At 69.3% G+C, this 42,250-nt stretch carries 38 protein-coding genes and 2 pseudogenes; 26 read left to right on the top strand and 14 right to left on the bottom strand.

The genetic code is table 11. The annotated features are described in order from the left end of the window. The 6 genes and pseudogenes from BIV57_RS02265 to BIV57_RS02240 form a co-directional block, all read left to right on the top strand. Window positions 1-1,100, top strand: a pseudogene (locus BIV57_RS02265) (hypothetical protein); the annotation flags it as partial. A gap of 341 nt (window positions 1,101-1,441) precedes the next feature. After that, entirely contained in the window at window positions 1,442-1,966 is a 525-nt protein-coding gene (locus tag BIV57_RS02260; RefSeq protein WP_071654893.1) for a hypothetical protein, read from the top strand. 166 nt (window positions 1,967-2,132) lie between these two features. After that, window positions 2,133-4,751, top strand: a complete 2,619-nt coding sequence (locus tag BIV57_RS02255) for an FtsK/SpoIIIE domain-containing protein (RefSeq protein WP_071654892.1) — start codon at window positions 2,133-2,135, stop codon at window positions 4,749-4,751. A gap of 121 nt (window positions 4,752-4,872) precedes the next feature. Next, window positions 4,873-5,619: a metal-dependent hydrolase gene (locus BIV57_RS02250; RefSeq protein WP_071654891.1), complete on the top strand. Its 747-nt coding sequence runs from the start codon at window positions 4,873-4,875 to the stop codon at window positions 5,617-5,619. Window positions 5,620-5,850: 231 nt separating this feature from the next. Continuing rightward, window positions 5,851-6,276, top strand: a complete 426-nt coding sequence (locus BIV57_RS02245) for a hypothetical protein (protein ID WP_071654890.1) — start codon at window positions 5,851-5,853, stop codon at window positions 6,274-6,276. Window positions 6,277-6,323: 47 nt separating this feature from the next. Beyond that, window positions 6,324-6,578 (top strand): hypothetical protein, encoded by a 255-nt coding sequence (locus BIV57_RS02240; protein ID WP_071654889.1) that lies wholly within the window; start codon window positions 6,324-6,326, stop codon window positions 6,576-6,578. A gap of 18 nt (window positions 6,579-6,596) precedes the next feature. Here BIV57_RS02240 and BIV57_RS02235 read toward each other — a convergent pair whose 3' ends face one another. Both BIV57_RS02235 and BIV57_RS02230 read right to left on the bottom strand, forming a co-directional pair. Next, entirely contained in the window at window positions 6,597-7,166 is a 570-nt protein-coding gene (locus BIV57_RS02235; protein ID WP_139275400.1) for a hypothetical protein, read from the bottom strand. Further along, window positions 7,166-8,446, bottom strand: coding sequence for a C40 family peptidase (locus BIV57_RS02230; RefSeq protein WP_139275398.1), 1,281 nt, complete (start codon window positions 8,444-8,446; stop codon window positions 7,166-7,168). Before BIV57_RS02230 ends, BIV57_RS02235 begins: the two co-directional genes overlap by 1 nt. Before the next feature lie 339 nt (window positions 8,447-8,785). On the opposite strand from BIV57_RS02230, the gene BIV57_RS02225 reads away from it, so the two are divergent. The 4 genes from BIV57_RS02225 to BIV57_RS02210 all read left to right on the top strand — a co-directional run bounded on the left by BIV57_RS02225 (window position 8,786) and on the right by BIV57_RS02210 (window position 12,853). Continuing rightward, window positions 8,786-9,478, top strand: a complete 693-nt coding sequence (locus tag BIV57_RS02225; RefSeq protein WP_071654886.1) for a hypothetical protein — start codon at window positions 8,786-8,788, stop codon at window positions 9,476-9,478. Between the two features lie 95 nt (window positions 9,479-9,573). Further along, window positions 9,574-10,893, top strand: a complete 1,320-nt coding sequence (locus BIV57_RS02220) for a ParB/RepB/Spo0J family partition protein (protein ID WP_071654885.1) — start codon at window positions 9,574-9,576, stop codon at window positions 10,891-10,893. A gap of 37 nt (window positions 10,894-10,930) precedes the next feature. Continuing rightward, window positions 10,931-11,833, top strand: coding sequence for a ParA family protein (locus BIV57_RS02215; RefSeq protein ID WP_175548633.1), 903 nt, complete (start codon window positions 10,931-10,933; stop codon window positions 11,831-11,833). Between the two features lie 351 nt (window positions 11,834-12,184). Then, window positions 12,185-12,853, top strand: coding sequence for a lambda-exonuclease family protein (locus BIV57_RS02210; RefSeq protein ID WP_071654883.1), 669 nt, complete (start codon window positions 12,185-12,187; stop codon window positions 12,851-12,853). A 69-nt stretch (window positions 12,854-12,922) separates the two neighbouring features. On the opposite strand, the gene BIV57_RS02205 is transcribed toward BIV57_RS02210, so the two are convergent. Further along, a complete protein-coding gene (locus BIV57_RS02205) occupies window positions 12,923-15,490 on the bottom strand; it encodes a MinD/ParA family ATP-binding protein (protein ID WP_071654882.1) in 2,568 nt (855 codons plus the stop codon). Between the two features lie 180 nt (window positions 15,491-15,670). Between BIV57_RS02205 and BIV57_RS23820 the strand changes: the two genes are divergently transcribed. The 5 genes from BIV57_RS23820 (at window position 15,671) to BIV57_RS02180 (ending at window position 19,492) form a co-directional block, all read left to right on the top strand. Then, on the top strand, window positions 15,671-16,354 hold the full coding sequence (locus tag BIV57_RS23820; protein WP_107409409.1) for a hypothetical protein: 684 nt from the start codon (window positions 15,671-15,673) through the stop codon (window positions 16,352-16,354). Next, a complete protein-coding gene (locus BIV57_RS02195; RefSeq protein WP_071654881.1) occupies window positions 16,344-16,823 on the top strand; it encodes a hypothetical protein in 480 nt (159 codons plus the stop codon). The genes BIV57_RS23820 and BIV57_RS02195 overlap by 11 nt, the downstream gene beginning before the upstream one ends. Continuing rightward, on the top strand, window positions 16,820-17,728 hold the full coding sequence (locus BIV57_RS02190) for a hypothetical protein (protein ID WP_071654880.1): 909 nt from the start codon (window positions 16,820-16,822) through the stop codon (window positions 17,726-17,728). The genes BIV57_RS02195 and BIV57_RS02190 overlap by 4 nt, the downstream gene beginning before the upstream one ends. A gap of 74 nt (window positions 17,729-17,802) precedes the next feature. Beyond that, window positions 17,803-18,591 (top strand): hypothetical protein, encoded by a 789-nt coding sequence (locus BIV57_RS02185; RefSeq protein ID WP_217651674.1) that lies wholly within the window; start codon window positions 17,803-17,805, stop codon window positions 18,589-18,591. A 16-nt stretch (window positions 18,592-18,607) separates the two neighbouring features. Then, entirely contained in the window at window positions 18,608-19,492 is an 885-nt protein-coding gene (locus BIV57_RS02180; RefSeq protein ID WP_071654879.1) for a phosphoadenosine phosphosulfate reductase family protein, read from the top strand. A 33-nt stretch (window positions 19,493-19,525) separates the two neighbouring features. On the opposite strand, the gene BIV57_RS02175 is transcribed toward BIV57_RS02180, so the two are convergent. After that, window positions 19,526-20,197: a hypothetical protein gene (locus tag BIV57_RS02175; RefSeq protein ID WP_071654878.1), complete on the bottom strand. Its 672-nt coding sequence runs from the start codon at window positions 20,195-20,197 to the stop codon at window positions 19,526-19,528. Window positions 20,198-20,378: 181 nt separating this feature from the next. Between BIV57_RS02175 and BIV57_RS02170 the strand changes: the two genes are divergently transcribed. From BIV57_RS02170 to BIV57_RS02150, 5 genes are all read left to right on the top strand, one after another. Then, on the top strand, window positions 20,379-21,197 hold the full coding sequence (locus tag BIV57_RS02170) for a hypothetical protein (RefSeq protein WP_071654877.1): 819 nt from the start codon (window positions 20,379-20,381) through the stop codon (window positions 21,195-21,197). A gap of 3 nt (window positions 21,198-21,200) precedes the next feature. Continuing rightward, a complete protein-coding gene (locus BIV57_RS02165; RefSeq protein WP_071654876.1) occupies window positions 21,201-21,875 on the top strand; it encodes a hypothetical protein in 675 nt (224 codons plus the stop codon). 60 nt (window positions 21,876-21,935) lie between these two features. Next, window positions 21,936-22,370: a hypothetical protein gene (locus BIV57_RS24840; RefSeq protein WP_071654875.1), complete on the top strand. Its 435-nt coding sequence runs from the start codon at window positions 21,936-21,938 to the stop codon at window positions 22,368-22,370. Continuing rightward, window positions 22,367-22,687, top strand: coding sequence for a hypothetical protein (locus BIV57_RS02155; protein ID WP_071654874.1), 321 nt, complete (start codon window positions 22,367-22,369; stop codon window positions 22,685-22,687). The genes BIV57_RS24840 and BIV57_RS02155 overlap by 4 nt, the downstream gene beginning before the upstream one ends. A gap of 131 nt (window positions 22,688-22,818) precedes the next feature. Beyond that, window positions 22,819-23,751 (top strand): hypothetical protein, encoded by a 933-nt coding sequence (locus BIV57_RS02150; protein WP_139275392.1) that lies wholly within the window; start codon window positions 22,819-22,821, stop codon window positions 23,749-23,751. A gap of 519 nt (window positions 23,752-24,270) precedes the next feature. Here BIV57_RS02150 and BIV57_RS02145 read toward each other — a convergent pair. Together BIV57_RS02145 and BIV57_RS02140 are read right to left on the bottom strand one after the other, a co-directional pair. Continuing rightward, the gene (locus tag BIV57_RS02145; RefSeq protein ID WP_139275390.1) at window positions 24,271-24,849 is read right to left on the bottom strand and encodes a hypothetical protein; all 579 of its coding nucleotides are present in this window, start codon (window positions 24,847-24,849) and stop codon (window positions 24,271-24,273) included. Window positions 24,850-24,963: 114 nt separating this feature from the next. Then, window positions 24,964-25,479 (bottom strand): hypothetical protein, encoded by a 516-nt coding sequence (locus BIV57_RS02140; protein ID WP_139275388.1) that lies wholly within the window; start codon window positions 25,477-25,479, stop codon window positions 24,964-24,966. Window positions 25,480-25,831: 352 nt separating this feature from the next. Here BIV57_RS02140 and BIV57_RS02135 point away from each other — a divergent pair, with 352 nt between their 5' ends. The 5 genes from BIV57_RS02135 (at window position 25,832) to BIV57_RS24445 (ending at window position 33,210) form a co-directional block, all read left to right on the top strand. Next, window positions 25,832-26,773: a hypothetical protein gene (locus BIV57_RS02135; protein ID WP_139275386.1), complete on the top strand. Its 942-nt coding sequence runs from the start codon at window positions 25,832-25,834 to the stop codon at window positions 26,771-26,773. A 1,366-nt stretch (window positions 26,774-28,139) separates the two neighbouring features. Further along, window positions 28,140-29,027 carry a ParA family protein gene (locus BIV57_RS02130; protein ID WP_245797387.1) on the top strand — a complete coding sequence of 296 codons (888 nt, stop codon included), beginning with the start codon at window positions 28,140-28,142 and terminating at the stop codon, window positions 29,025-29,027. Next, window positions 29,020-30,108: a hypothetical protein gene (locus tag BIV57_RS24450; RefSeq protein WP_139275384.1), complete on the top strand. Its 1,089-nt coding sequence runs from the start codon at window positions 29,020-29,022 to the stop codon at window positions 30,106-30,108. Before BIV57_RS02130 ends, BIV57_RS24450 begins: the two co-directional genes overlap by 8 nt. A 587-nt stretch (window positions 30,109-30,695) precedes the next feature. Beyond that, window positions 30,696-31,211: a hypothetical protein gene (locus tag BIV57_RS02120; RefSeq protein ID WP_071654867.1), complete on the top strand. Its 516-nt coding sequence runs from the start codon at window positions 30,696-30,698 to the stop codon at window positions 31,209-31,211. 517 nt (window positions 31,212-31,728) lie between these two features. Beyond that, the gene (locus BIV57_RS24445) at window positions 31,729-33,210 is read left to right on the top strand and encodes a hypothetical protein (protein ID WP_139275382.1); all 1,482 of its coding nucleotides are present in this window, start codon (window positions 31,729-31,731) and stop codon (window positions 33,208-33,210) included. A 110-nt stretch (window positions 33,211-33,320) separates the two neighbouring features. Here the strand turns inward: BIV57_RS24445 and BIV57_RS02110 are convergent, their stop codons facing one another. The 8 genes from BIV57_RS02110 to BIV57_RS02080 all read right to left on the bottom strand — a co-directional run bounded on the left by BIV57_RS02110 (window position 33,321) and on the right by BIV57_RS02080 (window position 42,026). After that, entirely contained in the window at window positions 33,321-33,620 is a 300-nt protein-coding gene (locus BIV57_RS02110; RefSeq protein WP_419185679.1) for a helix-turn-helix domain-containing protein, read from the bottom strand. Window positions 33,621-33,655: 35 nt separating this feature from the next. Next, entirely contained in the window at window positions 33,656-34,192 is a 537-nt protein-coding gene (locus tag BIV57_RS24440) for a hypothetical protein (protein ID WP_139275381.1), read from the bottom strand. A gap of 38 nt (window positions 34,193-34,230) precedes the next feature. After that, window positions 34,231-35,055 (bottom strand): hypothetical protein, encoded by an 825-nt coding sequence (locus BIV57_RS02105; protein WP_071654865.1) that lies wholly within the window; start codon window positions 35,053-35,055, stop codon window positions 34,231-34,233. Between the two features lie 144 nt (window positions 35,056-35,199). Then, entirely contained in the window at window positions 35,200-36,114 is a 915-nt protein-coding gene (locus tag BIV57_RS02100) for a carbohydrate ABC transporter permease (RefSeq protein WP_071654864.1), read from the bottom strand. After that, window positions 36,111-37,472 carry a carbohydrate ABC transporter permease gene (locus BIV57_RS02095; protein ID WP_071654863.1) on the bottom strand — a complete coding sequence of 454 codons (1,362 nt, stop codon included), beginning with the start codon at window positions 37,470-37,472 and terminating at the stop codon, window positions 36,111-36,113. Before BIV57_RS02095 ends, BIV57_RS02100 begins: the two co-directional genes overlap by 4 nt. Before the next feature lie 11 nt (window positions 37,473-37,483). Continuing rightward, complete coding sequence (locus BIV57_RS02090; protein ID WP_071654862.1) at window positions 37,484-38,851, bottom strand: ABC transporter substrate-binding protein; 1,368 nt, start codon at window positions 38,849-38,851, stop codon at window positions 37,484-37,486. Continuing rightward, window positions 38,848-40,560: a glycoside hydrolase family 13 protein gene (locus BIV57_RS02085; protein ID WP_079169937.1), complete on the bottom strand. Its 1,713-nt coding sequence runs from the start codon at window positions 40,558-40,560 to the stop codon at window positions 38,848-38,850. The genes BIV57_RS02090 and BIV57_RS02085 overlap by 4 nt, the downstream gene beginning before the upstream one ends. 200 nt (window positions 40,561-40,760) lie before the next feature. Then, complete coding sequence (locus BIV57_RS02080; protein ID WP_071654895.1) at window positions 40,761-42,026, bottom strand: ABC transporter substrate-binding protein; 1,266 nt, start codon at window positions 42,024-42,026, stop codon at window positions 40,761-40,763. Window positions 42,027-42,175: 149 nt separating this feature from the next. Between BIV57_RS02080 and BIV57_RS23805 the strand changes: the two are divergent. Then, window positions 42,176-42,250, top strand: a pseudogene (locus BIV57_RS23805) (PadR family transcriptional regulator); the annotation flags it as partial.

Genomic DNA, 42,250 nt, shown 5'->3' with positions numbered 1-42,250 from the left:
ATCCGGACCGGCGCCGGGCCTATGACCAGCGGCGGGCGCAGGCGTTGCAGCCCGTGCCGCCCACCCCGCCTCCGCCGCCTCCTCAGCCGCAGGCCGATTCAGCGCCCGCGGAGCCGGCCGCCGGCGCGCCGCTGAAGCCGGCGGCGGTCGCGGAGCGCGTGCGCATCGTGCCCCGCTTCCGCCGCTTTCAGCCGCTGACCGCGCTTGCGGCCCTGGCATGCCTCGCCCTGCTGTCACGGCTGTGGCTCACCTGGCCCGCGGCGCTTCCCCGCGCGGTGTTCGCCCTGGTGTGCGTCGGCGCCGTGGCCCTGCCGCTGACCGCCGCCAAGCCCCACCTGAAAGCGCAGACCTGGCCGGTGATGGTCCCGGCACTGGCCTTCGTCCTGCCCCTGGTCTACCTGCTCTACAAGGCGCCCGCCGCGCAGCGCTCCAGCCTCCAGGTGACGCTTGCCGGCCTGCTCGTCGCCTATGCCGCCACCCTGCTGTGCGGGCGCCTGGCCGGACGCGCCCGGCAATTGGACCGGCTGGTGGACAAGGACTCCATCCGCCACGAGATCTTCAACAACCCCGGGGCCGGCCTGACCGGCGGCGCCGAGCAGGCGTTCGCCCGCATGAGCGCCGATGCCATCCAGGCCGTGGCCGACCTGCCGGCCACCCGCATCCTGCATGCGCTGCTGACGCCGGTCGACCCGCACACCGCGGGCGCGTCGGTCTACCGCGTCGAGCACGCCGTCCTGCGCGGCAACCGGCTGGCCCTGGTCATCAGCCGCAACTTCGCGCCCGGGCACTTCGCCTTCGGCCAGTTCGGCGCACTGACCTGGAACGGGCGGCATTTCGACGGCGGGGAGACGGGGGTGCGCCAGGCCGTGGCCGCCTTTGAACGGGTCCTGCCGCGGTCGATGCAGGTGCGCGGCTTCGTCATGATCCACCCCGCGGACACCGGGGCCTACACCTTCGACCCGGCCCGCGAGGGGGAGCCGACCGTCGGCGACAGCGCGCGGGTGCGCGAGGAGATCCTGCGCTGGCTCTCCGGCAGCTCCCCCGTGGTCGACCGGCGCCTGTTCGGCGCCCTGCTGCCCTACCTCCAGCACCCCGGTTGACACCGAACCGGGTGCGCGGCGGCAGGATGGGCCCGTATGCTGAGTGCACTAAGAGTCTGCAGGGCGTACCGGAGGCGAGCCCCCATCGATTGGGGTCGCCTCCGAGTCGTTTCTGGCGTCCGTTCAGCCTGGTCCCGCGTCAACACGCGGCAAAAATCGAACAAGTTGACTGCCCCTCAGTTTCTTATGTGCACAGTGACAGGGCTGTGACCGTGCAGTGACTTAGAGGCGGCTGCTTCTTGTCAGGATGTTGCGGGATGACAGGTTCCGCCGTCCCCTCTGCGATCTTTTGCGCACGGAGGGAAGCCTGGGCGCGGAGCATCGAGAACGGGGGCACGGGCATGGAGCGGTACATCGAATCCAACGCTGCGGCATCGGCGCTGGTCCTGGAGGTTCCAACGGCGCGGTGGTCCTCGCGCCTGTGTTGGTGGCCGGAGGCCGGCGGAGCCGCGCTGCTGGTCTCGCTGCCGCGCGGGTTGTTCGTCGAGCACGACGAGGCGATGCGGCGCATCGCGGGCTTCGACGGCCGGGCGATGGCCAACGATGTCGAGTACCTCACCGCGGTGTGGGGTCTGGGCAGCGGTCGGGACGGGGAGCTGATGGAGATCCCCGAGGCGCCGCTGATCCGGGCCCGCGTCGGGCAGCGCCAGGTGTCGCTGGAGCTGTCGGGCTGGCCGTGGCTGGCGCATGGTCAGCAGGCGCCGCTGCCGCGGCAGTGGAGCGCCGACGCCGCGGACGCGGGCCTGCTGCTGGGCCTGACCTTCGATGCCGACCTGCGGCACGAGGAGTGCGAGGAGGAGTTCTTCGACGAGCTGGCGGACGGCCGGGCGGCGCTGGGCCTGATCCAGGCCTGCCGGAGCGTGTAGTCCCGCGCTTCCCGACCCTCTAGACTGTCTATACACATAGGCAAGGGCGGGGGTCGGGATGCTGCTGCTGGTCCTCACGGTCATCTCCGCGGTGACCTGCTGCTCTTGGTGGAGCAATGTGCGGCGGATGCAGTATCGCCGGCGTGACCCCAATCCCCTTCCTGCCATGGGGCCCACCCTGCGCGAAGCGGTGCGGCTGCTGTTCGACCCGGCGGTTCCGGCTGTCCTTGCCGGCAGCCTGATCCTGCTGGCGGCGCCGCCGGCCGGCTATCTCCTGCTGCACTACACGGGCTTGGCCCTGGGTGTGTGGGTGTGGCTGGCCTGGGCCATCGTGCAGACCCGCGCGGTGTGGCGCACGCGCCGAACCTGGCGGCGGACGTTGTTCGCCGCCGCCGCCGAGCCGCTGCGCTTTCCTCCGGACGCATCCCCGGGGCGATGGGTGTTCATCCAGCGCTGGGAGCGCCGCACCGAGCCGGCCGCTGTGGTCATCCGCTGTCCGGAGGGCTTCGACCCGGCCCGTGAGCAGGCGGACGCGCGGCTGTCCGCGGCCTGGCCGGCCTATCCGGAGTTGGCGGCGGGGCTGCAGTGGTCCTTCCGCTACGGGCGGCAGAAGCGGCAGCCGGATCAGTGGCAGGTGGCGGCCTTCTCGACGGCGATTTCGGAGGAAGCAGTGGCTCCGTCCCCCTCTCCCCAGGAAGCGATCCCTCCGCAGCCCCCCGTGGGCGAGGAGGATGCCGGGTCCACCGCGATGCCGCTGGCCCGCCAGGTGCTGCGCGTCGCAGTGCTGGTGGGGCGGTTCGCGGTGCCGCTCGCCGCGGTGGCAGCCGCCGCGTGGTGGGTGCTGCGCGATCCGCAGGGGGTGTGGCCCTGGCTGACGCACCATCGCTGCGCCGCGGGCGCGCTGGCCCTACCGGTGCTCCTCGGGCTCGCCTGGTTCTGGCTGCGGGTTGCGTATTTCGAGCCGCGCCGGGGGCAGGCGATCAAGCCCTATCTGCTGCTGGTGCGCGAGGCCTACGGACTGCTGGTGTGGGAGGACCGCTGGTTTCTGCGGCTGCCCATGCTGGCCCTGCTGGGCTGGGGCGGCTATCTGGCGGCCACCCGCAGCTCCGTGCTGCCCGCCGCCGTCGTCCTGGGGGCCTGGTACGCCGTCGCGCTGGGGCGGGTGACCGTGGTGGGTCGGCAGCGCGGCGCGATCGTGCGGACGATGTACGCCATCGCGCGCGTCAACCTCGACTACGAGCGCTACTGGAAGGTCCGCAAGGGCCAGCGGCCGGTGGGCGCCTGGCGCCGCATCAAGGTGGCCTGGACCTCCACCCGGGTGCCGGGGCGCGTGCGGGTGGGCTTCCCCACCGAGTTGCGCACCACCTCAGTTCCGAAGATGCGTCAGTTCCAGGAGGAGTGGACGCAAAAGGCCTTCCCCGCCGCCGCCGCGCATCCGGGGCTGGAGTGGGATTTCGCCGCCAACATGGGCACCACCACCATCGAGTGCCGGCCCTATGTGCCGGTCAATCCCACCGATGTGCGCCTGGGCCCGACCGCCCCGGCCGACGCCATGCAGTTCGTGCCCGGCCAACTGGCGCGCACCGGCGCCTGGTACACCATGGACCTGCGCGACAGCCCGCACATGCTGGTGTGCGGCGAGACCGGCTCCGGCAAGTCGGCCACCATGGAGACCCTCGCCTACCAAAAGGCCCGCACGGGATGGCAGGTGCAGATCGCGGACGCGGGCGGCTCCGGCGGCTGGGCCCGTTGGCAGGGCCGTCCCGGTGTCGTGCCCGCGGTCTCCTCCGGCTCCGAGGCATGCGTCATCGCCCTGACGTATCCGCAGATCGGCGCCATGTTCGCCGAGTTGCGCCTGGAGATCGACCACCGCAAGACCCTGCTGGTGGACCATCGCGTCAGCAAACTCAGCGCCCTACCTCCGCACGTGCGGCCCGCGCCGCGTCTGGTGGTCTGCGACGAGTGGCTGAGCATGCTCTCCTCGGCCTCCGCCAAGAGCAAGGACGAGGACACCCAGATGCGCAAGGCGATCGCCACTCAGGTGTGGGGCGACTGGGCCTACGTCATCCTGGAGGGCCGCAAGGTCGGCGTGCACAGCATCACCGGCGCCCAGCGGCCCGACGCCGCGATGTTCGGCGGGGCGTTCCGCGACAACATCGGCATCCGGATCGCCTGTGGGGCGATGACCGACATGGGCCTGCGGATGATGTTCGGCGAGGGCTATCGCGCGCCCCTCGGCTTCACCGTCCAGGACGGCGACGACCTCAGCGGACTGCCCCGGGGCCGGATGCTGGTGCGCCCCGGCGCGGGCAAGGGCGTGGCCGTGGTGCAGGGCGCCTGGTTCGGCGGCGAGAACAACGACGCGGACCTGGAGCGATATCTGCCCGTGGGCGGCACCGCGCACGCCCTCGCCGCGGAGCACGACCCCGCGCCGGCGATGGCCGCGGGTTGGCCCGAGCCGCTCGATGCCGTGCCGCCGCCCGCTCCGGTAGCGCCCGCTCCGGTCGCACCGGCTTCGGTCGCACCGGCTTCGGTCGCACCGGCCAACCCCTGGGTCGCGGCGGCGGCGTCCTTGCCCACCGCCGCGAGTGCTCCGGCCGCCCCGGCCGCCGCCGCTGGGGCCGAGCAGATCGATGATGATCTGCCGCCGGATCTGGCCCCGCCAACGCCCCGTGCGCCCCGATCGGCGCCGCGCACCCCTCCGACCTCGGTGGAGGAGGCCATCGCGCTCGCGCAGCAGCGCCGCGCCGAGCAGGGCCTGCCTCCCGTTCGCGATCCTCGCTAACGCTTGCGTTACGCCACGTCGCCCACACTGCGTCTATACACTAAAATCGGATGGGCGCTATCGCGGGTCAGCGTTCGCCGCTCGTGGCGGTTGATGAGGGTCGTGAGGAGCACACATCGTCATGATGGGCCGAAGCCACGTCACGCTCACCGCACTGGGCTGGATGACGCTCGGTCCGATCGCGGCCCGGCACGCCGGCCATCCGATGGACGTGCCCACGGTGCTGGCCTCGACGGCCGCCGCCGCGGGAGCTTCGCTGTGGCCGGACTGGGATCACCCGAAGGCAACGCTGGCCACCACGCTCGGCCCGGTCTCGCAGGCGGTGGCCAACGGCATCAACCGGATCGCACGCGGCCATCGGCACGGCACCCACACGCTGGTGTTCTGCGCGGTCGCCGGGGGGCTTGCCGGTGTGGTGGGCTTCCTGCCCGACTCGGTGGGCCCGCTGCCCCTTCCGGCCAACTGGGGCGGGGCGGTGCTGCTGTTCTTCCTCGCCTACACCCTGATGCTCTGCCTCGGCCTCGCCGTGGTGAAGCGCACCGCCCTGGGCGATGGCATCTACCTGGCCCAGGCGCTGGCGGTCACCATCGCCTCGGTGCTGTGGGTGCGCGGCCCGTGGTGGTGGCTGCCGTGGGCGGTGGGCGCCGGATGCCTCCTGCACTGCATCCAGGACATGTTGACCGCTGGGGGGCTGCCGTGGTTCTGGCGCCCTTTCAGTCGAAAAGGAGTGCGCATGCCGGTCTGCGGCGAGACGGGGGGACTGCGCGAGATGACTCTCTCCGCCGCTGGTCTGGGGGCTCTTCTGTGGGTGACGCTCGCCACATGTACAGGTCACGTATGGTGGAGCGCCTCCTGGCTACAACGATGAAGATTTGACAAACTGCGATGGCTGAACACCCGTCCGCCTACACGACCTTTACCCTTGGTGACCACTCGCCGCGGAGTGTCATGAGGTACCGTCTGTACATAACGGGAAATGGATAGACGCAACGGGAGAAGTCGCCGAAGCGTCTTGTAGAACACGACCCGACCTCTGGAGATGGCACCGATGTCTTCTGACTCCAATCCGATGGCGCGCCCCCCGCAACGGCGGGGTCGCATGGTGACCGCCAAACCCGCCATGGCCCGCCGCCCCGAGGGCGTTGCCGAGGACGAGGCACTGCCTGGCGAGTTGGAGCCCCTGGAGTGGGAGGCGAACCGCGGCCCGGTCACCGAGGACGAGGCCCTGGGAGTCCTGCGACGGCGGCGCAGCAATGAGCTGTCCCAGGCCCCCAAGCGCGCCGGGGCCAAGCGCGCGGAGATCCCCACCGAACTGCCGCCCGAGGAGGCACGCAAGGTCTCGGTGGTCAACCGATTCCCTCCGCGCTACCTGGCCATGGCCTACGCGCGTGCCGAGATCGAGAACACCAACCTGACCGCGATCCTCGAAGAGATGCTGGTCAAGTACGCGACCGGCTCGCCCACCCGCCCGGAGACGGTCAAGCGGCGGCTGCTGTCCCTGTACTCCCGCAAGCAGGAGCGATAAAGTGATCTCGTCGTAGTGTCTATACGCAATGCTGAGGGCTGGAACGGATGGCTGCCGGCAATGATGACGCAAGCGATTCCTCCCCGTCCTCACACGACCGATCCTCCGCGGCACATCGGGCCCTGCTGTACGCCGCCACCCAGCTGGTCCTGACCGCCCGTCCGCTGGCCACCGTCCCCGAGGAGTTGCGGCCCCACCTGTCCAGGCTCGAGCACGCGCTGTTCGCCTGCACGTGGGAGGCCGCCGAGACCGACCCGGAACACGACGACCCCGACCGCCAGCACCTGAAGCTGGTCGAGTAGCGCGGAAGCCCGCCGCGCCTAGCGTTGGATCTGCTTGTCGACCAGCCACTTGCCCTGGACCTTGACCAGGACGAGCTGCATCCCCTTGGGCACGTCGCCGGCATCGTCGTCGTCAGGATCCATCTGCTCTTCGTAGCTGACCTCCACCCAGACCTGGGTGGAGGTCCGCGGCGCCTCGTCGGGGATGTTGGAGCCGTCGATCTGCGCGCTGACGACCGTCTTGTTCTTGCGGTAGTCCTGGCACACCGCACTGCAGGTGTTATCGGTGGAGCTCCTCAGCCGCGTCACCAACGCCGGCGTGCTGTACGGGGCGATGGCGCCGAGATAGCTGTTGACGTTCGGATCGGCGTAGTGGCGTCCGACGTAGGCTTTCACCCAGCTCTCGGCCACCTTCTGGGCCGCCGCCCCCGGGTCGGTGCTGGGCAGCGGCGCCACCGAGCGCGACGCCGTGGGCTTGGGCAGGGTCGAGATGGAAGGGTCCGGGGCGGCCTTCTTCGGCGCGGGGTCCTGGGCCAGGCACCCGGTCATCAGCGTCGCGGCGCAGGCCGCGATCAGCACACTCCCCCATTGCCGCGCACCGCGCCGCATCAGGCAACTCCCTTGGACATCGACCGGTCGAGCGTGGCGGGTGCGAACGGAAGGTCCGCGACGGATCCATAGGGCATCTTCTTGGCCGGGGCCGCATCGGAACTGGCGCTGGCCGATGATCCGGAGTCCGGCAGCACGCGCGTGCCCTGGTAGAACTGGGTCTTGTAGTAGGAGTTCTCCTTCACGTTGTTCACCACCTCGACGGTGGCGCCGTGATGGGGAGCGTGCAGCATCTTGTCGTCTCCGATGTAGAGCCCCACGTGGTGCACCCCCGCCTCGGTGCCGTTGGAGGAGAAGAACATCATGTCGCCGGGCTGGAGGTCGTCCATGCTGGCGACCGCCGTTCCCGCCTTGATCTGATCACCCGTCCAGTGCGCGAGGGGGATGCCCACTTGCGCAAAGACGTAGATCATCAGGCCCGAGCAGTCGAAGCCCTTGTGGGTGTCGCAGGGGGGGCGGTTGTCCAGGCCGTTGCCCCCGTTGGAGGAGGTGTTGGTGGGACCGGTGGAGTCGCCGCCGCCCCAGCAGTAGGGCAGGCCGAGTTGCTGCATCCCCGCGGCGATCACCTTGGCAGCCGAGGCGCTGGCGGCCACCTCGGAGCAGGAGATGCCCCCCGCCTTGCCGACGATCTGGCTGGCCAGCGACTGCCATTTGTCGTAGGCGTCGGGAAAGCCCGAGCGCTGGATCCGTTGGGCCTCCGCGCCGTAGCCGTTCTGGTCCGCGTACTGCTCCCAGGTCAGTTCGGGCGGATGAGTGCCCAGCATGGCGGAGAAGAACTTGCCCGCCGCGTACTTGGGGCCGTGGTAGTCCTTCTGGCCGTTGGCGTCGGTCTCACCGGTGATCTGCTCGACGGTGCCCCAGCCCTGGCTGGGGCGCTGCTGGAAGAGCCCGACACTGTCGCGGTCGCCGCCCTTGAGGTTGGCCAACTTGCTTTCTTGAAGGGCCGTCATGATGGAGATGACGAGGCCCTTGTCGTTGATGTTCTTCGACTTGCCCACCGCAATGATGATCTTCGCGTACATCATCTGGGACGAGTCGACGGTGTAGGTGCCGTAGCCGGGGACGGTGGCGGTCATCACCGCGCTGCTGTTGTTCTGGCTGGCGCTGGGGTCGGAGTCGCAGATGATGTCGCCGTTGTCCTGGGAGGCGGCCTGCCCGCCGGCGGCGCCGCCAGCCGCGGCCGCGCCGCCCAGCACGCTGGTGAGCACGCTGAAGGCGCCGAAGGAGACCAGTAGGAGGCCGCCTCCGGCACCGAAGAAGACCGCTACTGCGATGATCACGATGAGAATGTGCTTGTTCTTATCGTTCACCGGCCTGCGTCCCCCTCGGTCCCGTCAGCCGCAGCGCAAGTGTCTATACCCTGCCCCCTTGCGTCTAGACTAGCAAGCACTATCGGGTAGTTGCCTGGTCAGAGACCATGAGTCCACCGGTTCCACCCGCCGCTGCGGACGCGCCATCTCCCGAAGTGCCGTCCATCGAGGCAGGCGCTCCTCGCCCGCGCTGCCGCAGGGTGCTGTGTCGATGCCCTCCCCCCACGCCCCATTATGTATATACACTGTGGGCGTCATGGGCACCGCCTTGCTGCCGATCCGCCGTTGTGTGGAGAAGGGCCCGATGCTGTGAGCGAGCAACCCTCCCCCGAGCCCGCCTTCCATGCGCTCACCGTGGTGCTCCGGGACTACCTCTCCTACGGCCAGAACGGCATGGAGGACCTGAAGGAGACGGTGCACGCACGCCGTCGTCCCCCGGTGATCGAGGCGTTCTGCAACGAGATCCAGCAGATCCTCTCGGGCCAGGCAGCCGTGCCCACCGCGCTCATCAACCAGGAGTTCCAGCGCCGCGCACGCGAGGAAGTCAGCCAGGACGGCGAGGGGTCCAAGGCACCGGACGAGGACGACGTCATCCAGTACACCGATCAGCAGGCCTACGAGGCGATCGCCGATCTGTGGGAGTACCTGGACCTGTCCGCCGAGGGCAAGGTCGAGCACCGCACCGCTGCGATGCGCCAGGCGGCCGTTGCCAAGGCCAAGACCAACTGGATCGAGGGCGACCCCGTCGCCACGTTCAAGTCCTGGGCCTCGTGGAAGCACATCGGCCTGGCCGTCGCGGGCGTGCTGATCTGCATGATCAGCTGGACCATCTATACCCACATCGGCAACGGCTTCCTGCGGGCCCTGCTGCTGCCCATCACCATCGTCAGCTTCTGCTGCGGTGCCTATGGGGCGGTGATGCTGTGGTTGTCCCGGCTCCGATACGTTAATCCTCAAGCACTTCTGCCCCGGTCGTCCCGGCCGAAGAAGGGCCGCCGGTAGCGCTCACCACGCTGTCTCCCCAGCTTCCGGACGGCATTCTTCCCGCACGTGTCACCCAACGGCAGGCCCTGACGGCCCTTCTGGAGATGTCCCCCATGCCTCGATCTCGCGCAGGAGCGTCCAACACCTCGGGTGCCGCAGCGGCACCCCGGGCCGAGCGCTCCCTGTACCCGGCAGTCGACGGCGACCGCTTCGACGTTGCCATCCAGCATGTGGCGCCCAACCCCCGCAACCTGCGTGACGACTTCGCTACCAGCCTCGACAGCGACGAGGCCTTCGCCGAGCTGACCCGCTCTGTCGCCAGCGTCGGTGTGCTGCACGCCTGCCTCGTCATCAGCACCCCGGTCTTCCTCGCGGTCTACCCCGAGCACCGCGATGCCCTGGCGGACGTCCCCTATGTCCTGGCCGCCGGTGAACGACGCCGCGCCGCCGCCGAGCGCGCCGGACTCACCGCCCTCCCCGTCGAGCTGCGCAACACTTTGCTGGAGCAGCTCGACGAGGTCATGATCACCGAGAATCTGCACCGTCGGGGCCTCAATCCTGTTCAGGAAGCGATCGGCTACCAGCGCATGATCGAGGGCGGCCTGACAGTCGCGCAGACCGCCACCCGCATCGGCAAGGGCAAGAGCCACGTCTCCAAGCGCCTGGCTCTTCTTCAGCTCGACGCGGAGCTGCAGCGGCACGTGCGCGAGGGCAGGCTCGGACCGGAGGCGGGCTATCTGCTGGCGTCCAAGCTGACGGCCGCTGACGCGGGCACCGCCTGGCAGCTGATGACCCAGCAGGCCCTGACCGTGCATCAGGCGATCGAGCAGCTCCTCAACCCGGAACCCCAGCCCGCGTTTCGCGACGAAACGGTCGAGCACGGCCCCTCCGAGATCGACTCCGCCGCCGAAGGCCCGGAGCCGTCCGGGCCCACCAGCCTCACGGTGTTTCGCCACAAAACACCGCGGCCGGCCGCCGAGCCGTTTCGCCGCGAAACACCGGCCCCCTCCCCCACCGAGGTGCCCGCTCCGCGTTCGGCACCCCGAAGCGAGGACTCCGAGAAGCGCACGGACGCATGCAGGAACCTGGCCCTCGGCGTCGAACTTCCCAAGCCGTCGGCCGCACTGCACCACCTCGCGGCCGCCATGATCCGCAGCACTCCGGCGACCAGCTTGACCCTGGCCTACAGCTGGCTCGCCCCCGGGGAGACGGCACCCACCGCGGAGGAGCTCCTCACCCACGCGCGCGAGCCCTTCGTGTTGCGCCTGGCCTACGCCTGCTCTCTCGCCGTGGAGGAGACCCGCGCCCGGGAGGCCGGCGTCACCCGTGGCGGGGACGCACGCGATGCCGCTTATCTGGCTCACCTCGCCAAGGAGGCCGGCTACACCCCGTCCCCCGGCGGGCCCGGAAGCGACCTCGCGCTCCCCGCCTGACCGACCTCCCTCTGCCACGCTCCCGAAAGGCGTCCCGATGCCTCGCCCAACCCCGCCGCCCGCCGAGGGCCCCTTGGTCATCGCCTTCATGAACCAGGCCGGTGGCGCGCGCAAGACCACCACGGCCGTCACACTGGCCACCTTGCTGGCCCGCTCCGGAGTGCGGACGCTGCTGATCGACGCGGACTCCCAGGCAGACGCCTCCATCGCGCTGGGCTACGGTGTGCCCGACCAACAGGACCGCGAACGGGTGGCAACCGTCCACGACGCCCTCGACGCGCGCACCAGCATCCACGACGTGCTGCTCAGCGAGGCCAAGCTCCCCGAGGCCATCGTCCCGGCCCGAACCCGCGTCGGTGACGGCGACGACGCTGCCGCGTTCTCGGTGATCCCCAACCTTGATCTGGCCCTGGGCTCCCGCAAGATGACGCAGGCCGACGCGGAACTGGTCCAGGACGAGACCGGCTACTTCTGGCTCCGCGACGCGCTGGAGGAGGACCTGCCCGAGGATGCCTACGACGTCGTCCTCATCGACTGCCGCGCCTCCCTGGGCCGGCTGGAGATCTCCGTCCTCATCGGCGCCGAGAAGGTCATCGCCTGCGCCAAACCCGAGAGCAAGGACCTGCGGGGCGTCGCCGAGCTGGAGAAGACCATCGACCGCACGCAGTACAAGTTCCGCCGCCTGGGCGGCTCGGCCGAGCTGTGGCGGGTCCTGATATCCGGTGCGCGCTCCCACCGCGCCCAGGGAGCGGTCTACCAGGACATGGTCGACCGCGCCCACAAGCGGTACGGCGAGCGGCTGCTGCCGCTGGTGCACAACTCCGTGCTGGCCATCGAGTCCTACGACGCCCAGGAGCCGCTGCCCTACTGGGCGCCGAAGTCCGGGATCGTGCAGGACTACGAGAGTGTCCTCGGGGCGCTGCCGCTCACCGAGCGCTAAGCCATGCTGACCGGGTCGTTCGGCTGATGCCGCAGGGCAGGCGCAAAGCCGGCCGCCAGGTCCTTGCCGTCCGTCAGATCGGCCAGGAGGCCGGGGCACTGCGGCGCCCAGGGCAGCGGATCGCGGGTGATGCGGCCAGCGTGCCGGCAAGAGCAGCGCTTCTTCCATCACTCCGCGCTGGATCCGCTCACCCCGCGCTGGATTCGCCGCACGCCTTCGCCGACCGTCCCGCCCCTTATCGCCTCGCTCGGCTCGCGGTCTTCCTCAAGGCCATGCGACACCCCTACCCTTGCTACGTATAGACACAAGGATGGGTCTGGTCCATCGTGGCGCGGCGCCGAGGAGAAGCGCATGACGATCCCCCGCACCCCTGAGGGGGTTCACCTCGGCGCGTTCAAGGTCGGCAGCGCCGCGTGGGTACGGGCCCGTTCAGGCCGGTGCGTGACGGCTACCGAGATTCCTGTGCTGCTGGGGATCTCGCCGTGGCGGACCGCGCAGGCGTTGCGGGAGGCCAAGCGCTCCGATTCGGCCCACAGCGCGCGCACCGCGCTCGCGGCCGACAACCCGGCGATGGAATGGGGCAGGCGTCTCGAGCCCGTGATCGCCGGCAAGTTCGCTGAGGCACATCCCAAGCTGCGTTTGGTGCCCAGCGGGATCTGGCAGAACAGGCATCGGCCGTGGCAGCGCGCCACACCTGATCGAGTCGTGGCCCGGGCGGGGAACCCCGGAAGCGCCGTAGCCCTTCTTGAGGTCAAGACCACGCAGGATGATCACGGTTGGGGCCCCTCGGGTTCCGACAGCATCCCCACGTACTACCGGGCCCAGGTGCTGTGGCAGCTCGACACGCTGGGCCTGCGGGTCGGCCACGTCGCCTGCCTGATTCACGGCAGCGACTACCGGGAGTACCAGGTTCGGTGGACGTCTGCGGAGGTCTTGCGGCTGCGCGCGGCGGCGGCTCGCTTCCTTGTCGACCTCGAGGGCCTCGAGGTGGCACCCACGGCCTCAGGGTCGCGCTTGTAGGTCGGGAGAGCTGGCGGGTGTTTCGCGGCGAAACGGGTCAGCGTGGTGCACCGCGAAACTCCCCCGGGATCACAAGGCCATGGCGACCGCGGCAGCGGCGTGCAGCCAGGCCTCGCGAGTGGTGGGCGCGAGGGTCATGAAGTGGGTGCGGTCGCCGTCCACGAGCGCGGGGTCGTAGGGAACCTGCACCACCGTGCGGGTGTGCTGCTCGAAGTGGTCGGTAAGCCGCTTGGTCAGGGCCTTGTCCGGCTTGGGGCCTGGGGCGGACAGGATGGTGACGGCGTCGTGGACCTTGTTCTGGTGGCCGCCGTTGCGCAGCGCGTCGATCATCCAGGCGGCCGAGGCCGCCGTGTCCTCGCGAATGGTGGAGACCACGACGAGGGCATCGGCGGCCTCCACCGCGGCGGCCCAGTTGGGTGAGCGCATGTTGTTGCCGGTGTCGATCACGATGATGCGGTAGAAGCGCTGCAGGAGAGCGTGCAGCCGACGGAATCCGTCGCCATCCACCACCGACCAACTGTCTGGGCTTTCGTCGCTGGCCAGGACGTCGAAGAGGGCATCGCCCTGCGGGCGGACGTAGGGGTCGACGTCGCGGACACTCATCCGGGATACGACGGCGGGGTCTTCGGTGTCGCGCAGCAGGTCGACGGCGGTGCGGTGGTGCTCGGCGGGCAGCCCCCGCCAGCCGAGGGTGCCACGCGTCTCGTTGTTGTCCCAGGCCAGGGTGTAGCCGCCGCGGGAGGTGCCGAAGGCCGCGGCCATCAGCAGCGCGGTAGTGGTCTTGTGGGCGCCGCCCTTGGGGTTGATGACGACGATGGTCTTGGCGCCGTCGAGCTGACGCTGAATCAGCCGCCTGGCTAGGCGGGTTTCTTGTTCGGACCGGTTGGCGGACAGTTTGATGGCGCCGCCGCTGACGCGTCCGACCATGCCGCGCCAGCCCGCCTGGGCGGGGATCTTGTCCTGGTCGCCCTGGCCTGCCAGCAGGTCGTTGACAGTGGGCAGGAGCCCGGGCACCGAGCGGGCCAGGCTCTGCGGCGCGTACGCGGTTCCCGGGTTGGCGTCGGAGGGCGCGGAAGGCTCCGGCGGGTTGGGACCCGGGGTGCTGGGGGCGGCGGTCAGCGCAGCGCGCTCGGCGGCCGGGGTGGGCGGCTTGGCCGTGGTGGCTGACCACAGCAGGTCGCTGCCGCCGCTTTGGTGGACGCGGATGCGCTGCTGGTAGCCGCCGGGGCGCTGGTCGTTGATGAACGCGATCACGGTTCCGCTGCCTGCTCGGGCAAAGGCGGCCAGGGATTCCAGCACCGTGTCGACGACGACCCCGGTGATGGCGACCTTGTGGCCGATGATCTGCGCGCTCTTGCCGTCGGCGGCGATGGTGACCGGGATGTCGCGGCGGCCGTAGATGTAGTCGCGCAGCGCGTCCGGGTCTTCCTTCTCGCCCTCGCTGGCCGTGGTGGTGACCGGCTCCGGCGCCGGAGCGGGAGTCCGCCGGCTGTATTGCTGCGGGGTGGGCAGAGCCGGAGCGGGTGCGGACGGCGGCGGGGTGGCGGGCTCGGGTTGGGGCGTGGGCGCCGGTGTGGGCGCGGGAGTTGGCACGGGAGTTGGCGCCGGCGTCCGCGGGGCGTGTGCGGCCGGGTTCTCGGTGGCCTCGGGCGTGGCCGGATGGGGGCGCGCGGGCGAGGTCAGGGCCGGCAGGGCGAGCGTCGGCATGACCCGGGTGCCGCCCTCCTCGACGGGTTCACCTGGCACGGGGTCGCCCGGTACGGGTTCGCTCAGGGTCGGCCGCGGCGGCTCGGCGCTCTTGGTGAGGACGGGAGGCTGGTAGGGCGGGTCCGGGATGGCGGGGGGCGGTGCTGCGTCCAGGCCCAGGGCTGCCCGCAGGTCCTCGACGTCCCCGCCGTAGCCGTCCGGGGGCCCCGGCTGAGGGGCGGGGGTGGGCGGGGTGGTAGCGGGGCCGGGCTCCGATGCCAGGGGCGGAGGTGTTTCGTCGCGAAACGCCGAGGGCGCCTCGATCGCCGGAGGCAGATCGTCGTCAGGGTCCGGACCCGGCTCAGGCATTGGGGTGGGCATTGGCGTGGCCACAGGCGCGGGCGCGGGCGCAGGCGCAGGCGCCGCGGCCTCGGGCGGCCGGGCCGCCGCGGGCGCGGCCAGGGGGCTGGCACTGGCCGGCGGCAGGAACGGGGCAGCGGCCGGCGCGGTGGCCTCGGCGGGCGCTGCGGCCGCGGCGGGCGGCGCGTCAGCCATCTCCATGCCGGGTGGAAGCGGCACCGGGGGTCCGTCCACGCTCGTGGCGGTCTTGATCCGCTCGGCCAGCGGGATCGGATGCGGTTCATCAAGGGCGGTGACCGTTCCGTCGCCGTCGACGACCAGCGGCCAGGTGGAGCCGTCCGGTTCCTGGGCGTTGACCCGCACAGGGCGCCCGAGCTTGGCAGCGGTGTTGCGGGCCTCGCCCAGCGCCACGGCCCGGGGGTTCTGCCCGGGCATCGGGAAGACCGGGACCTCGTCAACGATCGCGAATCCCTCGGCGGACAGCACGATGGTGATGATCGGTGTCTGCGGGACCCAGCTCAGGTTGTTGGGCGTGCTGGAGGGAGGGGTGCTCGCCTTGCCCTTGGTCTTGGACGCGGACTTCCTCGCCACGCTGCCGCTCCTCTCCTTGTGCGAGTGCCAGGGCCGTCGGACGAGACTGCGTCCACGGTTCTGGCGTGCCGGTCTTTCGCCTGTGCGGGTGCTGGTGAAGGTGGCTCGCCATCGGTCCCCCACAACAACCCAACTGTATATACACTAGCGCTCGCGGGGTGATCAGTGGGTCACGATTGCGTGCCCAAGCACGAGCTGAAAGGGGAAGCCATGGATGTTCTGGATGCCGCCTGGCATGCGCAGGGCTCCCCCGTCCCGGCGGGCTACCGCTTCACCACCCGCACCAACTGCGCACGCTGCGGGGAGCATGCCGCGACCGTCGATGCCCATCAGGTCATCTCGGGCAACTGGACCGGATGGGACCAGTGGAGCACCACGACCCGTGCCCGGCTGTGCGCCCGCTGCAGTTGGGGCTATCGCGATCCCGTGCTGCGCAGCGGCTGCTACGCCATCACCCGGGCCCCGGCGACCTTCACCACCCTCACCTACCAGAACCTTGGCTCGCTCCTTGCCGAGCCGGTCGGTCTGGACACCTGTGTCGTGGTGCCGATGCGGTTGATGCGCAAGCATCTGGCCCCTTCGGCCCGCTGGGGTCATGTCTGTGTCGACGACGCCGCCCTGTCCTGGACCAGCGAGGACTGCACCCGCCTGGCGACCATGATCAAGCTTCGCGGCTGGGGCTTCGGCAGCGACATGCTCAGCCGGCCCGTCCCCGCCTACGGGCCGCTGAGCAAGCTGCCCCCCGCCCAACGCGCCCAAGCCATGGCCCTGTGGGCCGATCTGATGCCCTGGCGGCAGCGGATGCCGTGGTTCGAGGTAGGAGTACGCGCATCGATGCCCGTGGGAGACAGCCATGACCAATGAGATCTTCACGCCGGGGCCGGACAAGGACCGGCGCCCCACCGATCAGTGGCTGGCGACCGTCGAGGGGATGCCGCCGCTGGAGGGCCCCGCCGGGACCGCCGAGCGCCTGTTGCTGCTGCTGCACTACGGCATCGACTGGAAGGGCGGCTGGGTCGGCGAGCGCCGCACCACCTACTGGGACAAATTGCTTCCGGACCGGGTACTGCTGGCCGCCATCCCGGCGGGCAACCTGCGCCGTTTTTGGCGCGAGGTCACCTTGGCCCTGGACTCCGCACCGCGCAACGCGGCCGAACGCGCCGAGGTCGAAGCGCTGCTGCGGGACAAGGACGAGCCGGTGCTGGAGGTGCTGCGCTGGGAGACCGAGGCGCTGCTGCTGCGCACCCGCCTCACCGCGGACGCCGTACGCGGCCAGCGGCACCTGGCCGCGCTCGCGGCCCAGGTCGACGAGCACGAGGATGAGGTGCGATGACCGTCTCCATCAAGTACGTCGGCGTCGCGACCGCCCTGTCCTCGATCGCCCACGCCGGTGGCGACCGGCCGCGCGGCACCACCACCCTGCTGCGCCGCGAGAAGATCATCCAGCCTGATGGGCGGGTGGTGTACGTGCCGATGATCTCCGGGAACTCGGTGCGCGGACGGCTGCGGCGGATCGGCGAGGACCTGCTGCGTGAAGTCCTCGAGTACGAGGGCGAGATCTCACTGGCCGCCGCCCACGCCCTGCGGGGCGGGGGCTCGTTGGCCAAGCAGATCGGGCAGAACCTCTCTGGCCTGCGCCTTGCCCATGTCCGCTCTCTGATCCCCCAGGTCGGCGTCTTCGGCTGCGCCGCCGGCGGACGGGTCATCGACGGTTGCCTTCAGGTGGGCAAGTGGGTTCCCCACTACCAAGAGGTCGGTCACATCATCGAGGCTCTCGGCGCCCCCTCCCAGGGCCTGCGCATGTTCGACTCCACCCAGGTGGAGATCTACAACAGCCAGGACGACAGCGACACCCACGGCTTCGCCGACCTGGAGCCGCAGACTCTCACCGTGCCGGTCGCCGACGACGGCTACCCCGAACTGGACGCCCTGCCCGGCAGCGACGCCCCCAGCCGGATGCTCACCTACGGCATCGAGACCTTCCCGGCCGGCACCCAGTTCTCCGTCTGGCTGGCCCTGACACGCGCCAACGCCATGGAGGCCGCGTTCTTCACCGACATCCTCTCGGTCTTCACCGCCGATGCCCGGGTGGGCGGTCGCCTCGGCGCCGGCCACGGCATGGCCGCGGTGACCTTGAAGGAGAACCTGATCCACGGCGCCCTGGAGCCCTTCGACTGGCGCGCTCATCTGCGCAGCCACCGCCGCCAGGCCATCGACGCGCTGGCGATGCTCAGCTGAGGACGGCCCAGCCGTTTCGCGACGAAACACCGACGGATCAGCAACCGCAGCACGCGTCGACGGGGAGGCAGGGCATGGCGGACGCGACAACATCGCACCTGGATATCGGCGCCGGCATGGTGCCGATGCTGGTGCGCGCCCATCTGGCGAGTGGCATCGCGTTGGACGCCCAGTGGGGCACGGCCCTCGACGGGCTGCTGGCCTCGGCGATCTGGGCGGCCCGCAAAGCGATGCTCCACGAGCGCGGCATTCCCACAGCCCCGTTGGCAGACAACCCCGAGCCCGCCGACATGCCGCTTCCGCTGGCCCGCTGCGTCAGCTCCGACGGCGCCTGGCACTGGGCCGCCACCTGCGCGCTGCCCGAGCAACTCGCCGCCGACGACACCGAGGTCCGCTACTGGACCGGGCATCTGGACCAGCGGCACGCCGAACAGGTCGCTGCCACGATGCCCCGTCAGCTCTACACCCACCAAGGCCGCTGGCGCAGCCACCACATGCCGCTGGTCATCACCATGTGCCGGTCCGTCACCTGGCAAGCGGTCGGCGACCCTGCGGCCGTCCGCGCCCTGCTCGAGCCGTTGATGGCGATCGGCAAGAAACGGGCGCAGGGAGAGGGCATGGTGCTGCGCTGGGAGGTCATCACGCCCTGGACGGTCAGCCCCTGGGACGCCGCCCATCTGCACGCCGACGGAACCCTGGGCCGACCGACCCCCGACGCCTGTGTCCGTGAGGCACACAGCTGGCTGGTCACCGGGGGACGCGGGCGCGCCGGACTGCGGCCGCCCTACCAACACCCCGCCCGGCAGCACGAGATGCACCTGCCGGCCGCACTGCCCACCACCGCCGACGCCGCCCTCGGATAGCCGGAGGATCTTGCCGATGAGCGCCCCTGTGCCCCAGCAGTCCGGCAATCCCGGACTGGACGTCACCGCCCTGCGCGGCATGCTGGCCCGGCGCCGCCTGGCCACCGCGCATCTCCCCGGCAGAATCCGCGACCACCTGGCCCAGCACGGGGGCTACCTGGCGCTCAGCGGCGGCAAGGACTCCGTCGCCGCGCTGCATCTGGCGCTGCAGGCCGATCCGAAGGTCCCGGTGTGCTTCTTCGACAGCGGGCTGGAGTTTCCCGAGACCCTCGCCTACATCCGTCATCTGCACCGGGCCTGGGATCTCAACCTCACCTGGATCAAAGCCTCCCCCAGCGCCCTGGAGATCCTGATGGGTGACGGCTCGTGGGAGCACGGCACGACCGCCCACCTTGCCGGGCTGCCCGATCTGCACACCGCGCTCATCCGCGAGCCCTCCCGCCAGGGCCACGAGGAGCACGGCCCGGGTGAGATCTGGGGCGTGCGGTCCAAGGAGTCGCACGGCCGGCGCATCGCTCACATCAAGGCGCTGCGGGAGGAGGTCGCCCTCGCCTGCCACGGCTGCTGCCCGCGGCCCGCGCCCGGACAGCGCGAGAGCCCCGAGCAGCGGGCCCGGCACGGCGGGGTGATCCGCCGTCAGGACGGCACCGTCGCCTTCAGCCCGGTCTGGGACTGGTCGGACGCGGATATCTGGGGCTACCTCGGGCAGCACCGAATCGTCCCGAACCCGGTCTACGCCAAGCTCAAGAGTCTCGGGGTGCCGCCACGTCTGCAGCGGGTGTCGCTGATGGTGGAGGTCAACAACCTGCAGTTCGGCCGGGCGGTGTGGCTCAAGCGGGGCTGGCCGCGCCTCTATGCGATCCTCACCCAGGCGCTGCCGCGGCTTGCTGAGATGGCGTAGGCGCCACCGCTCCCCCGGGTGCGGCGAACTGGGCTACTTCAGGTTCTTCGGGACGAGCATCGACAGGTTCAGATCCTCCAGGACCGACCACAGCCGCTCATCGGTCTCCCGCTTCGGCTCGCCGCCGTCCACGACGGTGGCCCGGTGCTCGGCAATCGCGCGGACCAGTGCGGCGATGGTGCGCTTGGCGGGGGCGTTATAGGGAGTCAGGCGGTCGCGCACGGCTTCCTTGTCGCTGCCCCGATACAGCTCGCGCTGCTCGCGTTCGGACCGCTCCATACGGTCCCACCCCATGTTCAGGTTCAGCTCGAACTTCTGCAGGCGCTTTTGCTCCCGCTCCTCCAGGCCCTCCTGGGCGAGGGCCCGTTCGGTCTGGTCCAGGAAGTCCTCGAGGGTGTCGTAGGCGCGGTCCGACAGGTCGTCGTCGGCATTCAGCACGTGCCAGAACTCCTGCCAGGCGCGGCGCTGGGGCCCCTCCTCCTCACGCGGCAGGAGGTTGTCGCGCAGCAGCTGGGCGAAGTCCTCGTCCGGCAGGGCGAGCAGCTGCGGGGCGCTGATCTGCTCCGGCAGGGTGACCGGGGCCTCGTCGCTGAGGGCGCGCCGGACGGTGGCCTTGGACAGGCCCAGGCGCTTGGAGATGGCGTTGACCGAGAGGTTCTCCGCCTCGTGCAGGCGGCGGATCTCTTCGGTGTCGATGGCTGCCATGCGGGGGTGTCCTCCTTGGTGGGCGGCTGGTGGGCCGCGGTGGGTCCTGCTGGGGCTGGCCACCAGTCTAGGCAGCCGCACGGGGAAGATCGGGGGAGATATCGGCGTGCGGTTGCCGTGATTCCCTCCAGCCCGATAGTGTATATACACTTCGGATGGGCGGTGCAGGGGAAAGGCCAGGATGCCACGCAGCGCGAATCTCGACCGCACGGGCGGCCTGACTCCACAAGAACGCGACGCGGCACGCGCTGCGGCCTCCAAGCAGCGCGAGGAGGAACTGAGCCAGCAGGCCGCCGAGTTCGCCCAGCAGATGGGCGAGTCCGGCACCATCCATGACCAGGCGCTGCTCGCCGCCCAGCAGGCCCGCGTCGAGGCCAGCCAGAACATGGACCAGGCGCTCGCCAACGCGACGGCCAAGCAGCGGCGCCAGGTCACCGACGAGGCCCGACAGGCCGAAGCGGAAGCGGTCGCGCTGACCGCCTATGAGGAGGCCACCGGCGCGAGCATCCTGGTGACCAATCCGGAGGTCCTGGAGGCCTACAACAAGCTCCAGGCGGCTACCGAGCGCGCCGCCAATCGCCCGGTCGAGGAGTTCCAGGCCGAGGTGAGCGAGGGTCAGCGCGATGCCGTCAAGGACAAGTTCTGGCGCGGCTACGCCTATGTCGGAACCTCGATCGAAGATGCCATCGCGGCCGACCCGGAGATCGCCAACGACCCCCGGATCACCCGCCTGGGAGCGGCTCAGCGCGGCATCCGGGTCCCCGACTTCTTGATCCAGGCCCCCGAGGCGCAGCCGGGTGATCCCGACTACGATCCCAATCGGCCCCGGGTCCCTGCCTACGCCGTGGACATCACCGGCGGCAGCAAGACCTCGGTGCGCGAGCACCGCAATCGCGAGTACATCACCGGCACCCGGCTCTATCACGATCCCGACCAGGTCGTGACGTACCGAACGCGTACGGTGGGCGAGATCAAGGACATCTTCCGACGGCAGGAGTGAGCCATGGCCGCAACGACCATGTCCAAGGAGACCATCGCCCACACCAAGCTGGGCGGCTCACAGACGCTGGGCGATGCCGACCTCACCGGCTGCACCTTCAAGGGCGGCACCCTGGCGCAGTACGAGGACCCGGCGTTCGGTCTCCGCGTCCACGACGTCACGCTGCGCGACTGCCGCACGGCACCGTTTGTCCTGCACGGGATCGAGTTCCGCAATATCGCCGTCGACCGGCTGACCTGCGGGGCGCGTCTGACGCCGCGCGCCTGCGTCTTTCAGCACGTGACGCTCAGCGGCGCGATGCCCGACCTGATGCTGATGCCCGCGCACTCCAGCTTGTCCGCAGAGGTCCAGGAGGCGTTCGCGGCGGGCGCCGAGCACTACTACAAGGACGTGGACTGGGCGCTGGACATCTCGCAAGGCACCTTCAAGGATGCGGAGTTCTCCGGCGTACCTGGGCATCTGGTCAAGCGGGATCCGGCGACGCAGTTCCTGCTGCACCGAAGCAGCGCCGAGCACGCCGATACCGAGGGGCTGAGCGACCGGGCCCGGTCCTACCTCGCCAAGGCCCGCAAGCACCGGTTCGACAGCATCGTGATTGTCGCCCCGACACGCTCGAAGTACTTTGACGCGGTGCTGGCCGACCTGGAGGATCTTCGTACCCGCGGTCTTGCCGAGTAACTGTCAAAAACGTTCCCGCTGCTACGATTGGCCGCTTGTGAGTCAACTGGGTGGATATAGATGATTACCGATGTGTTCTCGGCGGAGCCGGGGCAACTACCGGGCTATCGCGAGGCCGGGTTCCCCGACCCGACCGGGTTCGGGTTCCCCACCATCCGCGCCCGGGGCCTGGACCCGGCCGCCCTGGCCATCCTGGACGCCCTGCTGTCGCAGGCCGCCCCGGCCGAGGCGCTGGAGTCCGCGGCCACCTCCCCCACTGACGCGCCCGACCTGTATCGCGCACCGGTCATCACCATGGTCAGCGCACGCACCGTCCAACTCCTCCCGGCCGTCGATCAGAACCAGCTGACCGTGCTGGCTGACGACTGGGCCGAGTATGACGAGTTGGGCGGCAAGTCCCCCATTGCCCTGCGCGCCTTTTTGGACCAGGCCCAGGAGCTGTTTCGCAGCGCCGCCGCGAACGACCGCATCGTCTGTGTTTGGAACTGCCTGTGACCACCCCACTGCAATACGAAGCGGCCGTTCGCTACCCGTGGCTGCGTGCCGCCTACCACCAGGCCTCGATCGTCAGGCAGGCTCTGGCCGACCAGGAGGTCGCCGCGGATCCCCAAGCGGCAGCCGGGCCGGAGGACCGCCTGGATCGCCCGGACGTCATGCTCGGCGGACGCTTCCCTGTCGATGTCGTCCCCGACACCGACGTCAGCCGCAGCGCCCATCTGGCCCGCGGCTATGTCAATGAGTCGCAGCTGATGACCTACGAGGTGCCCAGCCGGGAGTTCCTCGCCCAGATCTTCCAGGTGGAGGGCTCCTGACTCCCCCGGTTCGCCGCACGCCGAGGCCGGCGCCCACCCGCTCGGAGCATTGACGATTGCACCCAACGGGAATACCTTTTAGATGTTATCTGTTGGTCACACCGTATCGCCGACAGTTTGAAGGTCCCGCCATGCGCATCACGCATCCCTTGCCCACGAGCACCGGTCGGGAGCTGCGGCGATTGCGCGAAGGTGCCCGCCGCGGCGGCCCCGCGTCCGCCGCCTCCCGCGCCGCGCTCGCGCACTACATTCAGGCGCTTGCCGACGCCGGCTGGGCCAAATCCGCGATGGCCGAGCCCCTGGGCGTCACCCGCCAGGAGGTCCACCGGCTGAGCAGGCAGGCCGAGGCACTACCGCGCCCCGCCACGTTGCCCGCCGTCCCCGCTCTCCCCGCCAAGCCCACCACCTCTGCGCGCACCGCACGGCGCGAGTCCCCGAAGATCACGGCGTCGGAGGCCAAGCGGCTGCGCGAGCTCGCCCCTTTGGCCACCAAGGTCCGCGGCGTGACTGCCGAGCACGACCCGGCCCGCACCGCGTCCGTGGAGTACAGCGTCCTGCTGGCCGAGCTGTGGAAGCGCGGGGTCTCCCGTCAGGAACTGGCGCGGATCACCGGCCAGGCACCAGCCACGATTCGCGCGCGCCTGGCCCGCCACGGCCACATCAATCGCGGAGCCAGTGAACGCCCCTACAAGGGCAAGCAGGCCGAGTTCGCCAAGCGCCGGGAGTACTGCAAGTTCGGGCACGAGTTCACGCCGGAGAACACCTACGAGTACCGCCGGCCCGATGGCCGCGTCGCCCGGACGTGCCGCGCCTGCCATGCGCGGCGCCAGCGCGAGCACGCACACAGCGTCCGCGCCACGACCGGCCGCCGCACGCCCCGACCCGCCGGTCGCACGGCGCAACCTGCCCGGCAGACCGTGTGCAAGCGGGGCCACCGCATGACGCCGGAGAATACCTACGAGTACACGCAGAAGAGTGGCAAGATCGCGCGGACCTGCCGACAGTGCAAGGTGCTGCGGCAACGCGCGTACGAGCAACGCCACGGCATCACCAGCCATCACTGACGGCAGCGACGGCTCGCATCGGATCCGGTCGGCTGATTCCGCTTCACTTACTGTCTATACAAATGGTGGGTATGGGCGGGACCGATTCGCCATCCGCTCCACGTCGCGCGCGGATCGCTCCCGGTCAGGAGGTCGTTCCGGGTTGGGAGCGACAGGGCCGCGGGAGTGGAGGCGAAGCCGTGTCCTCGCTTGCCACCTGCCTGCGGAAGCGACCACCACGCCGCTAGATCGTCATTTGCCAGCAGCAATAACGCACTTGCAAACCGGAACGTCTCTCTATCTGAGAGCTCATCTGCCACACGTTCCGTATAGACGCAATATGGGTTAGGGTCCGAAGCGGTGGCTCACTCCCGTCTCCCACGAGCCACCCCGCGGACCCGAGGCATCTCCCCCCACAGCTTCGGAGACTCCGCCGCCGGGGGCCCGCGTGGCGCGAGCGCTGCCGCGCACCCGCCATCACCTCCGTGGGCCCCTGGCTTCTCCGCCCCAAGCAGGCGGCCCGATCTACGCGCAAGCCGCCTACTGGTAACTCAGCTCAGTGATGACACTGCCGTTGACCGCTGCCATGCCATGCAGGGTCCGGCCCGAGGTCGTGGTCACCGTGAAGCCGAACTGCGCAGGCCCCTGACCGTCCCCGGTCGGACCCTTGAGCCACTGCGCGGTCGGAACCGCAGTGAAGCACTCAGGTCGCACGGTGCCCGCAAGACTGACCGACGTGCCCAGATCCTTGAGCTTGTCCACGCTCAGCGCATCAACGCTGATGCTGATCCGGCTCTGGCCCGGCTCGGGAGAATAGGTGAAGCGTGGGACGGCGCCCTCGCGGCTGGGCAGTTTCAGACGAAACGCCTGCGGGTCCCGCTGGGCGGCGGCAGCGGCCTGCAGGAAAAGCCGGACGCGGTTCTCCTCCGCCGTGAACGCCGCTTGAGGCGCGCACTGACGCGCAGCCGGCGCCTGCGCCGGTCCGCTGGATGCGGCAGTGGGAGCCGGATCGGACAGGCCGTCACGCATCGCGATACCGACGCCCACCAGCAAGGAGAGTGTGCCGCTCGCCACGCTCAAGACGATCAGGGTGGTGCGACTGGGCTGTGCCACCTGCATCCCCTCCACCACTGCCGATCAGCCAGGTCTTTCAGTCTAGACAGAAGCGGTCGGCTGGGAAGCTGCCGCACCGCCAGGCATCAAGGTGGCCAACTGCCGCGGCCATGCGCACGATCAGTGGAAGGTCAGCAACCCGACCTGATGCAGTACCGCCTCTCGCGCTTCGTCTGCTTCGCCGGGAGGAAGGCCAGCCAGGGCGATGTCCAGGGCCGCGGGGTAGGCGGACCACAACCGCTCGGGGCTGTGCAGGTGATCCGGGGCTGCGGGCCTCACCGCCCAGCGGACCTCCATGCGTCCACGACCCAGCGGTGAGGGGATGCGCACGCTGCCCCCGGCTCCCGCGCAGCGACCGACCAGCGGCAGTTCACCACCGCGCACGAAGGTCCCGGCCGGCAGGAGGAAGGCCGCGGTGGCCGCCAGGTTGGAAAAGACCACCGGCCCGCTCGCGGACTCACCCAATGCTTCAATCAGGCAAACGCCGATGCCCCGGCTGACCAGGAGGGCGTCAAAGACGATCCCGGTTCGCAAGATTGCTGGCTGGCCTCCTCGCCACGAGGCCAGCGCCTCGCCCGGACGGGTGGCTGCCCGAAGCAGCCAGGCCGATACCGGATCGTCGTGCGGGTCATCCATCGTCGATGCACCAGCAGGGGTGCGCGTCCCTCCTCGGCGGCGCTGCAGGACTGCGGCCAGCAGACCCGTCGGGCAACCAACGCGGCATCAGTGGGTGGGGAAGAAGACGAACGCCTTGCCGGCGGGCGAGGCGCCGACCGCACCGTGATCTTAACGTCCCCAGGAGCACCGGCCTGAGCATCTGTCAGTTCTGCCCACACGAGCGCCTTGACCGTGCCCATCGAGGCCCGGATGGACCACCCCGCCACTGTGTATATACAAGAGGACTGTCTACGCTCTATGGTGGTCAGGTCGTTCCTGGTAGAAGCCTCGGGGGGGTGCTGTGCGTATAGCCGCTGTGTGGGCTATAGCCATGGCGGGCCTGTGGGCCGCGACACCGGCGCAGGCCCAGGAACAGTCGACAGTGCAGCAGGCGGCCCTGCAGACCGATGCGATCACCCCGGGGACGATCCATCAGGGCCTCTCCCCCGGCCAGCCCTTGCACTGGACGATATCCACTGCGCCGGGCCAGAGCCTCACGGCGACAGCGACGCTCAGTCTGCCGCCCGGCCTCGACGGTTCCCTCGCTGCACTCCATCTCGACCACTCCCCCAGCCTGGCGATCAGCCTGGCCGACCCTCTCGGGCGGTCGCTCGAGTGCGACGCGCACCGCCCCGGATCGACCCTGCCCTTTACAGCAGCCACGGCCAGCCAGTCCTCCTTCTCGGTCTCCTGCCGCATCGGCGCCGAGGGGGACGCGCCGTTGACTCAGGCGGGCGGCTACCAGGTGACGGTGGCCATTCTCGGCGCGCCGAGCCAGGCCAAGGCACTCAGCGTGCCGATGACGCTCACGGTGACTCAGGCCGCCGGGGCTGCCGCCCCGGTGGCGTCACCCACCACGAAGCCGAGCCACCGTCCGGGCGGAAGCCCTTCTCCGGCCGCGTCTGCCGCGGGCACCGCTTCTGTCGCTCCCTCACACACCGTTCCCGGCACGGCGCACTCGGCCCACGCCACGCCGGCTACCCGACATGCACACGCATCCGGGGCATCCGCCGTTCGGATGTTCTTGCCGGTCCTCGCTGCGATTGCCGCGGCCGTGGGTGGCGGGTTCGGATTTGTTGCCCTGCGACGCTGGCTGGCCTCACGGCGACCGCGTTACGTCACCCCCTCCCCCCACGATCCTGGGCAGTCGGCGGAGAGTCAGGCACTGCACCGCTACTTGCCCTTGCCGCAGAGCCAGGACCCCGGGGAGCACTCCGGCAGTGCCAAGGTGCACGCCGGCAACCCGGGCTCCGGAAGCCGGTCCCCCTCATGAGCGCCGCGACTGCCGTTCAGACGGCATGCCATGGACCACTACAGGGGTGGTTGCGGACGCGCGCGGATGTGACTGCAGCGTGGCGTCGCACGGGGATGCATACGGCGTCGGGAGGGCCACGGCCCTTTGTCCTCGCGCCGCCTCCCACGCGTTGTGGCGCGGATGTTGGCGTGCGGACTGGACGCTCTTGGGCGAGCCGAGAGCAGCGTCAAGGCTGCGAACCGGCGGCGATCCGGAGCGCGTGGAGGACCGTCGGCGACGTTCACGGCGGCGTCGCGTCCATCCGGGGAGGGCGGGTTTGCTCTCCCAACAGTGCTCGGCGCGGCGTCTCCAAGGCGCCGTTGATGGCCTGGCGGGCGAGGCCATGGGCCTCGACGGGGATGGCATGGCCCCGGGGAACCGCGGTGAGAGGCGCAGCGTCCGAAGGGGGTGAAGGGGCTCTGATCATGCAGATCGGTCTCGGGTTCGGCCCGTCGATCATGCCTTGACCAAGGCTCTGACCTGCATATATAGCGATAGATGTAGCGATGAGTATCGCGATGGCTAGTGCGTTCTGTGTTGCTAGTGATATGTCGATAGATATAGCGGAGGCTAGTGCTATCGCTAGAGCGAGTGGTATAGCGCTATAGCTAGCGCTAAAGCTAGTGCTAGAGCGAGCTAGCTAGCGAGCGAGCGCGCTAGCTTACGAGCGAGCTGACGAGCTGTCTCGCTTACTGACGAGCGGCTTAGCTAGCGAGCTTGCTTACGCGCGAGCGAGCGAGTCAGCGAGCTGTCTAGCTGCTGAGCGAGTGAGCTAGCGAGCTAGCTAGCTGACGAGCGCGCCAGCGAGCTAGTCAGCGACTTAGCGAGCGAGCTGTCTAGCTGCTGAGCGAGCCAGCGAGCGAGCTAGCTGACGAGCTGTCTTTCCAGCTGACGGTCGAGCGAGCGAGCTGCTCAGCTGCCACGCTCACGCTCTTGCTGGCTTACCAGCGAGCTGCCGGGCTTACCCGCTGCCGAGCGCGCTCCCTGCCTTGCCGCTCAGCGATCCCGGGACCGGCTGTTCCCGCATCGTGCGCCCGCGCTGACCGCGACTCATCGTGACGCGCCGTCACACCCGCCCGGAGCTCACGAGGATGGACGAGTGACACCAGCCGCACCGTCGGTTGCACCCGCGGCAGGGCCGGTGTAACGCGACGCGCGTGGCACGCGGGAAAACAGCGCCATGGCTGATATCTTCAGCCTTGATGTACTAGTGTCGCGAGTCGACGAGGCCGGTGCCGGACCGGGATTCTGCCTGATCAATCGGGCAACTCCCGTGCCTGCTCCGGGATCACAGACTCGTGTCGCCAGCTTGATCGTTTCGCCAATGCCAGTAGGGGAGTCAGACATGGAGGTCATCGCAGTCGCCAGCCAGAAGGGAGGCGTCGGCAAGACCAGTACGACCGTCAACCTTGCGGGCGGACTTGCCCTGGCTGGTGCGTCGGTCCTGGTGGTCGACCTCGAGCCGCAGGCCCAGGCCGGTACCTCCCTCGGCTTCAATCTGACCCAGCAGATGTTGCAGCGCTCCCTGGGATGGGCACTGCAACACCGGCTTCAGGGGATCGAGGTCAACCTCCATGAGTTCCTCGAGAACCGCAGCGAGATCCTGGAGGACTTCGGCGACGCCGGGCAGCTGCACCTGCTGGCGTCCGAGGAAGCCACCATGACGACCGCTCAGGATCTGCTGTCGCAGAAGGGCTACACGGCCATTCCGATACTCCGACAGATGCTCCAGCAGGTGGCGGACGACTTTGACTACGTGGTCGTCGACACGCCTCCTTCGGTGTCGGCGCTCAACGCCTTGGGCGTCGCAGCGGCTGACTATGTGGTGACACTGTGCAATCCGGAGTACGCCACCGTGCGTGGCGCAGCGATCTTGATGGCGGCGGTCAAGCACGTGCCCGAGCGGACCCAGGGCCTGTGCAATCCGAAGTTCCTCGGCGCGATCCTCAACCGCAGCAACCCCCCGTCCTCCTGGACCGAGCAGGAAGTCGCGGTCCGCAACCTGATGCGGGACATGGGTGTCCTTCCCTTCAAGCGGGACATCCGCCGGGACAACCGGATCTCCGACTCCTTCGCCTACGGGCGGCCCGCCGTGGTCCGCTATCCCAACCACTCGCCCGGCCAGCAGTACAGCGCGCTGATGGCAGAGGTCATCGACCGCATCTCCACGCCCGAGGAGAAGTGGGAGATCGCCGATTCGACGGACCAGGACCAGGTGGACACCAGTGCCTGAGAACAAGCCGGAGGGCAAGAAGGGCGCCAAGAAGACCGGATTCGCGAAGGTCGCCGTCAAGACGGCCGCTAGCCGCCGCGGCGCCCGCGGCAGCGCCAAGGCAGCCGAGATGCTGAGCAATCCGGCCATCGCGGGCGCCGAGGACGTGGTCTCCCGGTCGTTCTTCGGCAACCCCGATGCTGGCCGCGCCACCGCTGATCCACAGCCCGTCTCGGTCGAGCCGTCGCCCCGGGCCCCTTCCGGTGAACCGGCACCCGCTCGTGCCGAGGTCGACGATGAACTGGTCGCCTCCTTGGCTCCGGAGCCGCCGGGGCCTGGCCCAGCGGCGCTCGCGGCGCCCCTTGGGCACCTCCATCCCGTGCCTGATGCCGCGTCGGAGGCCGGCGAGGCCCCATCAGCCCCGGCCCCATCAGCCCCGGCCCCACGCACGCACACCCAGGTTGATGAGGCTCCGGCGCAACCTGCAGCCGCCGAGCCGAAGGCCGATGCCACACCTCCGGCTCAAGAAGCCGCTGCCGACGATGCGCTGGTGGCTCTCGCCGATCCTGCGCCGGCTCCAGCTCCGCGGGTGCCGCAGCGTCGGTCCTCGACGCCGCCTGCACCCAAGGCCAGCAAGAAGGCCCCGGGCAGGGGAGTGGTCGGGGGCCATCGCGCCGTCCTGGCCAGCTTCAGCGATGCGCGGATCAACTCAGAGAACTGGGAGATGCACGGCGTCAAGCTGGAAGCGGGCGTGAAGGCGGCCCTCAAGGCGCGGGTGCTGGCTGACCGGAGGTCGTCCGGCATAAGGTTCTTGGCCGAGGGCCACTACATGGATGCCGCTTTGCGGGCGCTGCCGGATGATCCGCAGGCGTGGGTGGCGATGGCCAAGGCGTTCCAGGCCGAGCGCTTTGCCGACCCGGAGATCGGCAAGCAGACGACGTATCGGGTCGGGCCGGTCGCCTACGAGCTGCTGGCCAATCTCAACCAGGCGATGCAGGAGCTGAACTACGGCCGGCGAGGCCTGTACGTGCTCTCTGCCGCTATGGAGCGGCTGCTTCAGGAGATGGACAAGGACGGTCCACTGACCGGCGGTCGCGACTAGCGGTTCAATCCCCGATCAGCGCTCGCCTCCCAGGATGGTGAGCGCTTCTTCGTTGTGCCCGCTCGCCGCGTGCACATAGGGGGAGCGACGTCAGGAGCCCAGGGGGAGCGGGCGAGGACGCGTCACAGCGTCTCAGGTTCCGCCACCCCGGGCCGCTTCACCCAAACGTGTGAACCTTCTGATGGTCCGTCAATCGCGGGGCGCCCTCCGGGCGTTCAGCTGCATCGTGCATCTGTCGTCCCCTCGTGCCATCTCTACGTGCATACAACACGAAAAATCTGCGCGGCAGTTGGGGTGTCGCTGGCGGCCGGATCCGTCATCCACAGCCTTCTGATCAGGCACTTGTTGCGAACGCTATAGCTAAGCCTATAGCGCTGAAGCTAGCTAGCGAGCTAGCGAGCGAGCTGTCTTACCCGCGAGTTAGACGTGTGTCGCAAGGAACCTTCCTGCGAAAAATCCAGCCCTAGTCTGGCAATTGACGTCTCATGCGCGGGAACCAACCCTCTACACTCCACGTGTCACTAGTAATGAAACGGGGCGCAGTGGGCTACTGTGACAGCAGCTTGGATCGCCAGAGGAGTCAAGGAGTGCATCCCACCGAAGCCCGGGCAGAGACCGGGACACCGACCGAACCAGCGTGGCGCAGCGTGGAGTTGAGTTTCCTCGCTGCCGCGGAAACCGCCGATCTGTCAGAGAACTGGGCTTGGAAGGCGCGTGACGCCGGACTGCTGCATGCCCCCTGCGGGGCTGAGGACGTCATCGCCCTACGCGTCTACGCCCTGGTTGTGCAGTTTCCCTGGCCCGGGCAGCGGCGTGGCCGCAACGTGTCGCAGAAGCTCGAGCTGTGGCAGACCGTGGTGGTCGAGATGGCCCGAGAGGCTGTTTTCGACCCCCGGACGACCGTCGACACCGTCCTGTGGGTCGAGCCGGGCGGGGGAACGCTTGTCACTTCACCAGGCGACCGGGCCGCGCACGAGCTTGACCGGCTCACCGGGCGCACGGCCGTACGGCTCCCTGTCGGCCTGTGGGTCGCTCAGTTGCCTGACGCGATCCGCGCCGCCACATCCAAACCGCGCCGCCCTGGCAGACGCCCAGCCGCCTAGACCGGGTGTGAGCCCGTGCTCCTGCGCTGACAACGGCGTAGGTGGGGCGCGCACCGAAGATGCTCGCCCCACCTACCGCTGAAAGAAGGTGATGCTCGACCACCAACTCAACATCGGCACTTCCCCAACACGACCGTCATAGCTGACTGCAAGCCGGTCGTGCAGGTTAGTTGTGCCTGCTAGCTCGACTTCTCCCGCAAACCGGTCGCCAGCTCCCAACTCGCACCGGAACGCAGGAAGAGCCGATCCCTACTCCAACGTCGCCAATCCCCACCAACTCAGTCCCGAGAGAAAGAGAGAGAACTCAGTCTGATCAGAAAGTCAGAAAGAGAGAACTCAGTCCCGAGAGAAAGAGAGGTCGAGCTTGGCCTCATCACCAAACCCCACCAACTCAGTCTGATCAGAAAGAGAGGTCGAGCTTGGCCTCATCACGAGCGGCAAGATCCCGCATCCAGTCATAGCAAGATCCCGCATTCACTCGGAGCCCAGTATGCCTCGTCGCCCGGGGGCTAGGCGAGTGCTGTCTCAAATCAGACATCCTGCACAAGACAGCGTCGTACCCCCTCTGCTCAGTGCGTTTCGCCTGGTCCACGACCAGGACCTCCAGGAGGTCACCACCACAGCCTCCCGGCCGATCACCCATCCTGATGACTTCGTTCTGGCCACACAGTGGGCTATCCGCCACAGCCTGCATCCCCGCGCCGGAGCCACCACAGTCCGTGTTGCCCAGGCCCTGGCCGCCAAGGCCAACCGCCAGGGACACGTCGCCTACGGGCGCAATCGTCTGGCAAGCCATCTCAACCTGTCGATCTCCCGGCTGTCGGACCACATCCGCTACCTGCGTGAACTCGGCCTACTGGCCTGGGTGGAACACGGCTCGCGCCGCAACGTGCGCCGCACCCGCAACCCTGAGCAGCACGTCGACGGCTACACCGCCACCGGCACCATCTACGCCCTGTGCGCACCCGCCGCCTGGGATGCCGCCGTCGGCCGGCGCACCACCGGTGCCGGCTACCGCGCACGCCTGGTGGGCGTGACCGGCGCCGGACGGCGCCACGAGAGCCGGCTCGCCCGTCTCGCCAAGGCCCGAACCGAGGCCGCTGGCCGCCGCGTTGGCACTGCCCGTCGTCGGACCCCTTCTTGTGGTGGTACCTCTGAGGTTTTTGAAGTTTCTGATGATGCTGGTTTTAAAGACACCCGCGCAGGCGCGCGCGCTACAGCCCCCACACCGTCCCCGACAACCACGCCCCACGACCTCGCCCGCACCATCGAGGTGGCCCGACAGCTTCGGATCCGCGTCTCGTGGTTGCGCCATGCCCGACTGCGGCGTCTGGCCTATCTGCTGCGCCCGCTGATCCTCAATCAGAACCACACCGTCAGCTCGATCCTGCAGATCCTTGCGGTGTGGGGGAGCCCCACTCGTGTCCGCCGGCCGCTGGCCTACCTGGCCAACCTGCTCAAGCGCCGTGCCGAGGCAGCACCCCTGCCCAGCGACGAAGCTTGCGACGGGTCGTGCCGGCGCACCAGCGCGCCGCCGTTTGCCTTGCTGCCGGCTGCGGCCACCCCGGCCCTCAGCGAGGACCGCCGACACCTTGATGGGGCCAATGGCGCAGGTGATACCCAACAGCTTGAAGCGCTGCAGGCCCAATACGCCTTCGAAGCACTCCTGGGGCCGTGGACGCCGGTGCCTGCGGCAACCGGCTCGTCACTCGAGCAGGAGGATCGTGTGCTCGGCTACGGGAGCGCAGCTTGGGATCAGCCCAACGCCCGCAGTCGGGTCTGCACCTGTGCACAGGATCGAGCGGTGGCCCAGGCCGAAGCTGCCGGACCGACCGTGGATGACAGTGGTCGGGGCTATCGGCGCATGGTGGCGCAGCGTGGGCAGCGTCAGACCAGTGTCATGGGGGCGACGAGGCAGCTGCGGGCACGTCTTCGGCGATCCTTGACGGCGAAGGCGATCACCATGACAGGCTCGCCGTGTACCGTTCCCGCGGCATGATCACCATGCGGCGGTGCTTCGCGGCGAAACACCGCCGCGCACCGGCGACCGGTGGACCATCTGCCCGTGGTGTCGTGCGAGTTGGACGGCGCAGCGTGCGCATACCTATGTCAGGGCGTCAGGTGGCCTGCGCTGGTCGGTTCGCTCGTGGAGGGTGCCTCCCGGTCGTCGAGCTCGTAGACCTCGATGAGGTCGCTGGGCTGACAGCTCAGGATGTCGCACAGGGCCGCAAGGGTCTCCATCGACAGCCGCTTGGGTGGCTGGGTAACCAGGCGGAAAACCTGATGGCGCGACAGGCCGACGCCGCGTTCATCCAGCAGCGGCACCAGGCCAGTCGTCAGGTAGATGCCCTTCATGGCCAGAAGCTGGCGCAGCTTCCACCGGTAGCCTATTTTCCTGGTGATGGTCACTCCTCCAGACTCCGACGCAATGTCAAAGATGGTAGTCAGAGCGGGTCATTGGCAGGCGTCAGATCGGGAATCCGGTCCGCGCGCCACACCAGGACCTGGGTTGTGGTGAAGCCGTGCCACCCCGTTCCGAAGGCCACGCGTAGTGCGGCGTCCTGCTGTGGCCACCACGCGAGGCGGTCCTTGGCACCGGGGCTGATCGTGGGTGGGGCACTGGTGAGGGCGACCGGCCGCCGATCGCGGATCCAGGCGATCGGATGCGTCAGCCACTCCTGGTCGGGAGGATTGGCGCCGTAGTGGGTGCAGGTGTTGTCCTCCGGAGTGCAGCGATGCGGCAGATTGCGCTGCAGCCATCGGGGGCAGCACCCGGTGCTCGAGGCGTGCAGTCCGAAGTGGTCGGCCCAGGTGAGGATGCGGTGTTGGGCTCGGGTGGAGCGACTGACGGCCTCCTCGAGGGGCCGTCCGGACAGACCGCTTGAGGCTGGAGTGGGGATCGTCAGGCCCGCGGGCCAGCGAATGCTGCCTCGGTTCGTGCCAAAGACGCGGGCTGCCTGCTCGAGGGTGTGGGCGATCAATGAGAGCTCCGGTCAAGAGGCAGGTGGCTGATGCCCGGCTATGCGGGGTCGGTACTGGGGCGGGGCAGGTGCTCCATGAGTGCGCGGGGCGCGCGAATGAGCTGGATGGCCAGGTCGGTGGCTTGCTTGACGGTCCCCCACCACCAGCCGGCGTAGTTGCCTTCGGTGCGCATCCAGCCGGTGCCGGTCCATGCGCGTTTCATCCAGCTGTGGCCGGGTCCGGCGGTGGCCAGGGCCCACTGGTCGGGGTCGCTGGGGTGGCGGACCAGCAGCAGCTTGGGGGCTTGCGGGCCCCAGGGGTGTCGGGGCGCGGAGACCTCGACGACCATCGGTTGGAAGACGATGCCCGAGCGGGGGGCGAAGGCGGAGAGTTCATCGGCGTCCTCGGCGGGTGTGGTCACCGTGGATGCCGGCCAGTTGTGGCCTTGATGGTGTTGCCAGGTACACGGCAGGGCCATGGGGGGCAGCAGGTCGAGCTGCAGGGGTGGCGGGAGCATCAGCTCCAGATCGCGGGTGAAGTGTTCGGGGTCCTTGGCGGCCAGGTGGCGGACCTCCAGCAGGAGCACGGCGGCGTGGGCGAGGGTGCGAAAGAGGGTGTCGACGGTTTCGGATGCCGGGTCGGTGAGGCTGGCCCCGGTGATCTCCTTGCGGGGGGTGATGGTCAACAGCCCGGTGCGGGAGGAGACATGGGTGTCGTAGTCGCCGGGGGAGGGCTCGGCACCTTCGTCGGCGGGGTGGTAGGTGCCGGTGCCGCCGTTGCGCTGCCAGAGGTCGGGGCTGATCAGCAGGGCGGGGCGCAGGGGCCCGTGGTCGCGGTGGTGGGCGTACAGCTGGCCCGGTTGCAGCTGGGGGTGGGGCGTCATGAGGAAGGCCTCCGTGGTCCCGGGGTGGCCAGGTCCGGTTCGGGTGGGGCGGGGGAGTGGCTGCCGGGTGGGGGAGAGCGACCCTCTGAGACAGGGGAGCTGCAGGGACGTCCACGCTGCCACCCGGCAGCCGGCTTGGGGGGGCTACTTGAGTGCTCCCGCGGTCAGTCCGCTGACGAACTGGCGCTGGAAGGCGAAGAAGACCACCAGGGGGATGATCATCGACAGGAAGGCTCCGGAGGACAGCACGTCGATGTTGGTGCCGAACTGGCGGGTCTGTTCGGTCAGCGCGACGGTCAGGGGGGCTGCGGAGCTGTTGGCGAAGATCAGGGCCACCAGCATGTCGTTCCACACCCACAGGAACTGGAAGATCGCCAGGGAGGCGATGGCGGGGCCGCCCAGGGGCAGCACCACCCGGGTGAACAGCCGCAGTTCGCCGGCACCGTCGAGGCGGGCGGCCTCCAGCAGTTCCTGGGGGATCTGGGCGAAGAAGTTGCGCAGCAGGAAGATGGCGAAGGGCAGCCCGAAGGCGACGTGGAAGAGCACGACGCTGGCGATGCTCCCGAAGATGCCGACCTTGGCGAACAGGTCGGTGACCGGGATCAGGGCGACCTGGATGGGGACCACCAGGAGGCCCACGACGATCAGGAACACGACGTCGCGTCCCGGGAACTCGACCCAGGCGAAGATGTAGGCGGCCAGGGCGCCGATGATGACCACCAGCAGCGTCGCCGGCACGGTGATCATGATGCTGTTGGCGACCGAGCGGCTGATGGCGGGGTTGGCCAGCAGCGAGGTGTAGTTGTGCAGGGTCAGCGAGGCCGGCGCGGTGAAGATCGACCACCAGCCGGAGGCCTGGATGTCCAGCGGCTTGCGCAGCGAGGAGACCAGCAGCCCGAGCGTGGGGACCATCCAGAACAGGGCGATGATCAGCAGCCCGAGGCGGACCAGGCCGCCGGTGGATCGGCCGGCCAGCCGCTTGAGGAGGCCGGGGGAGCGGCGGGCGGGCGGGGCCGGGCTCAGGGCGGCGGTGGCAGGGGCGCTTTGAAGGGTGGTCACCGGGCGTTCTCCTTCCGGAAGCGCCGGATGTTGACGTACATCGCGGGGAGCACCAGCACCAGCAGCAGCAGGCCGAGCGCGCTGCCGATGCCCTGGTTGTTGCCGCCGCCGAAGGAAGACAGGTACAGCTGCAGGGCGAGCACGTTGGCGCTTTGCTGGCTGGCGCCGGGGGCGATGATGTAGACCAGGTCGAAGACCTTGAGCACGTTGATCATGAGGGTGACCAGGACGACGCCGAGGACCGGGGCGAGGGCCGGGACGGTGATGCGGCGGAAGACCTGCCATTCGTTGGCGCCGTCGACCCGGGCGGCTTCCATCAGCTCGCGGGGGATGCCGGCGAGTCCGGCGGCGATCAGGACCATCGCGAAGCCGGTCCACATCCAGATGTAGGAGCCGATGATGGACCAGGTGACCAGCGTCGGGCCGAGCCAGTTGACGCCGGCGTAGGGGGCGGTGAAGTTGGAGGCCGCGAGCTGCACCCGGACCGGGCCGGAGGTTGCGGGGGCCGGCAGGGTGTAGGTGCCGTCCTTGCTCGTGGTGGCGTGGGCGATCACCTTGGTGCCGCTCAGCAGGTTCACGCGAAGACCGGACAGGCCCTTCTCGCCCGGATCGATGGCGTTGGGGGTGCCGCCGCCGGGCTTGAAGTCCATCCAGACCGTGCCGCACAGGTGCCCGCCCGGGCAGCTGCGGGGGCCGGCGGCCTGGGAGGCACCCTTGAGGTCATCCGGCGTGGCGCCGACCAGCGGAAGGTTGACCGGCCGCGAACTGACCGCGAGTGGTGGGGTGGTGAAGGGCCCCGCCGCGGGGCCGGTGAGCTGGTGGTTGATGGGACGCGGATGGGCGCCGGGGTAGTGGGAGGCACTGGAGAAGGTGTCGTGGATGCCCACGGCGACCGCGTTGGCCACGCCCTTGGTGGGGTCCTGGTCGTACACCAGGCGGAAGATGATGCCGGCGGCCAGCATGGAGATGGCCATCGGCATGAAGATGACGAGCTTGAACGCGGTGGCGAAGCGGATGCGTTCGGTCATCACGGCGAAGATCAGGCCGAGGCCGGTGGCGATGGTGGGCGCCACGACGACCCAGATGGCGTTGTTCTTGATCGCGGTGAGGGTCTGGTGGTCGCTGAAGACGGAGCCGTAGTTGGACAGGCCCACGAAGTGGGTGAATCCCTGCGCACCGAACAGGCTGCGCACCACCGTCCATCCGATGGGGTAGACCACCAGGGCGCCGAGCAGGACCAGGGCGGGCAACAGGAACAGGGCGGTGATCCAGCCGCGCCGGCTGCGGGCCGCCGGGCGGTCGTCGGCGGGGGTGCTGCCACCGGTGGCCGGTGGCTTGGCGGTGAGGACCTCGGTCATGGCGGGCCGCCTCAGCCGGCGTTGGCGTAGGCCTTGGCGGCGTCCGCCTCCAGCTTGCGCTGGGCGCCGGCGACGTCGCTGGGCTTGGCGAGGAAGTCCTGCAGGTCCTTCCACTCGCCCTGGCCCTTGGTGCCGCCGAAGGCGGCCGGGGACTGGTCGGACATGTCGAAGCGGAAGCCGTCGCCGGCCGAGATGAGGTTCTGGGCGATGGTGCGCTCGACGCTGTTGGTGTAGGTCGACAGCGGCGCGGCCTTGTTGGGGGAAAGGAACCCGCCCTGCTTGATGCCGGTCTCGGCGCCGTCGACGGAGGCGAGATAGCGCAGCAGGGCCTGGGCGCCCTTGGTGTTCTTCAGTGCGACGGCCACGTCGCCGCCGCTGACGACCGGGGCCTGGCCGCTGCCGACGGCGGGGAAGGGGAAGGCCTTGGCGTCGGTGCCGACCTTGGCCGTGGTCTCCTGGGCGATGTTGGTGGCGGCGAAGTCGCCCTCGAAGACCATGGCGGCCTTGGGGGACTTGGCGAAGGTCTGGTCGACCGAAGTGGGGAAGTCGGTCTGCAGGGCGCCGCGGGCGCCGCCGGCCATCAGCGTGGGCTTGCCGAACAGCTGGGCCAGCGTGGTCAGGGCCTTGGCCACCGAGGTGTCTGTCCACTTGATCTGGTGCTTGGTCAGCTGGTCGTACTTGGTGGCGCCGGCCTGGCTGAGGTAGATGTTCTCGAACCAGTCGGTGAGCGTCCAGCCGTCGCCGCCGCCGATGGAAAACGGGGTGGTGCCCGAGTCGGACAGCGTCTGGCCGTCCTTGAGCAGATCGGCCCAGCTGGCCGGCGCCTTGCTCAGCCCGGCCTGCTGCCAGGCGGCGGTGTTGTACCAGACCAGGGACTTGTTGGCGGCCTTGTAGTAGACGCCGTACTGGGTGCCCTTGTAGGCGCCGAGGGTGCGCCAGCCGGGGGTGTAGTTCTTGGCGAGCTGGTCCTTGACGGTGGAGTCGACGGGCTTGAGCCAGCCGGCCTTGGCGAACTGCTGGAGGACGCCGGGCTGGGGCAGGAAGGCGACGTCGGGCTGCCCACCGCCTTGGATCTTGCTGCCGAGGAAGGTGGAGACGTTGTCGCCGGTGGGCACGAAGGTGGTGCTGGCGCCGGTCAGCTGGTCGAAGCGGGCTGTGACCTTCAGGAAGTTCTTCTGCTCGGCGCCCGTCCACACGGCGGCCACCTGGATCTTTTGGCCCTTGAGGTTGGGCAGGTGGAGGCTGGCCGCGGCATCGGAGCCGCCGGCGTTTCCGCCGCCGGTGCTGGTGCTGGCCGATCCGCCGCTGGAGCAGCCGGTGGCGGCCATGACCAGGGCGGCCGCGGCGAGGGTGGCGGCCGCGGTGTGGGTGCGCTTCATTGCGTCACATCCTGTTGTCTGGTGGTGGGCTGAGCGGAGGTCAGGTCGCCGGGCGTGGTGATCCACCAGGCGGCGGTGTTGCCCGGCAGGGCGCCTGGGGGGCAGGGGCTGCTGGCCAGCAGGGGCTGGCTGGTCACGGGGGCGGGGCAGGAGGTGTCGCCGAAGTTGATGGCGCAGACCAGGCCGTCCCCGCGGGTGAAGGCCAGGACCTGTGGCTCGGTCGTGAGCCAGCGCAGGCTGCCGTCGCCCAACTGGGGCAGGCTGGAGCGCAGGGTGAGCGCCTCGCGGTACAGGTGCCAGAACGAACTGGTGTCGGCCAGTGCGCGTTCGGTGGTGTGGGCGGCGAACCACTCCGGTTGCGGCAGCCACGGGGCTGCGGTGGCCACGCCGCTGGTGAAGCCGAACGGGGAGGCGTGCCCGGACCAGGGCAGGGGCACGCGGCAGCCGTCGCGGATGCCGATGCGGCTGCCGGAGCGGTGGAAGATGGGGTCGGTGATGACCTCGTCGGGCAGGTCGACCTCGGCCAGGCCCAGCTCTTCGCCCTGGTAGAGGTAGGCGGCGCCGGGCAGGGCGAGCATCAGCAGTGCGGCGGCGCGGGCGCGGGCGGGGGAGGCGAACCGGGTGACGCTGCGGATCTGGTCGTGGTTGTTCAGGACCCAGGTGATCGTCGAGCCGGTTTGGGCGATGTCGTTGAGGGCTTCGTCGATGACGGTTTTGAAGGTGGGGCCATCCCACGGGGCGGTGAGCATGTGGAAGAAGAAGGCCTGATGCAGTTCATCGCGCCGCACGTAGGCGGCTTGGGCGGCGGCGGTGGGCACCGACACCTCGCCGACCAGGAGGCGTTCGCGGCCGTCGTGGGCGGCGTAGTCGTTGCAGATGGCCCGCCAGGAGCGCCAGACGTCGTGGACTTCGGGCTGGTTCCAGGCCAGCGGGTTGACCGAATCGCGGGCGCGGGCGTCGGCCGTGGGGTCGTCGGAGTCCGGTAGTTCGGCGTCTTTGTACAGGCCGGCGGCCACGTCGATGCGGAAGCCGTCCACGCCCCGGTCGAGCCAGAACCGCAGCACCTTCTCGAAGAATCCGGCGACCTCGGGGTTGCGCCAGTTCAGGTCGGGTTGCTCGGGGCTGAACAGGTGCAGGTACCACTGGCCGGGGGTGCCGTCCGGCTCGGTGATGCGGCTCCAGGCGGGGCCGCCGAACATCGAGTGCCAGTTGTTGGGCGGCAGTTGGCCGTGTGGGCCGCGGCCATCGGCGAAATGGAAGCGCTGGCGGGCGGTGCTGCCTCGGCCCTCGGCCAGGGCCTGGCGAAACCATGGGTGGGCGCTGGAGCAGTGGTTGGGGACGATGTCGACCAGCAGCTTCAGCCCCATCTGGTGGGTGGCGCACACCAGGCGGTCGAACTCCTCCAGGTCGCCGTAGACGGGGTCGACGCCGCAGTAGTCGGCGACGTCGTAGCCGTGGTCTGCCTGGGGGGAGGGGTAGAAGGGGCTGAGCCAGATGCCGTCCACGCCCAGGCGCTTGAGGTAGGGCAGGCCCGCGCGGACGCCGGCCAGATCGCCGATGCCATCGCCGGTGCTGTCGAGGAAGCTGCGGATGTAGACCTGGTAGATCACGGCATCGCGCCACCACGGCTGGGGCCGGGGCTGCGGGGCGAGCAGGGAGAGCGTGGCGGCGTCTTCGGGCGTGGTGCCGTCGACGAGTGCGTCGATCATCCGAACCGTCCTGGGATGTGCACGGTCATGCATGGACCGCCCGGCCGTCGAGGCGCGGGGGCTCCACGACGGCCGAGCGGTTGCATGTTATGCATACGCGTTATGTACGAGCAACGGGTATGTGTCGGCGAGTTTTCGGGCAGGATGCGGCCGCAGCGTACCTAACGGTTAAGTACGCTGATGGGAGGCCTGAGAGGCCGTCAGGAGCCGTGCACGATCGCAGAAAGATCCGCCGCGAGCCGGCCGGCGGCCCCATCCGGGCTGCGCCGTCCGATCAACGCGTCGTACACGTTCTGCGCCACCGCCAGACTCACCTGGTCATAGCGGGGGTTCTTGGGACGGGGCCGCGCCGACAGGATGCTTTGACGCAGCGCCGGCAGATACGGGAAGCGCGCCACCAGCGCCGGATCGCGATACAGATCCGCCCGCGCCGGCGGCAGACTCCCCGCCAGCAGCACCTGCCGCTGCGAGGCGACGCCGGTCATGAACTGGATGAGGCGCTCGGCGGTTCGCGGGTGGCGAGAGTAGGAGCTGACCGCGAGGTCGGATCCACCCAGCGAGCTGGACCCCGGACCCGTGGCCCCGGGCAGCGGCACCACACCGACCTTGCCCGCGACCGGCGAACCCTTGGCCTGCGCCAGGTCGTACACATAGGGCCAGTTGCGCAGGAACAGATACTGGCCGCTTTGGAAGGCCTGACGGGACTTCTCCTCGTCAAATCCCAGCGAGGCCTTCGGGATCCAGCCCTGCCGCACCCCGTCGACCAGGAAGCTCAGACCGCTGCGCGCGGCGGGGGAGTCCACCGCCACCGTACGTCCGTCGCGGCCCAGGATCTGCCCGCCGGCGGACTGCACCGCCTCGGCGTAATTGACCGTCAGCCCTTCATAGGGCGACAGCTGGCTGGCGTAGCCCTTCAGCCCAAAGCGCGGCGCGATCGTCTTCGCCGCATCCTCCAGCTCCGCCCAGGTGCGCGGCGGCCTGACATGAGCCTTGGCCAGGATGTCCTTGCGGTAGAAGAGCATCCCGGCATTGGCCACGTAGGGGACTGCGTACAGCCGGCCCCGGTAGGTGGCGGCATCCACGGTGGGCGGCAGGAAGCTGGAGAGCGGGAACCTCTGCCGCGGCAGCGGCGTGATCCATCCGGCCGCCGCGAACTGGGCGGTCCAGTCGACATCCAGATTCAGCACGTCATAGCGGTCGCTGCGGGCCTGCAGATTGCTGATCATCTGCGCCTGGGTGTCATCGGCCGCCGCGGGCAGCTCGATCAAGGTAACTTTCTCCGCGGGATGGGCCCGGTTCCACACCGCCAGCCGGTTTTGCAGATAGCCGGTCAGATCCTGTGCGGTCACCAGGGTGATCGGGCCGGTGCTCGACCCGGTGGCGGGTACCCGCCCAGGCGCTGCGGGCGACGCCGAGGCCACGCATGTCAGCAGCAGCAGGAGGGCAGCAACCAGCGGCCAGCGCAGCACGCGCCAGCAGCGTGTTCGCTCATCCCCGCGCATGCACACGTCCTTGTGGCAACCCTGACGGCTCTAGCTGTTATGTATACCCTCTAGGTAAGGACGGGGGCCAGGAGTATCCGCGACCGCGGCAGGCCAGCAGGAGGTGACAGCGGATGCGCGAACCTCTTTTGGCACTGCTGGCCAAGGAACCCGCCCACGGCTACGAACTCAAGCAGGCCCTCGAGGAG

The sequence above is a fragment of the Mangrovactinospora gilvigrisea genome (genome assembly GCF_001879105.1).
Lineage (GTDB): Bacteria > Actinomycetota > Actinomycetes > Streptomycetales > Streptomycetaceae > Mangrovactinospora > Mangrovactinospora gilvigrisea.
Note: the sequence above shows the minus strand (reverse complement) of the source record. Positions and strands in the feature narration are given on the sequence as shown.

Bases quoted from the DNA above. Each gene is read 5' to 3' on its own strand.
- BIV57_RS02175 (WP_071654878.1), bottom strand. From the start codon at position 20,197: ATGGCAGCCATCGACACCGAAGAGATCCGCCGCCTGCACGAGGCGGAG.
- BIV57_RS02260 (WP_071654893.1), top strand. From the start codon at position 1,442: ATGGAGCGGTACATCGAATCCAACGCTGCGGCATCGGCGCTGGTCCTG.
- BIV57_RS02220 (WP_071654885.1), top strand. From the start codon at position 9,574: ATGCCTCGATCTCGCGCAGGAGCGTCCAACACCTCGGGTGCCGCAGCG.
- BIV57_RS24840 (WP_071654875.1), top strand. From the start codon at position 21,936: ATGATTACCGATGTGTTCTCGGCGGAGCCGGGGCAACTACCGGGCTAT.
- BIV57_RS02150 (WP_139275392.1), top strand. From the start codon at position 22,819: ATGCGCATCACGCATCCCTTGCCCACGAGCACCGGTCGGGAGCTGCGG.
- BIV57_RS02245 (WP_071654890.1), top strand. From the start codon at position 5,851: ATGGTGACCGCCAAACCCGCCATGGCCCGCCGCCCCGAGGGCGTTGCC.
- BIV57_RS02215 (WP_175548633.1), top strand. From the start codon at position 10,931: ATGCCTCGCCCAACCCCGCCGCCCGCCGAGGGCCCCTTGGTCATCGCC.
- BIV57_RS02170 (WP_071654877.1), top strand. From the start codon at position 20,379: ATGCCACGCAGCGCGAATCTCGACCGCACGGGCGGCCTGACTCCACAA.
- BIV57_RS02095 (WP_071654863.1), bottom strand. From the start codon at position 37,472: ATGACCGAGGTCCTCACCGCCAAGCCACCGGCCACCGGTGGCAGCACC.
- BIV57_RS02180 (WP_071654879.1), top strand. From the start codon at position 18,608: ATGAGCGCCCCTGTGCCCCAGCAGTCCGGCAATCCCGGACTGGACGTC.
- BIV57_RS02135 (WP_139275386.1), top strand. From the start codon at position 25,832: ATGGCGGGCCTGTGGGCCGCGACACCGGCGCAGGCCCAGGAACAGTCG.
- BIV57_RS02105 (WP_071654865.1), bottom strand. From the start codon at position 35,055: ATGACGCCCCACCCCCAGCTGCAACCGGGCCAGCTGTACGCCCACCAC.
- BIV57_RS02190 (WP_071654880.1), top strand. From the start codon at position 16,820: ATGACCGTCTCCATCAAGTACGTCGGCGTCGCGACCGCCCTGTCCTCG.
- BIV57_RS02235 (WP_139275400.1), bottom strand. From the start codon at position 7,166: ATGCGGCGCGGTGCGCGGCAATGGGGGAGTGTGCTGATCGCGGCCTGC.
- BIV57_RS02185 (WP_217651674.1), top strand. From the start codon at position 17,803: ATGGCGGACGCGACAACATCGCACCTGGATATCGGCGCCGGCATGGTG.
- BIV57_RS02240 (WP_071654889.1), top strand. From the start codon at position 6,324: ATGGCTGCCGGCAATGATGACGCAAGCGATTCCTCCCCGTCCTCACAC.
- BIV57_RS02130 (WP_245797387.1), top strand. From the start codon at position 28,140: ATGGAGGTCATCGCAGTCGCCAGCCAGAAGGGAGGCGTCGGCAAGACC.
- BIV57_RS02085 (WP_079169937.1), bottom strand. From the start codon at position 40,560: ATGATCGACGCACTCGTCGACGGCACCACGCCCGAAGACGCCGCCACG.
- BIV57_RS02145 (WP_139275390.1), bottom strand. From the start codon at position 24,849: ATGCAGGTGGCACAGCCCAGTCGCACCACCCTGATCGTCTTGAGCGTG.
- BIV57_RS02255 (WP_071654892.1), top strand. From the start codon at position 2,133: ATGGGGCCCACCCTGCGCGAAGCGGTGCGGCTGCTGTTCGACCCGGCG.
- BIV57_RS02165 (WP_071654876.1), top strand. From the start codon at position 21,201: ATGGCCGCAACGACCATGTCCAAGGAGACCATCGCCCACACCAAGCTG.
- BIV57_RS02210 (WP_071654883.1), top strand. From the start codon at position 12,185: ATGACGATCCCCCGCACCCCTGAGGGGGTTCACCTCGGCGCGTTCAAG.
- BIV57_RS02090 (WP_071654862.1), bottom strand. From the start codon at position 38,851: ATGAAGCGCACCCACACCGCGGCCGCCACCCTCGCCGCGGCCGCCCTG.
- BIV57_RS02140 (WP_139275388.1), bottom strand. From the start codon at position 25,479: ATGGATGACCCGCACGACGATCCGGTATCGGCCTGGCTGCTTCGGGCA.
- BIV57_RS02250 (WP_071654891.1), top strand. From the start codon at position 4,873: ATGATGGGCCGAAGCCACGTCACGCTCACCGCACTGGGCTGGATGACG.
- BIV57_RS02195 (WP_071654881.1), top strand. From the start codon at position 16,344: ATGACCAATGAGATCTTCACGCCGGGGCCGGACAAGGACCGGCGCCCC.